Source organism: Enterobacter sp. 301B (assembly GCF_003850715.1).
In the GTDB taxonomy this organism is placed as follows: Bacteria; Pseudomonadota; Gammaproteobacteria; order Enterobacterales; family Enterobacteriaceae; genus Enterobacter; species Enterobacter intestinihominis.
Genome location: NZ_PQTC01000006.1, coordinates 53,291 through 110,961, shown reverse-complemented (window position 1 = coordinate 110,961; position 57,671 = coordinate 53,291). Strand labels below are relative to the sequence as shown.

At 56.0% G+C, this 57,671-nt stretch carries 47 protein-coding genes and 2 tRNA genes (2 of these 49 running past the window's edge); 32 read left to right on the top strand and 17 right to left on the bottom strand.

The window, feature by feature from the left end; all coding sequences use genetic code 11:
- The 6 genes from C3451_RS08900 to comJ form a co-directional block, all read left to right on the top strand.
- Positions 1-1,778, top strand: partial view of a type VI secretion system tip protein VgrG gene (locus tag C3451_RS08900; protein WP_045621068.1) — the 3' portion only. 805 nt of this gene lie to the left of the window's left edge; 1,778 of the gene's 2,583 nt are visible here — the last part of the coding sequence; the start codon falls outside the window, past its left edge; it ends in the stop codon at positions 1,776-1,778.
- 1 nt (position 1,779) lies between these two features.
- Positions 1,780-2,286: a hypothetical protein gene (locus C3451_RS08895; RefSeq protein WP_223861961.1), complete on the top strand. Its 507-nt coding sequence runs from the start codon at positions 1,780-1,782 to the stop codon at positions 2,284-2,286.
- 206 nt (positions 2,287-2,492) lie between these two features.
- Positions 2,493-2,933: a DcrB-related protein gene (locus C3451_RS08890; protein WP_022648394.1), complete on the top strand. Its 441-nt coding sequence runs from the start codon at positions 2,493-2,495 to the stop codon at positions 2,931-2,933.
- 3 nt (positions 2,934-2,936) lie between these two features.
- Positions 2,937-7,439, top strand: coding sequence for an RHS repeat-associated core domain-containing protein (locus tag C3451_RS08885; RefSeq protein ID WP_063139215.1), 4,503 nt, complete (start codon positions 2,937-2,939; stop codon positions 7,437-7,439).
- An 11-nt stretch (positions 7,440-7,450) separates the two neighbouring features.
- Positions 7,451-7,675: a hypothetical protein gene (locus C3451_RS08880; RefSeq protein ID WP_023330151.1), complete on the top strand. Its 225-nt coding sequence runs from the start codon at positions 7,451-7,453 to the stop codon at positions 7,673-7,675.
- Between the two features lie 347 nt (positions 7,676-8,022).
- Positions 8,023-8,529, top strand: coding sequence for a competence protein ComJ (gene comJ, locus C3451_RS08875; RefSeq protein WP_223861993.1), 507 nt, complete (start codon positions 8,023-8,025; stop codon positions 8,527-8,529).
- A gap of 70 nt (positions 8,530-8,599) precedes the next feature.
- On the opposite strand, the gene ychF is transcribed toward comJ, so the two are convergent.
- Both ychF and pth read right to left on the bottom strand, forming a co-directional pair.
- A complete protein-coding gene (gene ychF, locus C3451_RS08870; protein WP_010432886.1) occupies positions 8,600-9,694 on the bottom strand; it encodes a redox-regulated ATPase YchF in 1,095 nt (364 codons plus the stop codon).
- A gap of 126 nt (positions 9,695-9,820) precedes the next feature.
- Entirely contained in the window at positions 9,821-10,405 is a 585-nt protein-coding gene (gene pth / locus C3451_RS08865) for an aminoacyl-tRNA hydrolase (protein WP_063139216.1), read from the bottom strand.
- A 274-nt stretch (positions 10,406-10,679) separates the two neighbouring features.
- On the opposite strand from pth, the gene ychH reads away from it, so the two are divergent.
- Both ychH and C3451_RS08855 read left to right on the top strand, forming a co-directional pair.
- Positions 10,680-10,955 carry a stress-induced protein YchH gene (gene ychH / locus C3451_RS08860; RefSeq protein WP_022648382.1) on the top strand — a complete coding sequence of 92 codons (276 nt, stop codon included), beginning with the start codon at positions 10,680-10,682 and terminating at the stop codon, positions 10,953-10,955.
- Between the two features lie 120 nt (positions 10,956-11,075).
- The gene (locus C3451_RS08855; protein ID WP_045621913.1) at positions 11,076-12,134 is read left to right on the top strand and encodes a MerR family transcriptional regulator; all 1,059 of its coding nucleotides are present in this window, start codon (positions 11,076-11,078) and stop codon (positions 12,132-12,134) included.
- On the opposite strand, the gene dauA is transcribed toward C3451_RS08855, so the two are convergent.
- From dauA to lolB, 4 genes are all read right to left on the bottom strand, one after another.
- Positions 12,120-13,799, bottom strand: a complete 1,680-nt coding sequence (dauA, locus tag C3451_RS08850) for a C4-dicarboxylic acid transporter DauA (RefSeq protein WP_045308283.1) — start codon at positions 13,797-13,799, stop codon at positions 12,120-12,122. The two genes, C3451_RS08855 and dauA, sit on opposite strands and share 15 nt — an antisense overlap.
- A 124-nt stretch (positions 13,800-13,923) precedes the next feature.
- Complete coding sequence (prs, locus tag C3451_RS08845; protein ID WP_003856663.1) at positions 13,924-14,871, bottom strand: ribose-phosphate diphosphokinase; 948 nt, start codon at positions 14,869-14,871, stop codon at positions 13,924-13,926.
- Between the two features lie 125 nt (positions 14,872-14,996).
- Positions 14,997-15,866, bottom strand: a complete 870-nt coding sequence (gene ispE, locus C3451_RS08840) for a 4-(cytidine 5'-diphospho)-2-C-methyl-D-erythritol kinase (protein WP_032624093.1) — start codon at positions 15,864-15,866, stop codon at positions 14,997-14,999.
- The gene (gene lolB, locus C3451_RS08835; RefSeq protein ID WP_045621912.1) at positions 15,863-16,474 is read right to left on the bottom strand and encodes a lipoprotein insertase outer membrane protein LolB; all 612 of its coding nucleotides are present in this window, start codon (positions 16,472-16,474) and stop codon (positions 15,863-15,865) included. The genes ispE and lolB overlap by 4 nt, the downstream gene beginning before the upstream one ends.
- Positions 16,475-16,675: 201 nt before the next feature.
- Between lolB and hemA the strand changes: the two genes are divergently transcribed.
- Genes hemA through kdsA form a run of 6 tightly spaced genes read left to right on the top strand, consistent with a single transcriptional unit; the run spans position 16,676 to position 21,979 of the window.
- Entirely contained in the window at positions 16,676-17,932 is a 1,257-nt protein-coding gene (hemA, locus tag C3451_RS08830) for a glutamyl-tRNA reductase (RefSeq protein ID WP_003856666.1), read from the top strand.
- Positions 17,933-17,973: 41 nt separating this feature from the next.
- On the top strand, positions 17,974-19,056 hold the full coding sequence (gene prfA / locus C3451_RS08825; RefSeq protein ID WP_124304292.1) for a peptide chain release factor 1: 1,083 nt from the start codon (positions 17,974-17,976) through the stop codon (positions 19,054-19,056).
- Positions 19,056-19,886, top strand: a complete 831-nt coding sequence (gene prmC, locus C3451_RS08820; protein WP_063139217.1) for a peptide chain release factor N(5)-glutamine methyltransferase — start codon at positions 19,056-19,058, stop codon at positions 19,884-19,886. Before prfA ends, prmC begins: the two co-directional genes overlap by 1 nt.
- Complete coding sequence (gene sirB2 / locus C3451_RS08815) at positions 19,883-20,275, top strand: invasion regulator SirB2 (RefSeq protein ID WP_045621910.1); 393 nt, start codon at positions 19,883-19,885, stop codon at positions 20,273-20,275. The genes prmC and sirB2 overlap by 4 nt, the downstream gene beginning before the upstream one ends.
- Before the next feature lie 3 nt (positions 20,276-20,278).
- Positions 20,279-21,088, top strand: a complete 810-nt coding sequence (gene sirB1, locus C3451_RS08810; RefSeq protein ID WP_022648376.1) for an invasion regulator SirB1 — start codon at positions 20,279-20,281, stop codon at positions 21,086-21,088.
- A 36-nt stretch (positions 21,089-21,124) separates the two neighbouring features.
- On the top strand, positions 21,125-21,979 hold the full coding sequence (kdsA, locus tag C3451_RS08805) for a 3-deoxy-8-phosphooctulonate synthase (RefSeq protein WP_124304291.1): 855 nt from the start codon (positions 21,125-21,127) through the stop codon (positions 21,977-21,979).
- Between the two features lie 105 nt (positions 21,980-22,084).
- On the opposite strand, the gene chaA is transcribed toward kdsA, so the two are convergent.
- Positions 22,085-23,197, bottom strand: coding sequence for a sodium-potassium/proton antiporter ChaA (chaA, locus tag C3451_RS08800; RefSeq protein ID WP_124304290.1), 1,113 nt, complete (start codon positions 23,195-23,197; stop codon positions 22,085-22,087).
- 256 nt (positions 23,198-23,453) lie between these two features.
- Between chaA and chaB the strand changes: the two genes are divergently transcribed.
- Entirely contained in the window at positions 23,454-23,684 is a 231-nt protein-coding gene (chaB, locus tag C3451_RS08795) for a putative cation transport regulator ChaB (RefSeq protein ID WP_003856674.1), read from the top strand.
- A 177-nt stretch (positions 23,685-23,861) separates the two neighbouring features.
- The gene (locus tag C3451_RS08790) at positions 23,862-24,557 is read left to right on the top strand and encodes a gamma-glutamylcyclotransferase (RefSeq protein ID WP_017384255.1); all 696 of its coding nucleotides are present in this window, start codon (positions 23,862-23,864) and stop codon (positions 24,555-24,557) included.
- A gap of 30 nt (positions 24,558-24,587) precedes the next feature.
- On the opposite strand, the gene C3451_RS08785 is transcribed toward C3451_RS08790, so the two are convergent.
- The 3 genes from C3451_RS08785 to C3451_RS08775 all read right to left on the bottom strand — a co-directional run bounded on the left by C3451_RS08785 (position 24,588) and on the right by C3451_RS08775 (position 27,268).
- Positions 24,588-24,827, bottom strand: coding sequence for a hypothetical protein (locus C3451_RS08785; protein WP_015570352.1), 240 nt, complete (start codon positions 24,825-24,827; stop codon positions 24,588-24,590).
- A 196-nt stretch (positions 24,828-25,023) separates the two neighbouring features.
- Positions 25,024-26,808, bottom strand: coding sequence for a methyl-accepting chemotaxis protein (locus C3451_RS08780; RefSeq protein WP_023306429.1), 1,785 nt, complete (start codon positions 26,806-26,808; stop codon positions 25,024-25,026).
- A 106-nt stretch (positions 26,809-26,914) separates the two neighbouring features.
- Complete coding sequence (locus C3451_RS08775) at positions 26,915-27,268, bottom strand: DsrE/DsrF/TusD sulfur relay family protein (protein WP_045621908.1); 354 nt, start codon at positions 27,266-27,268, stop codon at positions 26,915-26,917.
- A gap of 73 nt (positions 27,269-27,341) precedes the next feature.
- Between C3451_RS08775 and nasR the strand changes: the two genes are divergently transcribed.
- From nasR to C3451_RS08740, 7 genes are all read left to right on the top strand, one after another.
- Complete coding sequence (gene nasR, locus C3451_RS08770) at positions 27,342-28,514, top strand: nitrate regulatory protein NasR (protein WP_045621907.1); 1,173 nt, start codon at positions 27,342-27,344, stop codon at positions 28,512-28,514.
- 227 nt (positions 28,515-28,741) lie between these two features.
- Positions 28,742-29,989, top strand: a complete 1,248-nt coding sequence (locus C3451_RS08765) for a CmpA/NrtA family ABC transporter substrate-binding protein (protein ID WP_022648370.1) — start codon at positions 28,742-28,744, stop codon at positions 29,987-29,989.
- A gap of 2 nt (positions 29,990-29,991) precedes the next feature.
- A complete protein-coding gene (ntrB, locus tag C3451_RS08760) occupies positions 29,992-30,870 on the top strand; it encodes a nitrate ABC transporter permease (RefSeq protein ID WP_045621905.1) in 879 nt (292 codons plus the stop codon).
- A gap of 9 nt (positions 30,871-30,879) precedes the next feature.
- Positions 30,880-31,668 (top strand): ABC transporter ATP-binding protein, encoded by a 789-nt coding sequence (locus C3451_RS08755; RefSeq protein ID WP_042715167.1) that lies wholly within the window; start codon positions 30,880-30,882, stop codon positions 31,666-31,668.
- A 12-nt stretch (positions 31,669-31,680) separates the two neighbouring features.
- Entirely contained in the window at positions 31,681-35,667 is a 3,987-nt protein-coding gene (nirB, locus tag C3451_RS08750; protein WP_074142915.1) for a nitrite reductase large subunit NirB, read from the top strand.
- On the top strand, positions 35,664-38,141 hold the full coding sequence (locus C3451_RS08745; protein ID WP_124304289.1) for a nitrate reductase: 2,478 nt from the start codon (positions 35,664-35,666) through the stop codon (positions 38,139-38,141). The genes nirB and C3451_RS08745 overlap by 4 nt, the downstream gene beginning before the upstream one ends.
- 174 nt (positions 38,142-38,315) lie before the next feature.
- Positions 38,316-39,734, top strand: coding sequence for a YchO/YchP family invasin (locus C3451_RS08740; protein WP_045621900.1), 1,419 nt, complete (start codon positions 38,316-38,318; stop codon positions 39,732-39,734).
- A gap of 1 nt (position 39,735) precedes the next feature.
- On the opposite strand, the gene narL is transcribed toward C3451_RS08740, so the two are convergent.
- Positions 39,736-40,386 (bottom strand): two-component system response regulator NarL, encoded by a 651-nt coding sequence (gene narL / locus C3451_RS08735; protein WP_003856701.1) that lies wholly within the window; start codon positions 40,384-40,386, stop codon positions 39,736-39,738.
- Positions 40,379-42,175 (bottom strand): nitrate/nitrite two-component system sensor histidine kinase NarX, encoded by a 1,797-nt coding sequence (gene narX, locus C3451_RS08730; protein ID WP_045621898.1) that lies wholly within the window; start codon positions 42,173-42,175, stop codon positions 40,379-40,381. Before narX ends, narL begins: the two co-directional genes overlap by 8 nt.
- 309 nt (positions 42,176-42,484) lie before the next feature.
- On the opposite strand from narX, the gene C3451_RS08725 reads away from it, so the two are divergent.
- From C3451_RS08725 to narI, 5 genes are all read left to right on the top strand, one after another.
- Positions 42,485-43,882: a NarK family nitrate/nitrite MFS transporter gene (locus C3451_RS08725; protein ID WP_022648363.1), complete on the top strand. Its 1,398-nt coding sequence runs from the start codon at positions 42,485-42,487 to the stop codon at positions 43,880-43,882.
- A 381-nt stretch (positions 43,883-44,263) separates the two neighbouring features.
- Positions 44,264-48,007 carry a nitrate reductase subunit alpha gene (locus tag C3451_RS08720; protein WP_023300281.1) on the top strand — a complete coding sequence of 1,248 codons (3,744 nt, stop codon included), beginning with the start codon at positions 44,264-44,266 and terminating at the stop codon, positions 48,005-48,007.
- Positions 48,004-49,539, top strand: coding sequence for a nitrate reductase subunit beta (gene narH / locus C3451_RS08715; RefSeq protein WP_032624103.1), 1,536 nt, complete (start codon positions 48,004-48,006; stop codon positions 49,537-49,539). The genes C3451_RS08720 and narH overlap by 4 nt, the downstream gene beginning before the upstream one ends.
- Positions 49,536-50,246 carry a nitrate reductase molybdenum cofactor assembly chaperone gene (gene narJ / locus C3451_RS08710; RefSeq protein WP_045622014.1) on the top strand — a complete coding sequence of 237 codons (711 nt, stop codon included), beginning with the start codon at positions 49,536-49,538 and terminating at the stop codon, positions 50,244-50,246. Before narH ends, narJ begins: the two co-directional genes overlap by 4 nt.
- Complete coding sequence (narI, locus tag C3451_RS08705) at positions 50,246-50,923, top strand: respiratory nitrate reductase subunit gamma (RefSeq protein ID WP_045622013.1); 678 nt, start codon at positions 50,246-50,248, stop codon at positions 50,921-50,923. The genes narJ and narI overlap by 1 nt, the downstream gene beginning before the upstream one ends.
- A 210-nt stretch (positions 50,924-51,133) precedes the next feature.
- On the opposite strand, the gene C3451_RS08700 is transcribed toward narI, so the two are convergent.
- The 4 genes from C3451_RS08700 to C3451_RS08685 all read right to left on the bottom strand — a co-directional run bounded on the left by C3451_RS08700 (position 51,134) and on the right by C3451_RS08685 (position 52,843).
- Positions 51,134-51,218: transfer RNA gene (locus C3451_RS08700), tRNA-Tyr, on the bottom strand.
- A 34-nt stretch (positions 51,219-51,252) separates the two neighbouring features.
- Positions 51,253-51,337, bottom strand: a tRNA-Tyr gene (locus C3451_RS08695).
- 157 nt (positions 51,338-51,494) lie between these two features.
- Positions 51,495-52,337 (bottom strand): formyltetrahydrofolate deformylase, encoded by an 843-nt coding sequence (gene purU, locus C3451_RS08690; protein WP_003856715.1) that lies wholly within the window; start codon positions 52,335-52,337, stop codon positions 51,495-51,497.
- A gap of 41 nt (positions 52,338-52,378) precedes the next feature.
- Positions 52,379-52,843, bottom strand: coding sequence for a YchJ family protein (locus C3451_RS08685; protein WP_045622011.1), 465 nt, complete (start codon positions 52,841-52,843; stop codon positions 52,379-52,381).
- 113 nt (positions 52,844-52,956) lie between these two features.
- Between C3451_RS08685 and rssA the strand changes: the two genes are divergently transcribed.
- The 3 genes from rssA (at position 52,957) to galU (ending at position 56,067) form a co-directional block, all read left to right on the top strand.
- Positions 52,957-53,859, top strand: a complete 903-nt coding sequence (gene rssA, locus C3451_RS08680) for a patatin-like phospholipase RssA (RefSeq protein WP_022648357.1) — start codon at positions 52,957-52,959, stop codon at positions 53,857-53,859.
- Positions 53,860-53,948: 89 nt separating this feature from the next.
- Entirely contained in the window at positions 53,949-54,962 is a 1,014-nt protein-coding gene (gene rssB / locus C3451_RS08675; RefSeq protein WP_124304288.1) for a two-component system response regulator RssB, read from the top strand.
- A 199-nt stretch (positions 54,963-55,161) separates the two neighbouring features.
- Positions 55,162-56,067 (top strand): UTP--glucose-1-phosphate uridylyltransferase GalU, encoded by a 906-nt coding sequence (gene galU, locus C3451_RS08670; RefSeq protein ID WP_022648355.1) that lies wholly within the window; start codon positions 55,162-55,164, stop codon positions 56,065-56,067.
- Positions 56,068-56,268: 201 nt separating this feature from the next.
- On the opposite strand, the gene hns is transcribed toward galU, so the two are convergent.
- The gene (gene hns, locus C3451_RS08665; protein ID WP_003856724.1) at positions 56,269-56,682 is read right to left on the bottom strand and encodes a histone-like nucleoid-structuring protein H-NS; all 414 of its coding nucleotides are present in this window, start codon (positions 56,680-56,682) and stop codon (positions 56,269-56,271) included.
- Between the two features lie 550 nt (positions 56,683-57,232).
- On the opposite strand from hns, the gene tdk reads away from it, so the two are divergent.
- Positions 57,233-57,671, top strand: the 5' portion of a protein-coding gene (tdk, locus tag C3451_RS08660; RefSeq protein ID WP_032622434.1) for a thymidine kinase. The gene runs 176 nt beyond the window's last position; the window shows 439 of its 615 coding nt (coding positions 1-439); its start codon is at positions 57,233-57,235; the stop codon falls past the right edge of the window.

Sequence of the window (57,671 nt, the reverse complement as noted above, 5' to 3'; positions counted from 1 at the left end):
AGTTCTACGCCCGTATCCGTCAGGAGCGCTGGCAGGTGGAGCATCAGCAGATTCAGGCGACGGCCACGGCGGCGGGCATTGCGCCGGGCCACATCTTTACCCTGACCAACGCGCCGTTCTTCAGCGACAACGGTGAGTATCTGGTGACGGCGGCGGGTTACCACTTCGAGGAGAACCGATACGCGAGCGGCGAGGGGGAAACCATTCACCGCACCGATTTCACCGTTATCCCGGCGGCGGTGTCGTACCGTCCGGCGCAGAGCACGGCGTGGCCGCGGACCTACGGCCCGCAGACGGCGAAAGTCGTGGGGCCGCAGGGGGAGAGTATCTGGACGGACAAATATGGCCGCGTGAAGGTGAAGTTCCACTGGGACCGTCTGGCGAAGGGTGACGACACCAGTTCCTGCTGGGTGCGTGTCTCCAGCGCCTGGGCGGGCCAGGGCTACGGCGGGGTGCAGATCCCGCGCGTCGGCGATGAGGTGGTGGTGGACTTTATCAACGGTGACCCGGACCGACCGATTATCACCGGCCGCGTGTATAACGAAGCCAGCATGCCGCCGTGGGCGCTGCCGGCTGCGGCAACGCAGATGGGCTTTATGAGCCGGACAAAAGACGGTTCCGTGGACAACGCCAACGCCCTGCGCTTTGAGGACAAGGCGGGCGCAGAGCAGGTGTGGATCCAGGCTGAGCGTAATATGGACACCAGCGTTAAGAATGATGAAACGCACAGCGTTGGTGGCGCGCGCAGCCATTACGTGAAGAAAAATGAGCTGCATCGTGTTGAAGCGAACCAGATCCAGGCCGTGAAAGGCGGAACCGAGATCCTGACGGGAAAAGGCAAGCTGGATGCAGCGGTAGAGCAGTATGTCATTGCTTCCGGGACGAAGCTGCGGCTGGTCTCGGGTGAGAGTGCTATTGAGCTTAACGCTAACGGCAAAATTAACCTGATTGGCAAAGAATTTAACTTTTTCGTTGAGGGGGATGGGTATATCACCACGGGCGGTAAGCTGCACCTGAATACCTCGGGAACCAAGCCGGGCACAACGGCACCGGGATCGGGGCATAAAGGGGATATTGATGCGGCGGTGCAGGAGAAGTTTTCTCCTAATAAAAGTGCTAAGAATCCGGCTCCCGCAGTTTCAGCGCCAGCAGCATCCAGACCAAAACCAACAACAAAATTTGCAGCAGCTCCACCATTAAAAGGGAGTTACGTTTATCAAAATAATTCCTACAACTCTGATGTGATGCCCTTCAGTGAAGATGTAGTTAAGGAAATCAATAAGTCACCAACGCTTCAGACACAATTAAAAGATCTAAAAGATAAAGGGTGGGCTATTCAGCCGGGAGCCGCAGGAGGGGGGAGTTACGCTGATACAAATAACAAATTGATTGTCATGGACCCTGAACACATGGAGGATACAGCCACAACTGTGCAAACTCTGGCACATGAGGCAGGGCATGCAACTTATCCTGTTGCGGTAGATTCTTCGAGTAAGGAAAACTTCATCAACAGCCAGCTTATGGATGAAGGTGGAGCAACGCTGAATAACATTAAAATACAACGCGAGATCCTTGCAAACGGCGGTATTGATATTGATATAGCGGGAAGTGCCGAAAACCTAAAAGCATATAATTCTGCATATGATAAAATGGTGAGCGGTGAGTTATCTCGCATTGATGCAGCCAAAGCAATAGGAAAAGTGTATGGTAAAGGCGAAATAGCCTCAGGGACAAATTTAAATTATAATGATTACTATGGAGGATTCTATGGAAAGTAGGATGATTAAAGCTACATTCCTCATTGTTCTTCCACTATTTTCAGCATTTACCTATGCAGGGCATAATAAAATGAATCAAGATTCGTTGTGGCAAATGATCAAAGAAATGAAATCAGTGTGGGGTAAACAAGTTGAGGATGTCAGTAAACTGTTTAACCAACCGCTGATTAATAATACACAGGAGAAAGAAGACCGTTATACTTCAGCTCCCTTTACGTTAACTGATGGCACACGGATCAGCGATGTGGATGTTCGTTTATGGGGAAATGGCGATAACAGCGTATCTTTGATTTCTTTCGTAATTAATCATCCATGTATTACTCTTGAACAAGTCAAATCTCATTTTCCAGATCTGAAATTGTCTAATATCCCTCGCGGAAACACGCCGGGACAATCAGTTGGATATCGCACTCCTACCGATGAACGCGGGCTGGCATGGGCATTTAGCTTTCCAGTTCTGAATCAGGAATGCCTGAGCAGGGTAGTTATGTCACGCTACGAACATTAAGTTGCGAGGCAACTTTACGGGCTGTGAAAGAAGATAATTATCAAACGGCCAATAATATCGCTGCCCCTAAAGTTTTTGCGGAAAAAAAGAAAGTGCTAACGTTGTAATGATCTTGTCCCTCTGAGTCGCTAAGCAGTAATTAATATTGGCTGTATAAACTTTAGCGCTTTTAATCTTATTTTTCTAATATCATCCCGAGTTCACTTATGAAATACACCCTCCAGGAAGGTTCGTTTTCCCTTTTCCCTGCTGCCTGGCAGGATAACAGCATGAACATTATTCGCGATGACGAAAGCGGGTTATCTGTAGTGGTCAGCCGCGGCGTCATCCCGGATGGTAGCGATTACGAACAAGAGTTCCACCGTCAGTGGGAAGTCCTGCGCCCTCAGATGGGGGAGATCGCCCAGAGCGAATTTCAGCACGTAAAAGCCGGGCCAGACGGAAACATTAGCGGACTGGAAGTTGAGACCACCTTTGACCGTAACGGCCAGCGCCTGTGGCAAAAACAGCTGGCCGTGCAGACGCCGGGCAAACCGGTACTGATGATTTTTACCCTCTCGGCCTTAAAAGCCTTTACGGAAGAGGACGAGGCGCGCTGGAGCGCACTGAAGCAAAGTCTGACGCTAAACGACAACCGGAATGTGTAAGGCATGAGCGATAACAACGCGGCCCGTAAGGGCGACGAGATTATTCACTCCAGCATTTTTGCTGATATAACCAGCATTGTGGCGGAAGGTGCCGCCTATGCGGTGATTGGCGCGGCGGTGGGGGCAGCAGCTACCGTGGCGGCGCCACTGCTGGGAGCCGGGGCGGCAGCCGCAGGCGTGGCGGCGATCGGATCCAGCTGTCTGCTGAGCGGCATTATTGGGGGTGTCCTGGCGAACGTTGCGGGGATCACCGACGATATCAGCAACGCCGCTGAAGGGCTGGGCAACGCGCTTTTCCCGCCGTCGCCTGCGGGTAAGATCACTACCGGTTCCAGCAACGTTCTTACCAATGCGATCCCCGCTGCACGCGCAGCCGGGACCTTGACGCCTGCCGATACTCCTTCCCCTGAGCCGCAGTCTCCGGGCAGCTTTGCCGACTACGCGGGCATGCTGCTTGCCGCTGCCGGACAGTTCGGCAGCGAAATGTGGCAGCCGAGCGTGGCCTCTGCCGCTGCCGGGACCTCGCCGCTGGAAGAAGACAAGGTGGCGTGCGAGAAACACTCCGGGCCGCAGTATCTGGCGGAAGGCTCGAAAAGCGTCTTTATCAACGGGCAGCCCGCGGTGCGTGCAAAAGATCGCACCACCTGCGAAGGCACCGTTTCCGACGACGTCTCCCCGAACGTGATCATCGGCGGCGACACCCTCACAGTTCGCGATATTAAAAGCGGCAAAACGCCGGGCCTGGCGCTGGGGATGATTGCGCTCTCCCTGCTGCGCGGGCGTCCGGGCAAGATCCTGAAAAACATGCCCTGCGCGCTGGCTGCTGCCGGTGGCGGGATGCTGGCTGATATGGCCGTCAACGCCGTGTTCGGCTCCTCGCACCCGGTTCACGCCGCTACCGGCGTGAAGGTGCTGAATGACGACGACGAACTCGATTTCTCGCTGCCGGGGCGCTTTCCGCTACGCTGGCAACGCAGCTACAACAGCCTGACCACCCGCGAAGGGCTGTTTGGTCTGGGCTGGGCTACCACCTTTGACAGCTATCTGACGCTGGAAGAAAACAACGCCACCTGGTTCGATGAAACCGGGCGCGAGCTGAGCTTTGAACTGCCGCCGGTCGACCGCGCGTTTTACAGCATCAGCGAAGGCATTATCATCCGCCGCAATGAGAGCGGCGACGTGGCGATTGCCGACGATGACGGCGCGGTGTGGCGTCTGTATAAACCGACCCGCGCCAACCCAGCCATCCTGCGCCTGGCCTCCCTCAGCGACGAGTACGGCAACGCGTTGCTGACAGAATGGGATGAACACGGGCGGCTGGTCGGTCTGCACGATGAGCCGCGGGCGATCGACGTCACTCTGCGTTATGAAAATGAACGTTTCCCGCAGCGCGTTACCTCGGCGAGCCATTTTGACGGCAACCAGACATGGCCGCTGATGCAGTGGGGGTATGACGCGCGCGGCCAGCTGGCCAGCGCAACGGATGCCTCCGGCGTGGTTACCCGTGAATACCGTTATAACGATGATGGCCTGATGGTCTGGCACCGTCTGCCGGGCGGGCTGGAGAGCGAATACCGCTGGCAAAAATTCGACCACTGGCGCGTGGTGGAAAACCGCACCAGCACCGGCGACGGCTGTCGCTTTAGCTACGATTTAGCCGCCGGGCTGACGACCGTCGATCACTACGACGGTCAGACGCGAAAGCATTACTGGAACGCGCAAAACCTGATTGTTCGCTACGTTGACGAGCGCGGTGAGAACTGGCGCTACGAGTGGGATGACAACGAACTCCTCACGCGTCGCATCGATCCGCTGGGTAATGCCGTTACCTTCGTCTATGACGAGATGGGCAACCGGGTGCAGGAGATCGACGCCGACGGCAATACCCGCACCACCACCTGGCTGGAGCACCGTGCGCTTCCGGCGTCCATCATCGAAGCCGACGGTAGCGCCACCCGGTTCCTGTATGACGAACATCACGGGCTGAAACGCGTGGTGGATCCGATGGGGCAGACCACGCTGCTGCGTCGGGACGAGTTTGGTCAGGTTGTGGAAGAAGTCGATGCCGCCGGGAACAGCCGTTACCAGGAGTACAACGAGGCCGGGCAGATGGTGCGTGCGACGGACTGTTCGGGCCGTGTGACACAATACCGTTATCATCCGCTGGGCTGGCTGGTGGCTGAGATAAGCGCCGACGGCGAAGAGACGCGTTACCGCTACGACGCCGCGGGGCGTCCGGTGCAGCTCGATCGCCCGGAAGGGTGGACGGAATCTCTCAAATGGAACGAACGTGGCCTGCCGGTGAAGCATGCGGGCGCCGACGGGAAAGAGAGCGAGTTCAGATACGACGAGGCAGGGCGCTTAACCGCCACCCGTAATACGCAGGGTGAAGAGGTGCGCCGCCGCTGGGACAGCCGCGGGCGTCTGATTGCCCTGGAAAACGAAAACGGCGAAGCGTATCAGTTCCGCTGGGGCGCAGACTCGCTGCTGCTGGAAGAGGTGGGGCTGGATGGCGTGGCCTCGCAGTATCGCTACGATGCCTGCGGGCGTACGATAGCGCGCACCTTTGCCGCCGGACATCCGGAGGCCATTACCCATTCCTTCGCCTGGAGCGCGAGCGGCCAGCTGGTCGCCCGCACCACGCCGGAGGGGCAGACGCGCTACCACTACACCCCGTCCGGCCTTCTGAGCCGGATTGGACTGCATCCTGCGCTTTCAGCCGATGCCTGGAGCGCCGAAGCCGAGCAGGAGCTTGTGTTTGAGTATGACGCGCCTGGACGCGTCACGCGCGAAACGGGCGAACACGGAGAGCTGGCGTGGGAGTATGACGCCCTCGGTAACCGCACCTCCGTCACGCTGCCCGATGGCCGGGAGCTGAAACAATTCTATTACGGTAGCGGGCATCTGCTCAGCATTGCCCTTGATAAGCTGTCGGTCTCCGACTTTACCCGCGACGAACTCCATCGTGAAACCAGCCGTACGCAGGGGCTGCTGACCACCCGCAGCGAATACGACCGCCTTGGCCGACTGCATCGCCGGGACGTTTTTACCGGCAATGCCCAGCGCCCGTCGCCGCGCCGCTGGTCCCGCCGCTGGGATTACGACTATCGCAATAATCTTGTCCGCGAAGAGCGGGACGATAACCCGTTCAGCTGGTACCGCTGGCAGTACGACAGCGCAGGGCGCCTGCTCGTTCAGGACGGCACGCTGCCCGGTCAGGAGCAGTGGCGCTGGGATGCGGCCGGTAACCCGCTTGAGGGGGCTGCTGAGAAAGTCACGCACAACCGCCTGACGCAGCTGAACGGCATTCGCTGGTGCTATGACATCCATGGCCGCACCGTGGAGAAGGATAACGGCCAGACCCGCTGGCACTACCGCTACGACGGCGAGCACCGCCTGACGGAGGTCATCAGCCAGCCGCGGGACCGCAACAGGCCGCAGACGCAGGTCAGCTTCCGCTATGACCCGCTCGGGCGACGCATCAGCAAAACGCGCCGCCAGATGCTGGGCGGGCAGCCAACCGGCAAGCCGGTCACCACGCGGTTTGTCTGGGAAGGGTTCCGGCTGTTGCAGGAGGTGCACGGGGACGTGCCGCTGACCTACGTCTACAGCGATCAGGACAGCTACGATCCGCTGGCACGAATTGACGGCGTTGATGCCCCGGAAATCTTCTGGTTCCACTGTCAGCCCAACGGCACACCGGAGCGGATGACTGATAGCGAAGGGCAGGTGCGCTGGGAAGGGGTGAACAGCGCCTGGGGCAAACTGCTGCGGGAAAGCGAAACGCAGGTATCAGGATATTCTCAGAACCTGCGCATGCAGGGGCAATACCTGGACCGTGAGACAGGGCTGCACTACAATCTGTTCCGGTATTACGACCCGGACTGCGGACGGTTTACGCAGCAGGACCCGATAGGGCTGGCGGGGGGAATAAACCTTTACCAGTATGCGCCGAATGCGCTGGGGTGGGTGGATCCGTGGGGGTTATCGTGCAGAAATAGCTGGAATGATTTCCAGAATAAAACAAAAGGGGTTTTCTCAAGTAGGGCTTGGGCAGCAAAGGCGTATAATTCTTTAAAAGGCACGACGAAGCCCAATCGGCCAAACCCAACGAACTATCTAGACCCTTCTTATGTTAAGCAACATCTTGCTTTATTTAATGATGGTATTTCTAAAATTGCATGGGGAGTGAATAGAGCTGAGATTGGCCCTCCATCTGGTCATTTTGTGATGCCAAAATCAGTTGCTGATAACATTATTAAGAAAGCTGGCGGAGATGTCGGGAAGTTAGAGAAAATGTTAGGATTAGACCCTGGAGATCTTGGCGATTCACCGGTCCGAATAGATATCCTTAAACCTCAAGGGCTTAGGATGCCTTCAGGCAACGAGGGAGGGGCTAATGATTTTTGGGTTCCTGGAGGTAAGACGTCAGGAGGGATCCCTGAAGCCGTAATAGATCAAACGCCTGTCGGTGATGCTTTGATTACACCGATTATAAACAAATAGAGGTACGAAAAATGAGTGAAGTTATTTTTACTGGTTTTGGCATTGACATAATTAAAAGAGATAATGAATATTTTATCCGATATGATGCTGGAACTATTGCTATGATTGATAAAGAGTCGAAAATTACATCCGAAGAAGCATTGAAAGCACAAAGAAGTGAAAGAGATGCTTATGAAGTTATTGTTGCCACTCAGACTAGAGAAGGGAAAAATAAGCCCTTTTTTTCAAAGGATTAATAGTTTTATGCAGGGGGGATATTTTACAGCCAAAAAATCAGGAGTTGTATAATTGATAGCGTTGAAATTGTAGCTTACTATATTCTATAGTTGTAATTAATTAATATTTTAAAATAGTTATTGTTTTATTTTGTACGTAACTATTGTTGTATAGTTAATTTCATTGCTAAACTCGGTGACAAACCGCTCGTTTTTATTTATATAGCATAATTACAACGAATTTTTTACTCAATTAGCATTTGTCAACTTCAGTTATGGGGGCATCCTTGCGTAATAATCGCTATCTTTATGGTCAATCAATCCTCAAAGAGAAGATATGTACATAGCAACAAAAACGATAGAAGAATATGAAAAATAGTCTTTTTTACATAATGAGGCATAGATATAGTCAACATGTTGACCTACTGATTTCACATCGTCAAATATTGCTACGATCACGAGACTATGATGAAAAACTGAGCCAGTGGGGTAAAGGTAATGTATCTCAAGGCGCTGTGATTCATAAAGATTATGTTATTTTTGATCCTTTACCTGAGGACGCATTTGGAGCAAACGTAAATATTAAAATAGAAAATACTTTTAATTTAGATGAAAATGCTCAACGCTGCATTGTAGTGCCATTTTTTATTACAGATAAAAATAAGCTTCAGGTGGCTTCTGCGACAGAGAAATTTGACATAAACATAAATGTAACCAACAAAACGTATTCGCTCTATTATGAGATTTGTGAAGGGGATGAAATTTATTACAATTTCACTCTTGTGCCGGAAAAAGACACTGTCACAGCTAAGTTTTTATTAGACGACCCTTGGGGCGGAAAAAAAGATAATCCACTCAAAGAAGGTGTTTTTTAACGTTAATAATAACTAAATAAGAACGAAAAAAATCCACGCCAAAGCGTGGATTTTTTTAATTCAAAACTAATCAGACGTTAAACAAGAAGTTCATCACATCGCCATCTTTAACGATGTAGTCTTTCCCTTCAGCACGCATCTTGCCAGCTTCTTTCGCGCCTTGCTCACCCTTGTAGGTGATAAAGTCTTCAAACGCGATAGTCTGCGCACGAATGAAGCCTTTCTCGAAGTCGGTGTGGATCTTACCAGCCGCCTGAGGCGCAGTCGCACCGACAGGGATGGTCCATGCACGCACTTCTTTTACACCAGCGGTGAAGTAGGTTTGCAGGTTCAGCAGCTCATAGCCCGCGCGGATCACGCGGTTCAGGCCCGGCTCTTCCAGACCCAGTTCGGCCATGAACTCTTCACGGTCGGCATCGTCCAGCTCGGCGATATCAGATTCAACGGCCGCGCACACGGCAACAACCACAGAACCTTCAGCCGCGGCAATTTCACGCACTTTGTCGAGGTACGGGTTGTTCTCGAAACCGTCTTCGTTAACGTTGGCGATGTACATGGTTGGCTTCAGGGTCAGGAAGCTCAGGTATTTGATCGCCGCTTTGTCTTCTTCAGTCAGGTTTTTCAGCGCGCGCAGCATGCCCGCGTTTTCCAGCTGTGGCAGACATTTTTCCAGGGCAGCCAGTTCCGCTTTCGCGTCTTTGTCGCCGCCTTTGGCTTTCTTCTGCACGCGGTGAATGGCGCGCTCGCAGGTGTCGAGGTCAGAGAGGGCCAGCTCGGTGTTGATGACGTCGATGTCGTCAGCCGGATCCACTTTGTTGTTAACGTGGATAATGTTGTCGTTCTCGAAGCAGCGCACAACGTGGCCGATCGCTTCGGTTTCACGGATGTTGGTCAGGAACTGGTTGCCCAGGCCTTCACCTTTGGATGCGCCTTTTACCAGGCCCGCGATGTCCACGAACTCCATGGTAGTTGGCAGAATGCGCTGCGGCTTCACGATTTCCGCGAGCTGGTCCAGACGCGGATCGGGCATAGGAACAACACCGGTGTTCGGCTCGATGGTACAGAACGGGAAGTTCGCCGCTTCAATACCTGCCTTGGTGAGCGCGTTGAACAGGGTGGATTTGCCCACGTTTGGCAGACCGACGATACCGCATTTGAATCCCATTTCTAAATCACCTTAATATCTTGATAATCAATCCGTTAACGATAACCGATTGAAGAAAAGTAAATAACTACGCCTATTATACACGTAACCCGCACGACGCGCGGTAAAAAAGCCCCATGGTGCCGATTATTGCGCTTTGAAAGCGTGCAGTCGATTGGTGGCTTTCGTCAGGCCGTCCTGAAGCCAAATCTCGGTGCAGCGGGCCGCTTCGTCCACCGCTTCGTCAATCAACTTCTGCTCAGAAACCGGTGGTTTACCCAGTACGAAACCAACAACTTTGTTTTTATCGCCCGGATGGCCGATTCCCACGCGCAAACGGTGGAAATTAGGGTTATTACCCAGTTTGCTGATGATGTCTTTAAGGCCGTTGTGGCCGCCATGACCGCCGCCCAGCTTGAACTTCGCCACGCCTGGCGGCAGATCCAGTTCGTCGTGGGCCACCAGGATCTCATCCGGATTGATGCGATAAAACGCTGCCATAGCCGCCACGGCTTTGCCGCTCAGGTTCATAAAGGTGGTTGGCACCAGCAACCGCACGTCAGCACCCGCAAGATTGATGCGTGAGGTAAACCCGTAAAACTTGGGTTCTTCACGCAGGGGAGCGCGCAGACGTTCCGCCAGCAGATCAACATACCAGGCGCCGGCGTTATGGCGGGTAGCGGCATACTCTGCGCCCGGATTGGCGAGGCCGACAATCAGTTTAATCGTCACGATTTACTTCCTAATGGGTTCCAGATCTGGCGCGTAGTTTACTGTCTGGCGCGCCGCTTGACAAAGTTCTGCCTGCTGTACACCGAAATGCGAATAATTTCTTCTTTGAACAATTAGAATTTCAAGCTGTTCAATGTCTTATTTGTAAATTTTTGTCCGGGAGTTATCTGTAAATGTGATCATTCACGCAACTCATATAAGTGGCGTTGTCTATACTTTACACACAAGGAGAAGGGGTTTTTCCCCTGACAACCCAAAGTTCCGGAGGTGACATATGAAACGCAAAAACGCTTCAATGCTCGGTAACGTGCTAATGGGGTTGGGACTGTTCGTGATGGTCGCCGGTGTCGGTTATTCAATTTTAAACCAATTACCGCAGCTTGACCTCCCACAATACTTTGCGCATGGCGCGGTGCTGAGTATCTTCCTCGGTGCGGTATTGTGGCTCGCCGGGGCGCGCGTGAGCGGACATGAGGAAGTCTGCGATAAATACTGGTGGGTGCGCCATTACGATAAACGATGCCGCCGCGACCAGCATAAGCACGGCTAGTGCCCCATAAAGAACACCGAAACGACTTCATCTGAAGTCGTTTTTTTTTGCATGACGCATTGACCCTCACGTAACGTAAGGCTTCAGAGTAGCGACACTGGCAGAACAAAAGGAGCCGTTATGTTGATTCAGGTGGGTGAACTGGCGAAACGTGCTGGGATTACCGTGCGGACTTTGCATCACTACGAGCAAACAGGGCTGTTGTTACCTTCTGCCAGAAGCGCGGCAGGCTACCGGCTTTACAACCTGGCGGATGTGCAGCGTCTGCATATGATCCAGACGCTGGCAAAAGCCGGGTTGGAGCTTGCCGAAATCAGGGATTTTCTGGAACAGCGTTCGCTGTCATTAGCGGAATTACTCGACGGGCAAATCACTTTGCTGGACAAGCAACTGCGTAGCATCCATACGCTGCGCAACCGGCTGGTGGAATTGCGTACCGGGCTGACTGACGATGCGACGCCGGATCTGGAATCCTGGCTACAGACTCTGGAGTTAATGAATATGTACGATCGCTGGTTTAGCAAAGAAGAGTTGCAGCAACTGCCGTTTGCGGTAGAGAAAGAGGCGCTGGCGGATATCTGGTCGGGTCTGGTGACGGAGGTTAAACACTTGCTGGAACAGAACGTCAGCGTCACGGACGCGCGGGCGACCGATTTGGCTTCACGGTGGATGGAACGCCTGGAACAGGATACCGCAGGCAAACCGGAATTTTTGACCCGTCTGAACGAAATGCACAGCGGGGAGCCGCAGATGCAGGAGCAAACCGGCATTACGCCGGAGATTACGGATTACATCACGCGGGCGTTTGCCGAATCAAAGCTCAGCATCTGGGAGCAATATCTCACTGCCGAAGAGATGGCCTTTACCCGGGCGCACTACTTTGACCGGATGATGGAATGGCCGCCGCTGGTGGCGAAGCTGCATCAGGCGCAGCGGGATAATCTCAGTCCCGCTTCTGACGATGCGCAAAAGCTGGCAGAAAAGTGGCTGGTTTTATTCCAGTCCTATGCGGGAACAAACCCGCAGACCCAGCAAAAATTTCGTCTCGCCATGCAGCAGGAGCCGCATCTGATGAAAGGCACGTGGATGACGCCTGCCGTGCTTGAATGGCTCCAGCAGGCGATCGGGGTGATGATGCAAAGACGTGTCTCTGCATCAGATGACTCACAGATCCGCTAATGCAGCTTCACGGTTAGGGTAGAAGGACAATCGGCCAGGGATCGGCTGCACGCCCGCGCGCGCCATGGTGCGCAGGGGCTGGAATTCGAGGTTACTGATCCGCAGCTCGCAGCCTTCCGGCAGGCGGGCAACAAAGCGCTGGAAGGCATCCAGACCGCCGGCATCCAACACCGGGACGGCATCCCACTTCAGCACCACAATCCGTTTGCCCGCGATGCGGGACGCCAGATCGCTGAACAAACCTTCCGCCGCGGCGAAGAACAGCGGGCCAATCACGCGCAGCACCAGCACATCGTCAGGCACCTCAACGTTAACCGGAGAGAGACGCGTCATCTGCGCGATGCGGCGCATAAACAGCAGCGAGGCCAGCACTATGCCGACGCTGATAGCGATAACCATATCAAACAGCACGGTCAGCGACATGCAGATCAGCATCACGATAATGTCGTCTTTCGGCGCACGGCGCAGCAGATTCACCACCTTATGCGCCTCACTCATATTCCAAGCCACCATCAACAGCAGCGCAGCCATGGCCGAGAGTGGAAGCCATGAAAGCAGCGGGGCAAGGATCAGCAGCGCCATGATCACCAGCAGGGAGTGAATGACCGCGGAAACCGGTGATGTCGCGCCCGCACGTACGTTCGCGGCGGAACGGGCAATCGCAGCCGTAGCCGTAATACCGCCGAAGAACGGTGCAACGATGTTCCCTAAGCCCTGACCGACTAGTTCGCTGTTGGCTTTGTGCTTTGTGCCGGTCATGCCGTCGAGCACGACGGCGCAGAGCAGGGATTCAATCGCGCCCAGCATTGCCATGGAGAACGCGGCAGGCAGCAGAGCGCGAAGGGAATCCCAGCTCAGGGTGAAGCTGGAGCCCGGCATGTCCCACGGCAGAACCAGCTGCGGCAGCAGCTGCGGAATACCGTTACCCTGTGAGCCATCCGCCAGAACATAGTGGAACTGGGAGCCAATGGTGGCGACCTGTCCACCGAGCAGGTTGACGACGCCCATCACCGCGCAGCCCAGCAGCAGAGCGGGGAGATGCCCCGGGAGACGAATGCCTAAGCGAGGCCAGACGATGAGTGTGCCGAGGGTAACGATGCCAATGGCTGCATCGCCCAGGTTGGCCGTCGGCAACGCCATAAACAGCGCGCCCACTTTCTGTAAGTAGTGCTCCGGAACATGGGCCATTTGCAGGCCGAGGAAATCTTTAATCTGCATGGTCCCGATGGTAATCCCAATCCCCGAGGTGAACCCCAGCGTCACGGAAAGGGGAATATATTCAATCAGGCGACCAAAGCGGGCCAGACCGAACAGAATTAAAAAGATGCCGGACATCAGGGTGGCAACCAGCAGGCCTGCCAGACCAAACTGTTGGGAAACCGGGTAGAGGATCACCACAAAGGCGGCAGTTGGGCCGGAGACGCTGAAGCGGGACCCGCCCGTCAGCGCAATCACAATCCCCGCAACGGCTGAGGTGTACAGCCCGTACTGCGGCGCGACGCCGCTACCAATCGCCAGTGCCATCGCCAGCGGGATGGCAATAATCCCGACGGTGATCCCGGCTATCAGGTCACGAACAAAGCGTGACGACGTGTATTTCTCTTTCCAGCAGGCGTCGATGAGGGCGCGAAAGGGCAGAACATGTGAGGAGGTTACGTTTTTCACAATTATCTATCATCCGTGTGCGCATCATCTGTCATATGAATGGCAGGTGAAGGAGGCATAAGTCATACAAATAAATACTATAAACAAAAAAACCCGCCGTAGCGGGTTTTTTGGCCGTGTTCGATCAGTGTTCGAACATTGCGGAGATCGATTCTTCGTTGCTGATACGACGAATCGCTTCGGCCAGCATCCCGGACAGAGTCAACGTACGCACGTTTGGCAGCGCTTTGATCTCGTCGCTCAGCGGGATGGTATCGCACACCACAACTTCGTCGATGACGGAGTTACGCAGGTTGTTTACCGCATTGCCGGAGAAGATCGGGTGAGTTGCGTAAGCGAATACGCGTTTCGCACCACGCTCTTTCAGCGCTTCAGCGGCTTTACACAGCGTACCGCCGGTATCGATCATGTCGTCCACCAACACGCAGTCGCGGCCAGCCACGTCACCGATGATGTGCATCACCTGAGAAACGTTAGCACGCGGACGGCGTTTGTCGATGATCGCCATGTCGGTATCGTTCAGCAGCTTCGCGATAGCTCGAGCACGTACCACGCCGCCGATGTCTGGAGAAACCACAATCGGGTTGTCCAGATTCAGTTGCAGCATGTCTTCCAGCAGGATTGGGCTGCCGAAAACGTTATCAACCGGCACGTCGAAGAAGCCCTGGATCTGCTCTGCGTGCAGGTCGACCGTCAGTACGCGGTCAACGCCGACGCTGGAGAGGAAGTCTGCGACAACTTTAGCGGTGATTGGCACACGCGCGGAACGGACGCGACGGTCCTGACGTGCATAGCCAAAGTAAGGAATAACAGCAGTGATACGGCCAGCAGAAGCGCGACGCAGCGCGTCGACCATAACAACCAATTCCATCAGGTTGTCGTTCGTTGGAGCACAGGTGGACTGGATGATGAAAATATCACCACCGCGTACATTTTCGTTAATTTGTACGCTGACTTCGCCGTCGCTAAAGCGACCTACAGCGGCGTCGCCGAGGGAAGTGTACAGGCGGTTGGCAATACGTTGTGCTAGTTCCGGGGTGGCGTTACCAGCAAAAAGCTTCATATCAGGCACGAGAAGAACCTCAGGCATGCGTCCAGTGGTGGATAGCGTTCGCCGCAAACTGCGGGGCCTAAGCAAACGCTATCCAGGCGGTGTATTATAGAGCGCGATGCAACGTCTGGAACAGGGTGACGTTGTCACCGAAACTCAGTCTGCGCCAGAATGGCCTGCTGTAGGGGGGAGGTGTTCATCCCGCGTGCTACAAAACCATGCAGCCAGTCCGGCGCTTGCTCAAGCACCTGACGGGCGGCGGATTCGGTGTCAAATTCAGCAAAGACACAGGCCCCTGTACCGGTCAGGCGCGACGGCGCGTATTCTAACAGCCAGGAAAGCACCGCATCAACCTCGCGAAAACGTTTTCTTGCGATATCCTCGCAATCGTTGCTGAATTCACAATTTAATAACGTTTTTATTGACCGTACCGGGGTATTTCTTTTCAGGTCAGGATCTTTAAAGATGACCGGGGTAGGAATGCTCACGCCAGGGTGAACGATCAGATACCATTTTTCCGGCGGATCGACCGGCGTGAGGATTTCGCCCACCCCTTCAGCAAACGCCGCGTGGCCGCGCACAAACACTGGTACATCGGCGCCCAGCGTCAACCCTAACGCTGCCAGCTCGTCCGTTGTCAGACCGCAGCCCCACAGATGGTTAAGCGCCACCAAAACGGTTGCAGCATTTGACGAACCGCCGCCAAGACCGCCGCCCATCGGCAGGCGTTTGTCGATACGGATATCCGCACCGCTTCCCGCTGGCAGACGACCCGACGACGACGCCGTTTTCATCAGCAGGCGGGCAGCGCGCACGATCAGGTTATCGTCATGCGCCACGCCGTCGACTGGCGTCAACAGGCAAATCTGCCCGTCCTGACGCGGTTCGATTGAGATCGTGTCGCCGTAGTCGACAAACTGAAACAGGGTTTGCAGGGTGTGATAGCCGTCAGCGCGCTGCCCGGTAATGTAGAGAAACAGGTTCAGTTTTGCGGGAGAGGGCCAGTGGGTCATCATTTAACGATCCAGTTATCCATTTTCAGCTTGATACGCTGGCTACCCTGCGTCAGCTCCATATTGGACGGCAGCGATGGTTGCGTCTTGCTGTCATACGCGCTGTACACCACTTTCCAGGTTTTACCGCCCTGGGTGTAGTTAACCTGGCTCAGACGGTATTGTTCATCAAGCGTATAGTCGGTGGCGTCACCCGGCAGGCCAAGGATCCACTGGCGCAGACTATTGAGCGGAATCGGCATCCCGGTCAGTTTGCCAATCATCTCTTCGGCGTCGGTCGCGGTGTAGTGCTGGCCTTTGTTATCGGTGATCTGCGCTTCGCCAGGCTTCGCGTTAAGCTCCAGCTCGGTGCTGCCCAGCGGGTTGAGCAGCAGCAGGCGATAGTTGTCCTGCCCCGTTTGCTGCCAGAAGAAGCGAGCATAAACTTTTTGTTCGTCAGAGAGATATGCAAATGCACCGCGGGTCTGGTACTGGCTTAATTTCAGCACATCCTGCTGGTGCTGACGCCACTGCGGTGAGTCGGGGCTTTTGCCCGGGCCTTTCGGCTGATGAACGGAACAGGCGGTCAGAACCAGGGCCGCCAGAGGCAGCAGGCGAATCATTCGGGTCATAATGATGACAAATCCTTGAGATACGTTGCAGTTATAACTGTTAATGCTAGCGTTGAAGGGTGCCACCGTCTACGTTCAAATTATCTCAAAGCGCGGCGTAAGCTATTACTCCGAAAGGGGGCAGTCTCTTTTATTGATCTCGCGCATCCTGTATGATGCGACCTGCTAACCTTATTAACGCTGGTACTACTCCCGCTCAACATGACCCTATTAGCACTCGGTATTAACCACAAAACGGCCCCGGTTTCACTGCGAGAACGCGTTACGTTTTCGCCGGATACGCTCGACCTGGCGCTGGATAGCCTGCTTGCACAGCCGATGGTGCAGGGTGGCGTGGTGCTGTCGACGTGCAACCGTACCGAGCTCTATTTAAGCGTGGAAGAGCAGGACAACCTGCACGAGGCGCTGATCCGCTGGCTATGTGACTATCACAACCTCAACGAAGAAGAGCTGCGCAACAGCCTGTACTGGCATCAGGATAACGATGCGGTCAGCCATCTGATGCGTGTTGCCAGCGGTCTGGATTCGCTGGTGCTGGGCGAGCCGCAGATCCTCGGCCAGGTGAAAAAAGCCTTCGCGGATTCCCAGAAAGGGCATCTGAAAGCCAGCGAACTGGAGCGAATGTTCCAGAAGTCATTCTCCGTGGCGAAGCGTGTGCGAACCGAAACCGACATTGGCGCCAGTGCGGTTTCGGTTGCTTTCGCGGCCTGTACTCTTGCCCGTCAAATCTTTGAATCGCTGTCGACCGTCACCGTACTGCTGGTGGGGGCGGGCGAAACCATCGAGCTGGTGGCGCGCCATCTTCGCGAACACAAGGTGAAGAAGATGATCATCGCTAACCGCACCCGCGAACGTGCGCAGGTGCTGGCAGATGAAGTGGGCGCTGAGGTGATTGCGCTGAGCGACATCGATGAACGTCTGAAAGAGGCGGACATTATTATCAGTTCTACCGCCAGCCCGCTGCCGATTATCGGGAAAGGGATGGTCGAGCGTGCGCTGAAATCCCGCCGCAATCAGCCGATGCTGCTGGTGGATATCGCCGTTCCGCGTGATGTCGAACCGGAAGTGGGCAAACTGGCGAACGCCTACCTGTACAGCGTGGATGACCTGCAAAGCATCATTTCGCACAACCTTGCCCAGCGTAAGGCGGCGGCTGTGCAGGCGGAAACCATCGTTGAACAGGAAACCAGCGAATTTATGGCCTGGCTGCGCGCGCAAAGCGTCAGCGAGACCATCCGCGAATACCGCGGTCAGGCGGAGCAGGTGCGTGATGACCTGACGGCCAAAGCGTTAGCGGCCCTTGAACAGGGCGGCGACGCGCAGGCGATTATGCAGGATTTAGCCTGGAAACTGACCAACCGCCTGATCCATGCCCCAACCAAATCTCTTCAGCAGGCTGCCCGTGACGGGGACGATGAACGCCTGACTATTCTGCGCAACAGCCTCGGGCTGGAATAGCGCCCTATACCCATTTTCTAAGACAAGGTGCATTTACGCCTATGAAGCCTTCTATCGTCGCTAAACTGGAAGCTCTGCACGAGCGCCATGAAGAAGTCCAGGCGCTGCTCGGCGATGCCGGGACCATTGCCGACCAGGAACGTTTTCGCGCGCTGTCGCGTGAATACGCGCAGTTAAGTGATGTTTCAAAATGCTTTACCGACTGGCGACAGGTCCAGGAAGATATCGAAACCGCGCAGATGATGCTCGACGATCCTGAAATGCGCGAGATGGCCCAGGAAGAGTTGCAGCACGCTAAAGCACGGTCAGAAGAGATGGAGCAGCAGCTTCAGGTCCTTCTGCTGCCAAAAGATCCGGATGATGAGCGTAACGCTTTTGTGGAAGTCCGCGCCGGTACCGGCGGCGACGAAGCGGCGCTGTTCGCCGGAGATCTGTTCCGTATGTACAGCCGTTATGCGGAATCACGCCGCTGGCGCGTGGAGATCATGAGCGCCAACGAAGGCGAGCATGGCGGCTACAAAGAGGTTATCGCCAAAATCAGCGGCGACGGCGTTTATGGTCGGCTGAAGTTTGAATCCGGTGGTCACCGCGTGCAGCGTGTGCCTGCGACAGAATCTCAGGGACGCATTCACACTTCGGCCTGTACGGTGGCGGTCATGCCCGAGCTGCCGGAAGCGGAACTGCCGGATATCAACCCGGCGGATCTGCGCATCGACACCTTCCGCTCTTCAGGGGCGGGTGGTCAGCACGTTAACACCACCGACTCCGCTATCCGTATTACTCACCTGCCCACCGGGATTGTGGTTGAGTGTCAGGACGAGCGATCCCAGCACAAGAACAAAGCTAAGGCGTTATCCGTGCTGGGTGCCCGTATCCACGCGGGGGAAAGGGCGAAACGCCAGCAGGCGGAGGCCTCTACCCGCCGTAACCTGCTGGGCAGCGGCGACCGTAGCGATCGTAACCGCACCTATAACTTCCCGCAGGGGCGCGTAACCGACCACCGCATCAACCTGACGCTCTACCGTCTGGATGAGGCAATGGAAGGCAAGCTCGATATGCTGATTGAGCCTATCGTGCAGGAATACCAGGCCGACCAGCTGGCGGCGCTGTCCGAGCAGGATTAATGGATTTTCAGCGCTGGTTACGTGAGGCGGCCCGTGAACTTTCAGAAAGTGAAAGCCCGAAGCGGGACGCCGAAATTCTGCTTGAGCATGTGACGGGTAAAGCCCGCACGTATCTGCTGGCTTTCGGCGAAACCGAACTGACAGCTGAACAGCTATCGCAGCTGGAGGCACTGCTCGCCCGCCGTAAAACCGGCGAGCCGGTGGCGCATCTGGTTGGCGAGCGCGAGTTCTGGTCACTTCCGCTGTATGTTTCAGCGGCGACGCTGATCCCGCGCCCGGACACCGAGTGTCTGGTGGAGCAGGCGCTGGCGCGGTTACCGGCGCAGTCGTGTCAGATCCTCGATCTGGGTACCGGCACCGGTGCGATTGCGCTGGCACTTGCCAGCGAGCGGCCGGACTGCACCGTGATGGCGGTAGACGTGATGCCTGATGCGGTCGCCCTCGCGCGGCGCAACGTTGAACGGCTGAGGCTGAACAATGTTTCCGTTCTGCAAAGCAGCTGGTTTGCCGCGCTTGAAAGCCGCATGTTCGAAATGATTGTCAGCAATCCGCCCTACATCGACGAAGACGATCCGCATCTCGCGCAGGGCGACGTGCGTTTTGAACCGTTGACCGCGCTGGTCGCTGCGAATCAGGGACTTGCGGATCTCGATCACATTGTGACAACGTCACGGCAACATTTGCTTCCCGGTGGCTGGCTGCTGGTGGAACATGGGTGGACGCAGGGAGAGGCGGTGCGAGCACTGTTTACGCGTGCCGGATACGCCGCCGTGGAAACCTGCCGGGATTACGGCGGCAATGAACGTCTGACGCTGGGGCAGTGGTCATGAGCCTGTTTGCGCTGCTGATCTCCGTTCACCTGGTTTCCGTTGCCCTGACCATCGGCTTTTTCATTGTCCGCTACGGGTGGCGCTACAGCAATAATCCGCTGATTAACGCCCGCTGGGTACGTATCGCCCCACACGGTATCGACACAGTGCTGTTCCTTTCCGGAGCCGGGTTAATGTGGAAGACCGGCTATCTGCCATTTACTGATAAAGGCCTATGGCTGACTGAAAAGCTGTTTGGCGTTATCATCTACATCGTTTTGGGTTTTATCGCGCTTGGGCGTCATCGTCCGCGCAGCCAGCAGACAGGGTTTATCGCTTTTCTGCTGGGTCTGGTGGTGCTGTACATCATCATTAAACTCGCCACCACAAGAATACCGTTACTGGGGTAAGTCATGAGGTCCTTAGCCGATTTCGAATTTAACAAAGTGCCGCTATGCGATGGTATGATCCTGATTTCAGAGATGATCCGCGACGATTTCACATCACAGTACGTTTACGCTGAACTGGAAAATCTGGTCAGCCTGGCGCGCGAAGAGATCAATCAGGCACGTCCGCAAGACTGGCAATTAGAGAAGCTGATTGAGCTTTTCTACGGCGAATGGGGTTTCTGCGACACGCGAGGCGTGTATCGCCTGTCTGACGCACTGTGGCTGGACCAGGTGCTGAAAAATCGACAGGGTAGCGCCGTCGCGTTGGGCGCCATTTTACTGTGGGTTGCGCACCGACTGGATATTCCACTGGTGCCGGTCATTTTCCCCACGCAGATGATTTTGCGGGCGGAGTGGCTGGACGGTGAGATGTGGTTAATCAATCCGTTTAACGGCGACACGCTGGATGAGCATACGCTGGACGTCTGGCTGAAAGGCAACATCAGCCCGATAGCGGAGCTGTTCAATGAAGATCTCGATGAAGCCGATAACGCCGAAGTGATCCGCAAGCTGTTGGATACGCTGAAGTCTGCGCTGATGGAAGAGCGTCAGATGGAGCTGGCCCTGCGCGCAAGCGAAGTGCTGTTGCAGTTCAATCCGGAAGATCCGTACGAAATCCGCGACCGCGGCCTGATTTATGCGCAGCTAGACTGCGAACACGTGGCGCTGAATGATTTGAATTACTTCGTCGAGCAATGTCCGGAAGACCCGATCAGCGAAATGATTCGCGCGCAGATCAACGCGATCGCGCATAAACACATTACACTGCATTAATCTTAATTCCGATTCACACCTGAATAAGGCGATCCTATGAAACAAAAAGTGGTTAGCATTGGTGATATCAACGTGGCAAACGACCTGCCGTTCGTGCTGTTTGGCGGTATGAACGTTCTGGAATCCCGCGATCTCGCTATGCGCATCTGCGAACACTACGTGACCGTGACCCAGAAGCTGGGCATCCCGTACGTGTTTAAAGCCTCTTTTGACAAAGCCAACCGCTCCTCCATTCACTCCTACCGTGGCCCGGGCCTGGAAGAGGGGATGAAGATTTTCCAGGAGCTGAAACAGACGTTTGGCGTGAAAGTGATCACCGACGTGCACGAAGCGTCTCAGGCACAGCCCGTGGCTGATGTGGTAGACGTGATTCAGCTTCCGGCGTTCCTGGCGCGCCAGACTGACCTGGTAGAAGCGATGGCGAAAACCGGTGCCGTGATTAACGTGAAAAAACCGCAGTTCGTGAGCCCTTGCCAGATGGGTAACATCGTCGATAAGTTTATCGAAGGTGGTAACGACCAGGTGATCCTGTGCGACCGTGGTTCAAACTTCGGTTATGACAACCTGGTTGTGGATATGCTGGGCTTCAGCGTAATGAAGAACGTCTCTAACCAGTCTCCGGTGATTTTCGACGTGACCCACTCCCTGCAATGTCGCGACCCGTTTGGCGCCGCGTCTGGCGGGCGTCGTGCGCAGGTGACCGAACTGGCGCGCGCCGGTATGGCAACCGGCCTGGCGGGTCTGTTCATTGAAGCGCACCCGGATCCGGTTAACGCGAAATGCGACGGTCCATCCGCGCTGCCGCTGGATAAGCTGGAGCCATTCCTGAAACAGATTAAAGCGATTGACGATCTGGTGAAGAGCTTCGACGAGCTGGATACCAGCAACTAATAAAAAACCCGCTTCGGCGGGTTTTTCTTTGCCCGGCGGCGCTACGCTTGCGCGGGCCTACGGGTTTCGTAGGCCGGGTAAGCGCAGCGCCACCCGGCAAAAAAATTACGCAAATATCGTCATCAGATACGCAATAAACAGCGCCATATGCGCCGCGCCGTTCAGCACATTGGTGCGGCCGGTGGAGAAGGATATCTGGCACAGCAGCAAGGATGCCACCATCACAATCATCTCTGGTGCACCCAGCGCAAACTGCAATTCATTCCCCGTCATAAAGGCAATAAGCGTTACCACCGGAACGGTAAGGGAGATGGTCGCCAGAACGGAGCCAAAGAACAGATTCATCGCACGCTGCACCTGATTATTGAGCACCGCTTTCAGCGCACCCAGGCCTTCTGGCGACAGGATCAACAGGGCTACCAGGAAACCGGTAAAGGCGACCGGCGCGTTCAGTTCAGTTAACAGCGCCTCCAGCGGCTTCGCATTCATCTTGGTGACCGCAATTACCGCAATCAGATGCACGATCAGCCAAACCGTGTGCCACGCGCTGCTGTGGGCCGACGGCTTACCGTGATGCGGGTCATCATCGTCGCCGTCGTCTTCATGCTCGTAAACAAACAGGCTTTGGTGCGTTTTGGTCTGGATCAGCAAGAACACGCCGTACATTGCCGCGGAAATCAGCGCCACCAGCAGCGCCTGGCCGGTGGTGAAGTTTGCGCCCGGCAATGCCATCGGGAATACCAGCACGATAATCGCCAGCGGGAACAGGGCGATCAGATACTGTTTAATGCCAAAAAGGTTCATGTACTGGGTGGCAAATTTGCGGCCACCTAATAAAAGCGAAAAACCGACCAGGCCGCCGGTAACAATCATAATGATGGAGTAGAGCGTATCGCGCATTAACGTTGGTGCGGCGTCGCCGGTGGCCATTAATGCGGAAATTAGACTGACCTCAAGAATCACAACCGAAAGGCTTAAAATTAATGACCCATACGGCTCTCCAAGACGGTGGGCTAAAACATCCGCATGGCGTACCACGCTAAATGCACTGGTTAAAATACCCACCAGAGCCAGAATATTGATCCCCACAACCACTGGCAATGACTGACTGCTTCCCCAGAAGAGCAGCACAGCCAGTGCCAGAACCGGGAAAATGAGAGAGGTCTCCTTGTGGCGGGTCTTTACCGCCCCGTGTGTTGCTGTCCTGTGTTTCTCCAACAGTGCAGGTGCTTGTAATTATAGATAGATTTTGAGGGTGTTAAATTAACAGAAAACGGTTAAATACCCTGTATTTTTTACTTAATTTTACCCTTTAATGGGAATTTTCTTCCTGAAGCTTATAATACCTTATTTACACAAAATATTAATTTAATAACAACGACTTGCGCTCTTAATTAGTTCATTTCTTGCTGTCGGCTGGCACCCTGGCGTATCGTCGTCCACACTTATCTTTTAGCCAAAAGAGAGGTTAACGATGCCATACAAATCGAAAAGCGAATTACCGGATAACGTGCAAAACGTACTGCCTGCCCACGCTCAGGATATCTACAAAGAAGCCTTTAACAGCGCCTGGGATCAGTACAAAGATAAAGAAGATCGCCGGGACGATGCCAGCCGTGAAGAGACGGCGCATAAAGTGGCCTGGGCCGCCGTAAAAAATGACTATGAGAAAGGGGATGATGACAAATGGCACAAAAAGAAATAGCTGCCGAATAATACGCTGCCTCCATTTTGACATTTCAGGCGGTTGAACTGCCGCTGTATTGCATCTGGCCCGCGAATTGCTTATCGTTGCTCAACTGCTGTTAAAATGAACAGCACAGAATGCCGGGAAGGCGCATTAAAGATGTCGCAAGGAAGCATGCAGTGGCGGAGGTGGAATGTGTTAACGCGTGATTTCTTGATGAAGGCAGATTGTAAGACGGCATTTGGTGCTATTGAGGAATCGCTTCTGTGGTCGGCTGAACAACGTGCGGCGTCGCTTGCGGCAACGCTGGCCTGCCGCCCGGATGATGGCCCGGTCTGGATTTTTGGTTACGGCTCGCTGATGTGGAACCCGGCGCTCGAGTTTGTTGAATCGGCAACCGGAACGCTGCCTGGCTGGCACCGCGCCTTCTGTTTGCGCCTGACCGCCGGACGCGGCAGCGCCTGTCAGCCTGGACGTATGCTTGCACTAAAAGAGGGCGGGCGCACCACGGGCGTGGCATACCGGCTGCCGGATACCACGCTGGAAGATGAGCTGACGCTGCTGTGGAAGCGCGAGATGATCACCGGCTGCTATATGCCCAGCTGGTGCAAGCTGGAACTGGACGACGGCCGCACCGTCAACGCGCTGGTGTTCATTATGGATCCGCGCCACCCGCTGTATGAAGCCGACACCCGAACCCAGGTGATTGCCCCGCTGATTGCCGCCGCCAGTGGACCGCTGGGCACTAACGCCCAGTACCTTTTCTCGCTCGATCAGGAGCTGACGCGTCTCGGTATGCAGGACGACTGTTTGAGTGAGCTGGTGGTGAAGGTTAAAGCGCTGCTGGAAGGGAACCCGCTCAGCAATACGCTGCGCCCGGGTTTTGCCTGATAATACGCCCGGCTGGCCGGGCGTTTATGGTTATGCTGCCACGTAACTTACGGAATGTTCGAGCGACTGGCTGTGGCTGTCGATCAGCACATCCCAGGTGCCGGTGTAAGGCACCGTCAGCCAGGCCTTATCATCCTGGACGGTAAGGATATCTGCCTGCGATTGCTTTTGCCCTTTTGTACTCATCAGATGGATGCGGCAACGTTCTGAGCAACGCACCACTACCGTATCCCCGCCAAACAGTTTCAGACTCGTTTTAACTCGTGCCATTTTTTATACCCCGTCGTTTTTGCCCATCCCGAGCGTGATGTTGTTCACAATTTACTCATTGCATAACACCAAAGGGGAAGGTGGGTGATGCTGATTTCGATCAAAAAATGGCGCAACGATTAAACAAAAATGACAAAATCCCTGAAACCTTTCAGCCGACGCGCGTTTTCCCTGCTTAACGCGCGTCCGGGAAAAATTATATGCGGAAATGGCCAGCGGTCTCAGCAAGGTCGCCCGCCTGGCTTTGCAGCGCGCTGGCCGCAGCAGCAGACTGTACAACGAGTTCAGCGTTCTGCTGCACCATGCGATCCAGGTGAGTCACCGCGTGGTTAATTTCATGGATGCCTTTCATCTGCTCGCGGGTGGCAATAGATATTTCACGCATAATGCCAGACACGCTCCCGACGCTGGCGCGGATCTCATCCATGCTGTCGCCCGCAAGGTGCACAAACCGGGAGCCGGTTGCAACGCTTTCGGTAGTGGAGTCAATAAGGGATTTTATCTCTTTCGCCGCCTGAGCGCTGCGGCTGGCCAGATTACGCACTTCCCCCGCAACGACCGCGAACCCACGGCCCTGCTCACCGGCACGAGCCGCTTCCACGGAGGCGTTAAGCGCCAGAATGTTGGTTTGGAAGGCGATGCCGTCAATCACGCTGGTGATATCGCCAATCTTTGCAGAAGCCACTTCGATGGACTGCATGGTGCTGATTGCCTGCGAGACAACTTCGCCGCCGCGCGCTGCGGCCGCAGAGGCCTTACTGGCCTGGTCGTTGGCCTCTTCGGCCGATTCATTCGACTGGGTGACGGAGGCGGTTATCTCTTCCACGGCGCTGGCGGTCTCACGCAGGCTGGACGCGGCCTGCTCGGTACGTCCGGAGAGATCCTGGTTGCCTGCCGCAATCTCCTGCGCGGCGTTTTTCACTGAGGCGCTGGCGTCGCGAAGCTGGACCATCACCACCGAGAGTTTATTGCTGAAGGCGTTAAACGCCTGCGCAATTTGCGCCACTTCGTCATCGCCGCTATCCGGCAGACGCTGGGACAGATCGTTGGTGCCGTTGGCAATGCTGTGCATCGCGTCGCGAATGTCGGACAGGCGCTTAAGCAGGCGGGCTATCAGGAGGTGGACAATGGCGCCGCTCAGAAGCGCCAGAATCACCAGCGAGATTGCCGACGCTTTCAGCAAGGAACGCATGCCGGAGGTAGCGTCGCTGCTGTCGAGGGCGACGACCAGCAGCCAGTTCGTGCCCGGCACGGCTGAGGCTATAAAGGTTTTTTCCTCATCATTGAGCGTCCCGTCGACCGGATTACCGCTCTTCAGCGCCGCAAGGTCGATGCCTTTGATCGTCCCGGTAAACGGCTTCAGCGTCAGGGTCGGCTCGTTGGCGGCAATAACCGTGCCGTCGCTGTTCAGGAGTAACCCGCTGCTGGCAGGCGTTGGGTGGATCCCGCGCACGTTCGCCACCACGCTATCCATGGCGACATCGCCCGCTACCACCGCTTTCAGAGTACCATTCTCCTTCACCGGTACGGCAAACGTCACCACCAGCTTCCCGGTCCCGGCATCAACGTAGGGCGCCGTCACAACCGGGCCATCCGTGCTCACCACCTGCTGATACCAGGGACGAATGGTTGGGTCATAATCCGCCGGGACCCCCGCAGGATCGGAGAATTTCGCCGTCTTGCTGGCGTAGCCTGCGTAGACGTTGGTGAAGCCGCCCGCCTGGGCTAATTGCTTAAACACCGGAACCGGATCGTCAGCCAGCGCGATACTCTGCGCGGAGGCAATCACCGTCATTTTGCTTTTGACCCAGTCGGCAATCGCCATATTGTGGCTGGCGCTGGTGCTGGTCAGTATATCGCGCTGCGACTGCTGATTATCCTGGCGCGTGACCTGAAAGTTGATAATGGTATTAAGAAGAAGGGCGACGACCATACAGCCTGTCGTCGCCGCAATGATGCGGGCGCGAATGGATCTGAACATAAGTGTAATACCTGCTGTGTTGTTTCCATGCCTATCGGCAATGGCGCAGGTAAACTTGATGCTGAAACCGCGTCCATAAGAAAATAATATTTTTAGCGATTTATTATTAAAAAGTTAATACTTTATCAGCGGTAAGAGTCCATTCAGCCAGATCAACCAGCGTGCCAATTTCCACGCCATCAATCAGGGGCAGCCCGGTAATGCCGCGACCGTCGGTACAGGTTTTGCACAGCTTGACCGGAACGTTTTGCGCGGTCAGGATCTCCAGCATGTGTTGTATGTTGTAGCCCTCAGCGGGTTTCTGCCCCTTCAGCGCGGCCGTGACGGCATCGGACATCAAAAAGAGGCGCAGCTCCAGCTCACTCTCCTTATCGCGCAGCGCGATTGCCAGGCGCAGACTGTTAAAAAGGGATTCACTGCCGTAGGCCGCACCGTTGGCGACGATCACAATCTTCTGCATGTTGACTCCTGTTCTTTGAAAAGGCACGAATATTGCTTCTCATACCGAAGAATATGTATCGGAGAGAGAAACGATGACGATAGTGGCTGGCAGTTCGCCTGGCGCGACCGAATGGTTCCAGCGTGCAAGAATGCTGCGGGAGGAACAGCTCGGCAGATTAGCGCAGCTGGGCGCACTGGTGAACGGCATCAGTCGACTGGTGCATATGCTACAGTGCGAACGCGGTGCGTCAAATGTCTGGCTCTGCTCGCAGGGTAAATTGTACGGGCCTGAATGCAAGGCCAGCAGGGCTTTGGTGGATGAAAACCTTGCGGCATTGCACCTCCTGTTTAGCGAACCGCTGCCGGGCAGCGCCCTCTGCGAACGTATCGCCAACGCACTGCACGGCCTTGAAACGCTGACGGTGCTGCGTGATGGCGTTACAGGTCAACGCGTCACCGCGCCGCAGGCGATGGAACACTACAGCCGCATACTGCGGCTTCTGCTCAATATCGTACCTCAACTCAGCGACAGCATTGACGATCCGCACATCGCGGGCCGATTTGTGGCCCTTTACAGCCTGATGCAGGGCAAAGAACTTGTGGGACAAGAGCGGGCGTTAGGGGCTATTGGTTTCACCCAGGGATTCTTTGACGATGAAACTCGCCAGCGGCTGGTGGATCGCATTGATGGCCAGCAGGCCTGCTTTGAGGTTTTTATCTCCCATTGCACTCCAGACGTGCAGGAGACGTTTACCCTCAACTGTCAGCCGGGTCTGGAGACTGAAAAACTCAGGCGTGAAGCGTGCACCCGCCAGCCTCCGGCAGATAATGGCGATACCGCCCTCAAATGGTTTGCCCTGCAAACCGCGCGTCTTGAGCATCTGCGCACGCTGGAGGAGGTAGCCATTGCCGATCTGATGACGGCAGTTGAGGAGCGTCGCTATAGCGAAAACCTGCACGTAGACGATGAGTACGGCGATATCCTGGCGCGATTTCCGGATAGACCACTGCTGCCGCTGGTGCGCCAGCAGGCGCGCGAAATTGAGCAACTCTCCCGTCAACTTGCTTCCCTGCGCGACACGCTGGAGGAGCGCAAGACCATCGACAAAGCCAAAAGCGTGCTAATGACGCATCAGAACATGAGCGAGGAGCAGGCGTGGACAGCCCTGCGCAAAATGGCGATGGATAAAAACCAACGCATGGTGGATATCGCCCGTGCGCTCCTTACGGTGAAAAATCTGTGGAAGATACCCCCTGGGGAGTAGTTGCACAGTCAGTGGGCATTTAATGCCTGATTGAGGTGCGTAAAAGAGCGCTCTCCTTGCAGAAACCCCGTAACGCCGGGGTTAAAAAGCTGGCATCACCTTTGCATTAACAGATTAACTATTTTTGACGATGCGCCAACGGCGGTGCATACGTCTTCGGGATAAAGGCGTCCAGCGGTGCTTCAGCACCGTCGGGCGCTTTTTTTTGCCTTTTTTCAGGAGCAATTATGGCGGATTTGTCGAGACGGCGTTTATTGCAGGCCAGCATGCTGGCGAGTGGTGCGATGCTGTTGCCGGGTGTCATGCAGGCCGCATGGGCGGCGGGGTCAGATAAGCCGGAGCAGGATACCGTGCGTATCGGGTTTATCCCCCTGACCGATTGCGCGCCAGTGGTTATCGCGGCCCTGAAAGGGTTCGATAAAAAACACGGCATTACCATTGTACCTACTAAAGAGGCGAGCTGGGCGGCGGTGCGCGACAAGCTGGTGGCAGGGGAGCTGGACGCCGCACACATTCTTTACGGCCTGCTGTACGGACTGGAGCTGGGTATCGCGGGCAAGCCGCAGCAGATGGCGAACCTGATGACTCTCAACCAGAACGGTCAGGCCATTACGCTCTCCAGCGATCTGGCGGAGAAGGGCGTTCGTGATCTCGACGGGCTGAAAAAGCTGATTACACAGCAGGCACCGGGAACCTACACCTTCGCGCATACCTTCCCGACGGGTACACACGCTATGTGGCTCTACTACTGGCTGGCCAGTGCGGGCATTAACCCGTTTGACGACGTGCGCACTGTGGTGGTCCCGCCGCCACAGATGGTGATGAACATGCGCATCGGCAACATGGTCGGGTTCTGCGTCGGCGAGCCGTGGAACGCGCGGGCGATTAACGACCGCATCGGGTTTACCGCCGCCACGTCACAGTCCATCTGGGCCGATCACCCGGAAAAGATCCTCGGCACCCGACGCGACTGGGTGGTGAAAAATCCGCACACCGCACGGGCGCTGGTGAGCGCCGTGATGGAAGCCGCGCGCTGGATCGAGGCGTCAGCGGAAAACAAACGTGAAACCGCGCAGATCCTCTCGCGCCGCGCATGGCTCAACTGCAAGGAACAGTACCTCACCGGACGCATGCTCGGCGAATACGACAACGGGCTCGGTCAGCGCTGGCAGGATGCGCACCCGATCCGTTTCTTCAATGAGGGTGCCGTGAGCTACCCGTATCTCTCCGACGGCATGTGGTTCTTAACCCAGTTCCGACGCTGGGGTTTGCTCAACGCCGCGCCGGATTATGCGGGCATCGCACAGCGCATTAACCAGACCGCGGTCTGGCAGGATGCCGCGACCGCCGTGGGCGGCATGTCCACACCGTCATCACCGTATCGCAGCAGTACCCTGATGGACGGCACCGTCTGGAACGGCACCGATCCGGAAGGGTACGCCAACCGCTTCGCCATTCACCGTAAAGGGGCCTGAGTATGCAGCATCTGCAAAATACGCAACCACAAGAGAAGTCAGAGAGCGGGGAAGTGATTGTCCTGCCTCCGCTACAGGTTCGCCGTCGTGCGCCAGCGTTTACGCGTCGGATGAATGAGTTTTTACAGCGCGTCATCCCGGCGCTGCTCGGTCTCGGTCTGCTGGTGGTGCTCTGGCAGCTGGCGGCGATAAACAGTAAAGGTTTCCCGACGCCGCTCAGCACGCTCGATTCGGCCATGACCCTGTTTGCCGATCCGTTTTATCGCGACGGGCCAAACGATATGGGCATTGGCTGGAACGTGCTGGCGTCGTTGCAGCGCGTCGCCATCGGCTTCGGTCTGGCGGCGCTGGCGGGCATTCCGCTGGGCTTTTTGATTGGGCGCTTCACCTTTTTCTCCCGCATGTTCAACCCGCTGATCGCGCTCCTGCGTCCGGTCAGCCCGCTGGCCTGGCTGCCTATCGGCCTGCTGCTGTTCCAGAAAGCGGAGCCCGCGTCGAGCTGGACCATTTTCATCTGCTCCATCTGGCCGATGGTCATTAACACCGCCGAAGGGGTGCGCCGTATTCCGCAGGACTACCTCAACGTGGCCCGGGTGCTGCAACTCTCAGAGTGGACCATCATGCGCCGCATTCTTTTCCCCGCCGTGCTGCCTGCGGTGTTGACCGGGATACGTCTCTCCATTGGCATTGCCTGGCTGGTGATTGTCGCCGCCGAGATGCTCACCGGAGGTTTAGGCATTGGCTTCTGGATCTGGAATGAGTGGAACAACCTCAACGTCGAAAACATTCTCATCGCCATCGTCATCATTGGCGTGGTCGGGTTGCTGCTGGAGCAGGGGCTGATGCTGATCGCCCGTCGCTTTAGCTGGCAGGAAAAATAAGGAGTGAAGATGAAACCTTTAATTCAGGTCCAGGCCGTGAGCCAGCGTTTTTCCACCGCCAGCGGCGAGTTTCTGGCGCTGCAAAACGTCTCTTTTGATATCCACGAGGGCGAAACCGTCAGTCTGATTGGTCACTCCGGCTGCGGCAAGTCGACGCTGTTAAACCTGATCGCCGGGATCACGCTGCCGACGGAAGGCGGGCTGATTTGCGACAACCGCGAAATCGCCGGGCCGGGGCCTGAGCGTGCGGTAGTGTTCCAGAACCATTCGCTGCTGCCGTGGTTAACCTGCTTCGACAACGTGGCGCTGGCGGTGGATCAGGTCTTCCGTCGCACCATGAGTAAGGCCGAGCGCAAAGAGTGGATTGAGCACAATCTCGACCGGGTGCAGATGGGCCACGCGCTGCATAAGCGCCCCGGGGAGATCTCCGGCGGTATGAAGCAGCGCGTCGGTATTGCCCGGGCGCTGGCAATGAAGCCGAAAGTGCTGCTTATGGATGAGCCGTTTGGCGCGCTCGATGCGCTGACGCGTGCCCATCTTCAGGACTCGGTGATGCAGATCCAGCAGGCGCTGAACACCACCATCGTGCTCATCACCCACGATGTGGACGAGGCGGTACTGCTCTCTGACCGCGTACTGATGATGACCAACGGCCCGGCGGCCACCGTGGGTGAGATCCTGCGCGTCGATCTGCCGCGCCCGCGCAACCGGGTGCAGCTGGCGGACGATAGCCGCTATCACCACATGCGCCAGCAGATCCTCCATTTCCTCTACGAAAAACAGCCGAAAGCGGCGTAATGAGGGGGCACGATGCGACTGGTCATTATCGGTAATGGTATGGCGGCAACCCGGCTGATTGCATCGCTCACCGGGCGTGTGCCCGGTCGTTTTGCTATCACCGTCATCGGTGACGAGCCGGAGCAGGCGTACAACCGCATCCAGCTTTCGCCGGTGCTGAGTGGTGAAAAGCAGGCGGAGCACATCTGTCTGCACGATGAAGACTGGTACACGGCACGAGGCGTGACGGTGCTGCGAGGAGAAACGGTGCTCGCAGTAGACGTTAACGCGCGTAAAGTGCGTACCTCTGCTCGCACGCTGGGCTGGGATGCGCTGGTGTTTGCCACCGGGTCTACCCCTGTAGTGCCGCCGATCCCCGGCGGCGATGCGCCGCATGTGTTCACCTTTCGCACCCTGGCAGAGACCCGCGCCATCCAGAACCTCTCCGGTCCGGCGGTAGTGCTGGGCGGTGGCGTACTTGGCGTGGAAGCAGCGGCAGCGCTGGCGCGCAACGGTGACAACGTCACGCTTATCCATCGTGGTCCCTGGCTGATGGAACAGCAGCTGGATCAGCAGGCGGGACTGCTGCTTGAAGAGGCGCTGGCTGCGCGGGGTGTTAGCTGTGAATTCGCCTCTGGCATCGCGGCGATTAACGGCAAGAGCGTGACGCTACTCAACGGGCACAGCGTCACCGCCGCGCGCGTGGTGCTGGCCACGGGTGTACAACCCAACGTTGCGCTGGCAAAAGCCAGCGGCATTCACTGCGCGCGCGGCATCGTGGTGGATCACCAGATGCAAACCTCCGTGCCGGATATCTACGCCATCGGCGAGTGCTGTGAAATTGACGGCCAGACATTTGGCCTGGTCGCCCCTTGTCTGGCGCAGGCGGATATTCTCGCCGCGCGGCTGGCCGGGGAGATCACCGCGCCGTTTACCCGGACCGACAAAGGCGTGCGTCTTAAGGTGACCGGCGTGGAGCTGTTCAGCCTCGGACGCGCGACGGCGCAGGCGGACGATGTGGTATGGAGTTCATGGGATCCGCTGACCCGTCACTATCGACGTTTACTGATCCATCAGGGGGCGCTGGCTGGCGTGCTGCTGCTGGGTGACTGCCGCAGCGCGGCAACCTTTACCGATTTACTGGCAACGGCTGCGCCCGCCCACGCGGACTGGCTGTTCGATCGTTTCACAACGCAACCGCAGGTTGCAGGACAGAACGCTATGACAAAACCTACTCTGGTGGTGGTTGGGCACGGTATGGTCGGCCATCATTTCCTCGAAGACTGCGTTAACCGCAATTTGCATCAGCAGTATCAGATTATTGTTTTTGGCGAAGAGCGCTATGCGGCCTATGACCGCGTGCATCTGTCGGAATATTTTGGCGGACGCAGCGCGGACTCGCTCTCGCTGGTGGCGGGGGAGTTCTTTGCCGATAACGGTATAGAGCTGCGCCTCTCGCAGCAGATTGTCGCTATCGATCGTGATGCACACGTTGTGCGTACCGCCAGCGGCCATGAAACCCACTGGGATAAGCTGGTGCTGGCGACCGGCTCGTACCCGTTCGTACCGCCCGTTCCGGGCAGCGATCTGCCGGGTTGTTTTGTCTACCGCACCCTCGACGATCTGGACAACATTGCGGCCCATGCGGCAGGCTCTCGCCGCGGCGTGGTAATTGGCGGCGGCCTGCTGGGGCTGGAGGCGGCGAATGCGCTTAAGCAGCTAGGGCTGGAAACCCACGTGGTGGAGTTTGCGCCGAACCTGATGGCGGTGCAGCTCGACAGCGACGGTGCGGCAATGCTGCGCAGGAAAATTGAGGCGCTGGGCGTAGGGGTACACACCAGTAAATCGACGACGGAGATTGCCACCGCAGACGACGGGCTGGTGCTGCGTTTTGCCGAGGGTGAACAGCTGGAAACGGACATGGTCGTCTTCTCTGCCGGTATTCGTCCGCAGGACGCGCTGGCGCGCAGCAGCGGGCTGGCTATTGGCGAGCGCGGCGGGATCTGTATTGACGACGGCTGCCGGACCTCCGATCCGGACGTGCTTGCCATCGGGGAATGCGCGCTGTGGGAGGGGAAAATCTTTGGCCTGGTGGCACCGGGCTACCAGATGGCGCGCGTGGCTGCCGCTGTGCTGGCGGGTGAGGAGAAGCGCTTCACCGGCGCGGATATGAGTACCAAACTCAAGTTGCTGGGGGTGGATGTGGCGTCGTTTGGCGATGCCCACGGGCGCACGCCCGGGGCGCTGAGCTACCAGTGGACGCACGGGCCGCAGCAAATCTACAAAAAAATTGTGGTCAGTCACGACAGCAAAACCCTGCTGGGTGGCGTGCTGGTGGGCGATGCCAGCGAATACGCCACGCTGGTGCAGATGATGCTTAACGGCATCAGTCTGCCAAAAGAGCCGGAAACGCTGATCTTACCCGCGTCGTCAGGCTGCACGCCAAAAGCGCTGGGCGTGGCGGCGCTGCCGGAAAGCGCGCAGATCTGTTCGTGTCATAACGTCAGCAAAGGGGATATCTGCCTGGCGGTAAGTGCGGGCGCAACGGATATCGGCGCCATTAAGCAGTGCACCAAAGCGGCGACCGGCTGCGGAGGTTGTAGCGCGCTGGTGAAGCAGGTGATGGAGTTCCAGCTTGCGGAGCAGGGCGTGGAGGTGAAAAAAGATATCTGTGAGCACTTCCCGTACTCGCGTCAGGAGATATACCACCTGGTGCGCGTCAACCATATCCGGACCTTCGACCAGCTTATCAGCCGTTACGGACAAGGGCACGGCTGTGAGATCTGTAAACCGCTGGTGGGATCAGTGCTGGCCTCCTGCTGGAACGAATACCTGCTGAAACCGGCGCATCTGCCGCTGCAGGACACCAACGACCGCTACTTTGCCAATATTCAGAAGGACGGAACGTATTCCATCGTGCCGCGCATGCCCGCCGGGGAAGTGACGGCCGACGGGCTGATCGCCATCGGCCAGATTGCGAAACGCTATAGCCTTTACAGCAAAATCACCGGCGGACAGCGTATTGACCTGTTTGGCGCCACGCTCGAACAGTTGCCGGAAATCTGGCAGGCGCTGGTGGAGGCCGGATTTGAGACCGGACATGCGTACGGGAAATCCCTGCGCACGGTGAAATCCTGCGTCGGGTCGACCTGGTGTCGCTATGGCGTGCAGGACTCCACCGGCCTTGCGGTCAAACTGGAGCATCGCTACAAGGGGTTACGTGCGCCGCACAAAATCAAAATGGCGGTCTCCGGCTGTACCCGTGAGTGCGCAGAGGCGCAGAGCAAAGACGTGGGGGTGATTGCCACGGACAAGGGCTGGAACCTTTATCTGTGCGGCAACGGCGGGATGAAGCCGCGCCACGCGGATCTCTTTGCCAGCGATCTGGACGACGAAACGCTGATCCGCACCGTTGACCGTTTCCTGATGTTCTACATTCGCACGGCAGATCGTCTGCAACGCACCAGTACCTGGATGGATAACCTGGAAGGCGGCCTCGACTATCTGCGCGAGGTGATCCTCAACGACAGCCTTGGGATCGCCCACGAGCTGGAGCAGGAGATGGCCCGGGTGGTGGAGACCTATCAGTGCGAATGGCAAACCACCCTCAACGATCCTGATCGCCTGGCGCTGTTCCGCACCGCGGTGAATGTCCCTGCCGCGGCGGAGAGCAAGCGCTGGCAGGAAATTTGCGGCATCGATGATATCCCCGAGCAGGCGGGCATCGGCGCGCGGCTTGGCCGAAAACCGATTGCGCTGTTCCGCTTTGGAACGTCCGTTTATGCCCTGGACGACCTGGAGCCGGGCAGCAGCGCGAACGTGCTTTCGCGCGGCATCCTTGGCGATGCAGCGGGCGAGCCGGTGGTGATTTCCCCGCTTTACAAGCAGCGCATACGTCTGCGCGATGGATGTCAGGTGGAGAACGGCGAACCCGTGGTGCGCGCCTGGCCGGTAAAAATTGAAAACGGCAAGGTTTGGGTTGGAAGCCAAGAGCTGGTGATGCGTGCGGAGGCCTCATGACGGAAACCCGTACAACGTGCCCTTACTGCGGGGTGGGCTGCGGCGTGGTCGCCAGTGTGGAAGATGGCGCGGTAAGCGTTCGTGGGGATGAAACTCATCCGGCGAACTTTGGTCGCCTGTGCGTAAAAGGATCTGCCCTTGGGGAAACGACGGGGTTGCAGGGACGTCTGCTGCGCCCGGTTGTTGACGGCATGGAGGTGGCATGGCCGCAGGCGCTGGGTGAAGCGGGCGAGCGGCTACGGAAGATCATCAACGAATGGGGGCCGCAGGCGGTGGCGTTTTATGCCTCCGGCCAGCTGTTGACCGAGGATTACTATGCGGCCAACAAGCTGATGAAAGGCTTTATCGGGGCGGCGAACATTGATACCAACTCGCGGCTGTGCATGTCGTCAGCGGTGGTGGGCTACAAACGCGCCTTCGGTGAAGACATTGTGCCGTGCAGCTACGAGGACGTGGAAAACAGCGATCTGGTGGTACTCGTTGGCTCAAACGCGGCCTGGACGCATCCGGTGCTGTATCAGCGGCTGGTGCAGGCAAAACGCAGCAACCCGCAGATGAAAGTGGTCGTGATCGATCCGCGCAAAACCGCCACCTGCGATGTCGCTGACCTGCATCTGGCGCTTAAGCCCGGCAGCGACGCCGGGCTGTTTGTGGGATTGCTCAATCTGATTCAGGGGAGCGGCGAGTGGCCGATTCCTCACGTGGCCGCGTTTTGCGATCTGCCTTCAGACGAGATTGGCACCTTCTACGACTGGTTTGTCACTGCGCCACGCGCGATCACGCTCTACACCATGGGGATCAACCAGTCCTCCAGCGGCAGCGACAAGTGTAACGCCATCATTAACGTGCATCTTGCCAGCGGGAAGTTCAACCGTTCGGGCTGCGGCCCGTTTTCGCTGACCGGACAGCCAAACGCCATGGGCGGGCGGGAAGTGGGTGGGCTGGCGAACCAGCTGGCGGCGCACATGAACTTCGAGCCGGACGATCTTTCGCGCGTGGCGCGTTTCTGGGGAACCGAGCGGCTGGCACAAACGCCGGGGCTGATGGCGGTAGAGCTGTTTGACGCGATTGCCCGCGGCGAGGTGAAGGCGGTGTGGATCATGGGCACCAATCCTGCCGTGTCACTTCCCGACAGCCACGCGGTGTGCCAGGCCCTGGCAGCCTGCCCGCTGGTCATAGTATCTGAGGTGATGCAGGAGACGGACACCAGCCGGTTTGCTCATATCCGTTTTCCCGCCCTGGGCTGGGGCGAAAAAGACGGAACGGTGACCAATTCCGAGCGGCGTATTTCGCGCCAGCGCGCGTTTCTGCCTGCGCCGGGCGAGGCCAGACCGGACTGGTGGATCATCGCCCGGATCGCAGAGCAGCTCGGTTATGGCGATGCCTTCGCCTGGGAACACCCTCATGAGATATTTTGTGAACATGCGGCGCTGACGGCGTTTGAAAATAACGGCGAACGGGCGCTAAACCTGCGCGAACTGGCGTCGCTGTCGCGCGAGGCGTGGGACGAGCTGGCGCCTTATCAGTGGCATGCCGGTGATTTCCCGCAAAGAAATCTTGTACCGGTTGATCCTTCCTCACATGGGGCAGGCGTCGACGAATTGTACCCCTTGATACTGAATACCGGGCGGATCCGCGATCAGTGGCACACCATGACGCGCACGGGGTATGTTTCGCGCCTGATGCAGCATATCGATGAGCCTTTTATTGAGATGAACCCAACCGATGCGGCGCGCGCGGGGCTGACTGACGGCCAGCTGGCGCGGATAAGTTCCTCGCGCGGGGTCATGGTTGCCAGAGTACGTATCTCTACCGCACAGCGTGCGGGCGAGCTGTTTGCGCCGATGCACTGGAACGCGCAGTTTGCCCGGCAGGGGAAGGTCAACGCGCTGGTGGAAGGGCGGATTGATGCCTGGTCCGGCCAGCCGGAGAGTAAACAAACCGCGGTGAGGATCCTGCCCTGGCTACCCGCCTGGCAGGGGGAGCTGTATGCCCGCGAGTTGCCAGCGCTGCCGCTGTCGGTCTGCTGGTGGCGTAAAGCCTCACGTCTGACGGTGGCGGGGGAGCAGCCGTTGCTGTCGTGGGTCATGGCGTACGCCAGCGGTCGGGGCTGGCAGTTACAGGTGGCACAGACGGGAGAACGCAGCAGCGTGCTCGCCTGGCATCACGGCGAGCTGATGCTGGGCTACTGGGAGGGCCATACGCTGCCGGCGCTGGCGCATGCGTTTATTGAAGAAGCCTTTGCTGCTGCGCCCGTACAACTTGCTGAACGCCACGCGCTGCTGCACGGACAACGGCCGGGCGAAGATGCCGATCCCGGGCGAATTATCTGTAGCTGCTTTAGCGTGGGTGAAAATACGATACGTAAGGCGATAGCCGGAGGCTGTAATTCTGCCGCAGCGCTGGGCGTGAAGCTGCGTTGCGGTACGAACTGCGGCTCCTGCCTGCCGGAGCTGAAAGGGCTGTTGGGATAATAGTGTAAAGGCGTCAGGTGGCGGCTTCGCACCGGCACGAATTTGTAGGTCGGGTAAGGCGAAGCCGCCACCCGACAATTCTGTTCAGGATATTCCTGAAATTTCTGTTAAGACTGGTTTTCAGGGCTTATGGCGTTAACATAATAAGTGTTTGTTCATAAACACAGGTTCTGATTGACGACGTTGAAGGCTGTATCGTCCCGCATCCGTTTTTTGCTGTTACTCCCCCTTTTTACGGCTGGAGCCGTTCACGGTGCGCCGAAATCCTTCGTGCAGCAGGCGCAAAATCCGTTTGATAACAACGGCGATAGTCTGCCGGATCTCGGTATGGCGCAACCGACTACCGAAGGCGAAAAGCACCTGGCTGAAATGGCAAAGGCCTTCGGTGAAGCCAGTATGATCGATAACGGCCTGACGGCCGGGCAGCAGGCGCGACAGTTCGCGTTTGGCAAGGTGCGGGATGCCGTCAGCGGGGAAGTCAACGAGCAGATCGAATCCTGGCTTTCCCCCTGGGGTAACGCCAATGTCAATGTACTGGTGGATGACGACGGTAACTTTAACGGCAGCAGCGGAAGCTGGTTTATCCCCTGGAACGACAACACCCGCTATCTGAGCTGGAGCCAGCTTGGCCTGACGCAGCAGACAGACGGGCTGGTGAGCAACGTCGGGATCGGGCAGCGCTGGGTTGCCGGAAACTGGCTGCTGGGCTACAACACCTTTTACGACAACCTGCTGGAAGACAACCTGCAACGTGCCGGACTGGGCGCAGAGGCGTGGGGCGAAAACCTTCGCCTGTCGGCCAATTACTACCAGCCGTTCGCTGGCTGGCAGCCGCGTTCCGACATCCGGGAGCAGCGCATGGCGCGCGGGTACGACGTAACGGCCAAAGCCTGGCTTCCCTGGTTTCATCACCTGAACACCAGCGTCAGCTTTGAACAGTATTTTGGCGATAACGTCGATCTTTTTAACAGCGGTACGGGGTATCACAACCCGGTTGCGGTCAACCTGGGGCTGAACTATACCCCCGTTCCGCTGGTCACCCTGACGGCTGCCCATAAGCAGGGGGAGAGCGGCGTTAGCCAGAATAACCTCGGGCTGAAGCTCAACTATCGCTTTGGCGTGCCGCTGGCGAAACAGCTTTCCGCCGGGGAAGTGGCGGCGACGCGCTCGCTGCGGGGCAGCCGCTATGATTCACCTGAGCGTGATAATCTGCCCGTGATGGAATTCCGTCAGCGTAAAACCCTCTCGGTCTATCTGGCCACGCCGCCGTGGGATCTTAAGCCAGGCGAAACTGTGATGCTGAAGCTGCAAATTCGCAGCACGCACGGTATCCGTCAGATCCACTGGCTGGGTGATACCCAGGCGCTCAGCCTGACCTCACCGGCAAACAGCAACAGCAGCGATGGCTGGAGCATAATCATGCCCACCTGGAACGACGCGGAAGGGGCGAAAAACGAATGGCGGCTTACGGCCGTGGTGGAAGATAAGGATGGGCAGCGTGTCTCCTCCAATGAGATCACGCTTTCCGTGGTGCAACCGCTCGTCGCAATGCCTGCCGACGATCCACGGTGGAAGTTGCTGCCGGATGAGTAACTTAAAAAATGCGCTCCTGATGCACCCAGACGGCGGCTTCGACGCGGGATTTTAACTTCATTTTCTTCAGCATGTGTTTGACATGCACTTTGACCGTGCTCTCGGTGATGTCCAGACGGCGGGCGATCATTTTGTTCGGCAGACCCTGAGCAATCAGCTTCAGAATGTCGCGCTCGCGCGGGGTCAACTGGCTGACGTCACGGTCAGACGTGGCGCGGTTCGCACGCAGGCTGGCGGCCAGTACCGGCGTTAACGCTTCACTCAGCACCATCTCGCCTGCGGCAGCCTGTTGCAGCGCCTTGAGCAGATCTTCCGGCTCCATATCTTTCAGCAGATAGCCGTCTGCCCCCCGCTTGAGGGCGGTGACCACGTCTTCTTCATGGTTTGAGACGCTGAAGACCACCACCCGGCCAGAGAGGGATTTCTCCCGCAGCTTGTCGAGGGTTTCCAGGCCATTCATGCCCGGCATGTTGAGATCGAGCAAGATCAAATCAGGATCGAGCGATTCGGCAAGTTCAATACCCTGTTCGCCGTTGCTGGCTTCCCCGACGACGGTGATATCGGGCGCCATGCTGACAAGCTGTTTAACGCCAGTGCGCAGCATCGGATGATCGTCAATCAACAGGATAGATGCCGGTTCCTGATTAGTCATGGTTTTCTCCTTGAGCAGTTATGAGGGGCTTTTCGGGTATAAAGGTGACCACGACTTCGGTGCCACCTGACTCTCCCCGGCGAACCTGGCAATCACCGCGCAGGCTTTGCGCGCGGTCTCGCATGATGATTAAACCATAATGGTTCGTTCGTTCGGCATTTTCCGGCACGCCGCGGCCGTTATCCTGAACCCTGAGCTTCACCTGATTATCCTGGCAGCTGACGGTGACCGTGACGGCCGTCGCCTCGGCATGCTTGAGCACGTTGCTCAGGGCTTCACGGGCAATTTGCAGCACATGGATCGCCTGGTGAGAGGGGACAAAACGCGGTGGCAACTGGTAATCCAGCTTCACCGGGAAGCCCAGCCTGGCACTAAATTCCTGACAGCTGGACTCCAGCGCAGGGCGTAGCCCCGGCTCGGTGAGCTGTAAACGGAAGGTGGTCAGCAGCTCGCGAAGCTGAATCCACGAGGTGTTAAGCTCGTTGCGGATCTGGCTGAGCAGCTGTTTGCTGCTCTCGGGCATGCCTTCGTCCTGCATTTGCAGGCAACTCACCTGCATCTTCATGCAGGAGAGGGACTGGGCGATGGAGTCGTGCAGCTCGCGAGCGATGGTGGCGCGCTCCTCCATCACGATCAGCTGCTGCTGTTTCTCCTGGTGACGGTCGAGCGCCAGCGTGGCCGTGAGCTGCTCTACAAGAGTATCGACCAGCTGCTGCTGGTCGTGGCTCAGATGACGTCCGGCGGGCAGGGTGGCCAGCAAAATACCGTACTGGGTATGGCTGTCCATCAGCCGCCACTTGAGGGTCGTGCCGCTGGTGGTAAGCGGCGGCAAGCCGCGCGGGCAAAGATGACACCCTTTATCGTCGCAGGAGACGTCCGACTGACAGGTAAATTCCTGATGGTTTTCCTCATCTTCAACGTCATAAACCCGTAGCTCAAGATCGTGGAGCAGAGTCAGGTTTTGCAGGCCGTTCAGTACCGGCGAGAGACGCTCGCAAAGCGGTACCTGCATATGCAGGCGACGGTTCGCCTGCCAGAGGAAAGAGAGGATCTCGTTTTTCTGCTCAAGCCCGGCGGTTTTCTCCTGAACGCGTTTTTCCAGTACCGCGTAGCTTTCAGATAGCTCCGCCGACATGGTGTTGAGCGCCTCGCCGAGCATCGCCATTTCGTTGCGCCCGCTGATGTGCGTGCGTTGGGTAAAATCGCGCTGTGTGACGGCGCGGGCCATCGCCAGGAGTTGCTTCCAGGGGTTAAGCAACCGCGCGCGCAGCCAGATAACCGTGAAAATCAGCAGCAAACCCATAAACAGCGCCATTGCGCGGTGAACCATCACCACGCGGTCAATGCGTAACTCTGTGGTGCGATCGAACGAGGAGACGAGATGATCGATGCGTGACACAAACCCGGCGACATCCTGGGCGACCGTTTCCCGGTCTTCCGCCCGCTTTAACCCGGGCTCCAGCTGGGTATGCCAGTAGCCCTGAAGCGCCTTAAGCTGAGATTGCTGGCCGTCACGGATGGCGGCTCTTTCCAGTTCAGGGCTGAATGCGGTACGCTCCATTTCGTCGATAAGCGGTTGGTCAGCCTGCGTCAGCGGCACCGACGCCAGCAGCCGGTAACTCTGCATACGTAGCGAGCCTGCCTCGTTGATGGCATGCGCATTACCCTGCACACCCTGTACCAGCCAGCCAGAAATAGCCATGCCGGTCACACCGATAGCGGTGGACAGCAGAACAATAAGCGCCAGCTGGTTAACCAGCGTCAGCGGAGATAAACATCTTTTTAACATAGAGTTGCCGGGCTCCTGACGTGACCTGATTGCAGGAATGGCGCTATTCTGGTGCATACCCTGGAGTATACCCATACCAATAAAGGATTACCTCTAAATTGCCAGGGAGGTAACGGTTAGTGGGTGGACGAAGCAGGGATGCGTCAGCACCGTGAAAAACCACACCTTTTTTACGTTTTGCATCTACTCATTAAGAGTGATGGCTTTTTTTTCGCCGCAAAACCTCCCACTTTTCCTTTGATTTATATCAACTTACCGCCGCCCTAAAGCCCTAATGTTTGCAGCATCATTCGAGAATCAGAGGTGTCTATGAGTCACTCTTCCGCTCCCGAAAGGGAAACTGGTGCCGTTATTACAGACTGGCGTCCAGAGGATCCGGCGTTCTGGCAACAGCGCGGCCACCGTATAGCAAGTCGTAATCTGTGGATTTCCGTGCCATGTCTGTTACTGGCGTTTTGCGTCTGGATGTTGTTCAGTGCGGTTGCGGTTAACCTGCCAAAAGTGGGCTTTACCTTTACCACCGATCAGCTGTTTATGTTGACTGCGTTGCCGTCGCTTTCAGGCGCACTGCTGCGCGTTCCTTACGCGTTTATGGTGCCGGTCTTTGGTGGTCGTCGCTGGACGGCTTTCAGTACCGGGATCATGATCGTGCCGTGCGTGTGGCTCGGTTTTGCGGTGCAGGATACCTCTACACCGTTTAGCGTGTTCGTGATTATCTCTCTGCTGTGCGGCTTTGCGGGGGCGAACTTTGCGTCCAGTATGGCAAACATCAGCTTCTTCTTCCCGAAAGCGAAGCAGGGTGGTGCGCTGGGCATTAACGGCGGTCTGGGTAACATGGGCGTGAGCGTGATGCAGCTGATTGCTCCGCTGGCGATCTCGGTCTCCATCTTTGCGGCGTTTGGCGGCGGCGGTGTGACGCAGCCCGACGGTTCAGTGCTGTTCCTGCAAAATGCCTCCTGGATTTGGGTACCGTTCCTGGTGGTCTTTACCCTGGCGGCATGGTTCTTCATGAACGACCTGTCCGCGTCCAAAGCGTCCCTGAGCGAGCAGCTGCCGGTTCTGAAACGTGGCCACCTGTGGGTAATGGCACTGCTGTATCTGGCGACCTTCGGCTCGTTCATCGGTTTCTCCGCAGGCTTTGCCATGCTGTCGAAAACCCAGTTCCCGGACGTACAGATCCTTCAGTTTGCCTTCTTCGGTCCGTTTATTGGCGCGCTGGCACGTTCGCTGGGCGGGATGATCTCCGACCGTCTGGGCGGAACGCGCGTTACGCTGGTGAACTTTGTATTGATGGCCATCTTCTGTGCACTGCTGTTCCTGACGCTGCCTGCGGGTGGTGAGGGAGGTAACTTCTTTGCCTTCTTCGGCGTCTTCATGGTGCTGTTCCTGACCGCCGGGCTGGGCAGTGCGTCTACTTTCCAGATGATCTCTGTCATCTTCCGCAAGCTGACCATGGACCGCGTGAAAGCGCAGGGCGGGAGCGACGAGCAGGCGATGCGTGAAGCCGCCACCGATACCGCTGCGGCGCTTGGGTTTATCTCTGCGATTGGCGCGATTGGCGGCTTCTTTATTCCAAAAGCGTTCGGTATCTCACTGGATCTGACCGGCTCTCCGGCGGGTGCGATGAAGGTATTCCTCGTCTTCTATATCGCCTGTGTGGTCATCACCTGGCTGGTATATGGCCGTAATACCAAGAAAAACAAGTAAGCTTGATTATCCGTTTGCGCGGCCTGAGTGCCGCGCTTTTTTTAATCGCTTAATAGTTACAACATACTAATAGCGTTTCCCGTAGTCGCACGCAGGTAACGCTGTGATCGCCATCGCTTTACAGGTGTCTCTACCCCTTAATACCTTAGATGTTAAATTTTGCTCCACTTATTGTACGATAAATAAAATATATCCATATAAATCATTGAGTTAAAAAATATTAACAGCTACCGCTTTGGTGGTATTTGATCTAATCCCCCCCTCAGAGACCCCCCTCCGTCTTGATCGTTATCAATTCTCACCATCTTTCATAGCGTTACCTTCGCTGCAAATCAGCAATGTCGATTTAGAGAGCCACAGGCTCCACACAGGAGATACCCGATGAGCAAATTTTTGGACCGGTTTCGCTACTTCAAACAGAAGGGTGAAACTTTTGCCGATGGGCACGGCCAGGTTCTGGATACCAACCGGGACTGGGAAGACGGTTACCGTCAACGCTGGCAGCATGACAAAGTTGTCCGTTCTACCCACGGTGTAAACTGCACTGGCTCATGTAGCTGGAAGATTTTCGTTAAAAACGGTCTGGTGACCTGGGAAATGCAGCAGACCGACTATCCGCGTACCCGTCCGGATATGCCGAACCATGAACCGCGCGGCTGCCCGCGTGGGGCCAGCTACTCCTGGTATCTCTACAGCGCCAACCGTCTGAAATACCCGCTGATGCGTAAACGCCTGATGAAAATGTGGCGTGAAGCGAAAGTGCAGCACAGCGATCCGGTTGATGCCTGGGCATCCATCATCGAGGACGCCGACAAAGCGAAAAGCTTCAAACAGGCGCGTGGTCGCGGTGGTTTCGTTCGTTCTTCCTGGAAAGAGGTGAACGAGCTGATTGCGGCCTCCAACGTCTATACCGTGAAAACTTACGGTCCTGACCGCGTGGCAGGCTTCTCGCCAATCCCGGCAATGTCGATGGTCTCTTACGCCTCCGGCGCGCGCTACCTTTCACTTATCGGCGGTACCTGTCTGAGCTTCTACGACTGGTACTGCGACCTGCCGCCAGCGTCGCCGCAGACCTGGGGCGAACAGACCGACGTGCCGGAGTCCGCTGACTGGTACAACTCCAGCTACATCATCGCCTGGGGCTCTAACGTTCCGCAGACTCGTACCCCTGATGCGCACTTCTTTACCGAAGTACGTTACAAAGGGACTAAAACCGTCGCGGTGACCCCGGACTACGCCGAAATCGCCAAACTGTGCGACCTGTGGCTGGCACCGAAACAGGGTACTGATGCCGCCATGGCGCTGGCGATGGGCCACGTCATGTTGCGTGAATTCCACCTCGACAAGCCAAGCCAGTATTTCACCGATTACGTGCGTCGCTACACCGACATGCCAATGTTGGTGATGCTTGAAGAGCGTGACGGCTATTACGCCGCTGGCCGTATGCTGCGTGCTGCGGATCTTGTGGACGCGCTGGGTCAGGAAAACAACCCGGAGTGGAAAACGGTCGCCTGCAACAGCAACGGCGAGCTGGTGGCGCCAAACGGTTCTATCGGCTTCCGCTGGGGAGAAAAAGGCAAATGGAACCTGGAACAGCGTAACGGCACCACGGGTGAAGAGACAGAACTTCGCCTCAGCATGCTGGGCAGCCAGGACGAAATCGCCGATGTCGGCTTCCCGTACTTTGGTGGTGAAGGTTCCGAGCACTTCAACAAGGTTGAGCTGCAAAACGTTCTGATGCACAAACTGCCGGTTAAGCGCCTGCAACTGGCGGACGGTTCTACCGCTCTGGTCACTACGGTCTACGATCTGACCATGGCGAACTATGGCCTGGAGCGCGGTCTGAACGATGAAAACTGCGCGACCAGCTATGACGACGTGAAGGCTTATACACCAGCCTGGGCGGAGCAGATCACCGGTGTGCCACGCGCCCAAATCACCCGTATCGCCCGCGAATTTGCGGAAAACGCAGACAAAACTCACGGTCGCTCCATGATCATCGTCGGTGCCGGTCTGAACCACTGGTATCACCTCGATATGAACTATCGCGGCCTGATCAACATGCTGATCTTCTGCGGCTGCGTCGGGCAGAGCGGCGGCGGCTGGGCGCACTACGTGGGCCAGGAAAAACTGCGTCCGCAGACCGGCTGGCAGCCGCTGGCGTTTGCCCTTGACTGGCAGCGTCCGGCTCGTCACATGAACAGCACCTCCTACTTCTATAACCACTCCAGCCAGTGGCGCTACGAGACGGTGACCGCGCAGGAGTTGCTGTCGCCGATGGCGGATAAATCCCGCTACAGCGGCCATCTGATTGACTTCAACGTGCGCGCTGAACGCATGGGCTGGCTGCCGTCTGCACCGCAGTTGGGCACTAACCCGCTGCGCATTGCGGAAGCGGCGAAGAAAGCGGGCATGTCACCGGTGGACTACACCGTGAAATCGCTGAAGGATGGCTCAATCCGTTTTGCGGCAGAACAGCCTGAGAACGGCAAAAACCATCCGCGTAACCTGTTCATCTGGCGCTCCAACCTGCTGGGTTCGTCCGGTAAAGGCCATGAGTACATGCTGAAATACCTGCTCGGTACCGAAAACGGTATTCAGGGTAAGGATCTCGGCAAGCAGGGCGGCGTGAAGCCAGAAGAAGTTGAATGGAAAGACAACGGTCTGGACGGCAAGCTGGATCTGGTGGTAACGCTGGACTTCCGTCTGTCCAGTACCTGCCTGTACTCCGATATCGTGCTGCCTACCGCCACCTGGTACGAAAAAGACGACATGAATACGTCGGATATGCATCCGTTTATTCATCCGCTGTCTGCGGCCGTTGACCCGGCGTGGGAATCAAAAAGCGACTGGGAAATCTATAAAGACATCGCGAAGAAATTCTCCGAAGTCTGTGTAGGGCACCTGGGCAAAGAGACCGACGTGGTGACGCTGCCAATCCAGCACGACTCCGCTGCCGAACTGGCGCAGCCGCTTGACGTGAAGGACTGGAAAAAAGGCGAATGCGACCTGATCCCGGGCGTGACCGCGCCGCACATTATTCCGGTTGAACGTGATTACCCGGCAACGTACGAGCGCTTTACCTCTATCGGTCCGCTGATGGAGAAGATCGGTAACGGCGGTAAAGGCATCGCCTGGAACACCCAGAGCGAAATGGACCTGCTGCGCAAGCTCAATTACACCAAAGCAGACGGCCCGGCCAAAGGCCAGCCAATGCTGAACACGGCAATTGATGCAGCGGAAATGATCCTGACCCTGGCACCGGAAACCAATGGCCACGTGGCGGTGAAAGCGTGGGCGGCTCTGAGTGAATTTACCGGCCGTGACCATACGCATCTGGCGAAGAATAAAGAAGAAGAGAAAATCCGCTTCCGCGATATTCAGGCTCAGCCGCGCAAGATTATCTCCAGCCCGACCTGGTCTGGCCTCGAAGATGAACATGTGTCCTATAACGCCGGATACACCAACGTTCACGAGCTGATCCCATGGCGCACGCTCTCTGGCCGTCAGTCTCTCTATCAGGATCACCAGTGGATGCGTGACTTCGGTGAAAGCCTGCTGGTTTACCGTCCGCCAATCGATACCCGCTCCGTGAAAGCGGTGATGGGGGCGAAATCAAACGGTAACCCTGAGAAGGCACTGAACTTCCTGACGCCGCACCAGAAGTGGGGTATCCACTCCACCTACAGCGACAACCTGCTGATGCTGACGCTGTCGCGCGGGGGGCCGATCGTCTGGATGAGCGAAGCGGACGCCAAAGATCTGGGTATCGAAGATAACGACTGGATCGAAGTGTTCAACAGCAACGGTGCCCTGACGGCACGTGCGGTGGTGAGCCAGCGTGTACCAGCCGGGATGACCATGATGTACCACGCGCAGGAACGTATCGTTAACCTGCCGGGTTCAGAGATCACCGAGCAGCGCGGCGGTATTCACAACTCTGTGACCCGTATTACGCCGAAACCGACGCATATGATCGGCGGCTATGCCCAGCTGGCCTACGGCTTTAACTACTACGGCACTGTAGGATCAAACCGCGATGAGTTTGTGGTGGTACGTAAGATGAAGAATATTAACTGGTTAGATGGCGAAGGTAATGACCAGGTACAGGAGAGCGTAAAATGAAAATTCGTTCACAAGTCGGCATGGTGCTGAATCTGGATAAATGCATCGGCTGTCATACCTGCTCAGTCACCTGTAAAAACGTCTGGACCAGCCGTGAAGGTATGGAGTACGCCTGGTTCAACAACGTGGAAAGTAAGCCGGGCACCGGCTTCCCGACCGACTGGGAAAACCAGGAGAAGTGGAAGGGCGGCTGGATCCGTAAAATCAACGGCAAACTGCAACCGCGCATGGGTAACCGTGCGATGCTGCTCGGTAAAATCTTTGCTAACCCGCATCTGCCGGGCATCGACGATTACTACGAGCCGTTTGATTACGACTATCAGAACCTGCACAACGCGCCGGAAAGCAAACACCAGCCGATCGCCCGTCCTCGCTCGCTGATCACCGGTAAGCGCATGGACAAAATTACCAGCGGTCCAAACTGGGAGGAAATTCTGGGCGGCGAGTTCGAAAAACGCGCCAAAGACCAGAACTTCGAGAACATGCAGAAGGCGATGTACGGCCAGTTCGAAAACACTTTCATGATGTATCTGCCGCGCCTGTGCGAACACTGCCTTAACCCGGCGTGCGTGGCGACCTGCCCAAGCGGCGCCATCTACAAGCGTGAAGAAGATGGCATTGTGCTGATCGACCAGGACAAGTGCCGCGGCTGGCGTATGTGCATCACCGGCTGCCCGTACAAAAAAATCTACTTTAACTGGAAGAGCGGTAAGTCTGAGAAGTGTATCTTCTGCTACCCGCGTATCGAAGCCGGTATGCCGACCGTCTGCTCTGAGAGCTGCGTAGGGCGTATCCGCTACCTCGGCGTGCTGCTGTACGACGCGGATGCGATTGAAAATGCCGCAAGCACCGAGAACGAGAAAGATCTGTATCAGCGTCAGCTGGACGTCTTCCTCGATCCGAACGATCCGAAGGTGATCGAGCAGGCGCTGAAAGACGGTATTCCGCAGAGCGTGATTGACGCCGCACAGCAGTCCCCGGTGTACAAAATGGCGATGGACTGGAAGCTGGCGCTGCCGCTGCACCCGGAATACCGCACGTTGCCGATGGTCTGGTACGTGCCGCCGCTGTCTCCGATTCAGTCTGCGGCTGACGCAGGTGAACTGGGCAGCAACGGCATTCTGCCGGACGTGGAAAGCCTGCGTATTCCAGTTCAGTATCTGGCCAACCTGCTGACGGCCGGGGATACCCAGCCGGTGCTGCTGGCGCTGAAACGTATGCTGGCGATGCGTCACTTCAAACGTGCGGAAACCGTTGACGGCGTTAACGATACCCGCGCGCTGGAAGAGGTCGGCCTGACCGAAGCGCAGGCGCAGGAGATGTACCGCTATCTGGCAATCGCTAACTACGAAGATCGTTTCGTGGTGCCGAGCAGTCACCGCGAGCTGGCTCGCGAGGCCTTCCCGGAGAAAAGTGGGTGTGGCTTTACCTTTGGCGACGGTTGCCACGGGTCAGACAGCAAATTCAACCTGTTCAACAGCCGCCGCATCGACGCGATGGATGTGACCAGCAAAACGGAGCCGCACCAATGATTGAACTCGTCATTGTTTCGCGTCTGCTCGAGTACCCTGATGCTGCGCTTGTGCAGCATCAACAGGAACTCTTTGATGCACTCGCGTCATCTGAAAACCTGGATAAAGAGGATGCCCAGACGCTGGGCATTTTCCTCCGCGACCTGCTGGCGCGCGATCTTCTTGATGCGCAGGCGGACTACAGCCAGCTGTTTGACCGTGGTCGTGCCACGTCTCTATTGCTGTTCGAACACGTTCACGGTGAATCCCGCGACCGTGGTCAGGCGATGGTGGATCTGATGGCCCAGTACGAGCAGCACGGTTTGCAACTCGACAGCCGCGAGCTGCCGGATCACCTGCCTCTGTACCTGGAATATCTGGCGCAGCTGCCGAAAGAGGAAGCGGTGGGCGGGTTGCAGGACATCGCTCCCATTCTGGCGTTGCTCGGCGCACGTCTCCAGCAACGTGAGAGCAATTATGCAGTCCTGTTCGATCTGCTGGTGAAACTGGCTAACGCCTCGGTTGACAGTCAAAAAGTGGCGGAAAAAATTGCGGATGAAGCCCGTGACGACACCCCACAAGCACTGGATGCCGTCTGGGAAGAAGAACAGGTGAAATTCTTTGCTGACCAGAGCTGTGGCGAATCTGAAATCTCCGCGCATCAGCGTCGTTTTGCCGGAGCGGTGGCTCCGCAATATTTGAATATCTCTAACGGAGGACAGCACTAATGCACTTCCTGAATATGTTCTTCTTTGACATTTACCCGTATATCGCGGGCACCGTGTTCCTGGTGGGAAGCTGGCTGCGTTATGACTATGGCCAGTACACCTGGCGTGCTGCCTCCAGCCAGATGCTGGATCGTAAAGGGATGAACCTGGCGTCAAACCTGTTCCACATCGGGATTTTGGGGATTTTCGCCGGTCACTTCCTGGGGATGCTGACCCCGCACTGGATGTACGAAGCGTGGCTGCCGATTGACGTGAAGCAGAAGATGGCGATGCTCGCCGGTGGCGCCTGCGGCGTGATGACCCTGGTGGGTGGTCTGTTGCTGCTGAAACGCCGTCTGTTCAGCCCACGCGTGCGGGCTACCACGACCGGAGCGGACATCCTGATCCTCTCCCTGCTGATGGTGCAGTGTGCGCTGGGTCTGCTGACCATTCCATTCTCTGCTCAGCATATGGACGGCAGCGAGATGATGAAGCTGGTGGGATGGGCGCAGTCTGTCGTGACCTTCCGCGGGGGCGCTTCTGAGCATCTGGACGGCGTGGCGTTCATCTTCCGCGTTCACCTGGTGCTGGGTATGACCCTGTTTGTGCTGTTCCCGTTCTCTCGCCTGGTGCACATCTGGAGTGCGCCGGTGGAGTACCTGACGCGCAAATATCAGATCGTGCGTGCTCGTCGCTGATTCGCTGTATTGATACAACCCCGCATTTGCGGGGTTTTTTTGTCCTGGAATCAGTGTTTCGTGCGGATGCCGGGTGGCGGCTGCGCCTTACCCGGCCTACGGAATTCACTATGCTCGGATCGAACCCTGGTCGAAGCTTCTCATCTTTCCCCGCATGGGAGAACCATGGGGCATTGTGCTTTTGGAGAGTGCTAAAGAATCTGGAAGTGATGGTGGTGGGGGAAGGATTCGAACCTTCGAAGTCGATGACGGCAGATTTACAGTCTGCTCCCTTTGGCCGCTCGGGAACCCCACCAGGGGTAATTCATATTTTGAGGTAAAGCTGGAGATGGTGGTGGGGGAAGGATTCGAACCTTCGAAGTCGATGACGGCAGATTTACAGTCTGCTCCCTTTGGCCGCTCGGGAACCCCACCACGGGGTAATGCTTTTAACTGGCCTGCTTCCTGTTGGAAGCGGGGCGCATCATATCAAATGAGACGCCCCTGTAAAGCATTCCTTTAGGAAAATGAAGCTGTTTGCCTGCTTTTTATCCGTAAAGGCGTAAAGCTAATCAATTCATTTTCCGAAGGATTAAAGAATAATCGTTCTGTTGCCGTACACAAAGACGCGCTGAGCAAGTACCTGATAAAGCGCACGGCTCAGTACGTTCTTCTCAACGTCACGGCCAGCTCGCATCATATCTTCTGCCGTGTAGGTGTGATCCACGTGGATCACGTCCTGCATGATGATTGGGCCTTCGTCCAGATTATCATTCACGTAGTGCGCGGTTGCGCCAATGATCTTCACCCCACGCTCGTATGCCTGGTGATACGGACGCGCGCCAATAAAGGCTGGCAGGAAGGAGTGGTGGATGTTGATAATTTTGTTCGGGAAGCGCGCCACGAAGGATGGCGTCAGCACGCGCATGTATTTTGCCAGCACCACGTAGTCCGGGTTATGCGCTTCAATCGCAGCAGCCATCAGGTTGTCGTGCTCTTCGCGGGTATGACCTTCATGGCTGACCAGTTCAAACGGAATGTCGAAACGTTCAACCAGCGTACGCAGCGTCTCGTGGTTGCCAATGACGGCGGCAATTTCGACGTCCAGGCCACCGTAGTTGGCTTTCATCAGCAGATCGCCCAGGCAGTGCGCCTCTTTGGTGACCAGAATGACAATGCGGCGACGACCCGCCGGGTTTAGCTCGCGCACCGAGCCTTCCGGCAGGGCGCTGTCCAGATCGGCAAGCAGGGTTGTGTCGTTGAAAATACCTTCCAGCTCGGTACGCATAAAGAAGCGACCGGTACGGTGGTCAACGAACTCGTTGTTCTGCACGATATTCAGTTCATGCTTGTAGCAAATGTTGGTAATTCGTGCGATCAGTCCTTTTTGATCGGGACAGATAGTGCGCAGAACTTTACGTTGTAATGATTGCATCGCCGGGAAATCCTGTTTATGTATTTGCGAAGTCTGAGTTGTCAGGCATTACTGCCGCAACACTTTTTAAATTTTTTTCCTGAACCACAGGGGCAGGGATCGTTACGACCGAATTGCGGACGTGTGCCGTCAATATAATACCATTGCCCGCTGTCCTTTAAGAACCGTGAGCGTTCAATGATGGCGCCGGGTTTGTTTTGTTCGCTAAAGCGGGCGACAAAACTGACATAGCCCTCGTTGGCATCGCGGCCGGGAGCGGCATCAAAGATGGTAAGGCCCAGCCAGACGGTGTTGGCAAATCCGGCTTCAATCTCTTGCCGAAAATCGGCAGCATCACAGGACGGATGCCAGGTTTTAATCAGGTAGTCTGCGTTTTTGATCACAAAAGCAGTATACCGCGAGCGCATAAGGTGTGACGGGTCTGGTGCAACCTGCTCGCCAGAAAGATATCGCTGGCAACATAGGCTATACTCCAGAGCGCTACCACAGGGGCAGAGTTGAGACACGATTCTCTTCCTGGAACAAAAAATAAGGCGTTAAACGCTTAAGGTAGCAATATGTTAACTGAGCAGGTGCGTTGACGCTATGTCGGGAATCCAGGGGAAGTAAAACAGGGCTAATGAGAAAGGTAAAAATTGGACTGGCGTTGGGCTCAGGTGCAGCCCGGGGTTGGTCACATATTGGCGTTATCAATACCTTAAACCAGATGGGGATTGACGTTGATATTGTCGCAGGATGTTCTATCGGGTCGCTGGTCGGATCCGCGTACGCCTGCGGTAAGCTCCCGCAGCTTGAAAGCTGGGTGCGCTCCTTTAGTTACTGGGATGTACTGCGCCTGATGGATCTCTCCTGGCAGCGTGGCGGCCTGCTGCGCGGCGAACGCGTATTCAATCAGTTTCGTAAGATAATGCCCCTCGCTGACTTCAGCCACTGCCAAATGCCTTTCGGCGCCGTTGCAACCAACCTCAGTACGGGCAGGGAGTTATGGCTCACCGAAGGGGATATTCATCTCGCCGTTCGCGCATCCTGTAGCATGCCTGGGTTAATGGCGCCTGTGCCTCATAATGGCTACTGGCTCGTTGATGGTGGCGTGGTGAATCCTGTCCCCATCTCTCTGACGCGCGCCATGGGGGCAGATATCGTCATAGCAGTGGATTTACAGCACGACGCTCACCTTATGCAGCAGGATTTGATGCCGGTTAATCTTCAGAGCGATGATGCGGAAGAAGAGAAACTTGCCTGGCATGCGCGTTTACGCGGCAGAATAGGGCGCCTGACTGCCCGTCGCACGGTGACCGCGCCGAACGCCATTGAAATCATGACGACCTCCATTCAAATTCTTGAGAATCGCCTGAAGCGAAACCGTATGGCTGGCGATCCTCCGGATATTCTTATTCAGCCCTATTGTCCACAAATCTCTACCCTTGATTTCCACCGGGCTGAGGCCGCCATAGCAGCGGGCTCGTTAGCCGTCGAAAAGAAAATAGATGAACTGTTGCCTTTTGTGCGTACAGCACGTTAAGCACTTTTTTGATTACTTCAGCAAAATCTGACAGGCGATAGTACCAATAGCATGCCACTATTGAGTAACTGTCAGCCAGGGGAGGAACCATGACACAGCCATTGGCCGGAAAACATATTTTGATAGTAGAAGACGAGCCCGTTTTCCGATCGCTACTGGATTCGTGGTTATCCTCACTGGGTGCAACCACGTCCCTTGCCGAAGATGGCGTCGAGGCACTGGAAAAAATGGCCAGCATGGCGCCTGATCTGATGATCTGCGATCTCGAGATGCCGCGCATGGACGGATTAATGCTGGTGGAAAACCTGCGTAACGAAGGTTATCAGACACCGATACTGGTGATCTCGGCAACCGAAAATATGGCGGAAATTGCTAAGGCGTTGCGTTTGGGTGTGCAGGATATCCTGCTCAAACCGGTTAAAGATTTAAACCGACTGCGTGAAACGGTGTTGGCCTGCCTGTATCCCAATATGTTTAATTCCCGGGTGGAAGAAGAAGAACGTCTTTTCCAGGACTGGGATGCTTTAGTCAGTAATCCGCTCGCGGCCGCGAAGCTGCTTCAGGAACTTCAGCCGCCGGTGCAGCAAAATATCTCTCATTGCAGAGTAAATTATCGCCAGCTGGTAGCGGCTGACCAGCCTGGACTGGTGCTGGATATTGCGCCGCTATCAGATTCCGACCTCGCTTTTTATTGCCTGGATGTTACCCGAGCGGGAGATAACGGCGTTCTGGCGGCCTTATTACTCCGTGCGCTGTTTAATGGATTGCTACAGGAACAATTATCCCATCAGGGGCAACGACTTCCTGAGTTAGGCAGTTTACTAAAACAGGTCAACCAACTTTTTCGCCAGGCCAATTTGCCGGGGCAGTTCCCGCTTCTGGTTGGCTATTATCACAGCGGGTTGAATAACCTTATTCTGGTCTCTGCTGGATTAAATGCCACGCTGAATACCGGCGAACACCATATACAGGTGAGTAACGGTGTGCCGTTGGGAACGTTGGGTAATACTTACCTTAATCAAATTAGCCATCGCTGCACCTCCTGGCAGTGCCAAATTTGGGGTGCCGGTGGGCGGTTACGCTTAATGTTGTCCACGGAGTAAGCAGTCAGGTTTTATTTTTCAGATTGCTGTACCTGTGTTTTTGCTGGCAGTGCTACTATCGCTGCAAGTTTCATGCGTATTTGTCTTAATTGATCGGCAACGCGTTCTTTTCAGACCCGTATTAGTGGCTGAGACTGTATACTCAACGCGTTATTCAATGCATAAAAGTTCAAAACTTGAACAGTTCAGGAGAATTTCAATGGCTGCCCTAAATTCGAAAGTCAGAAAGGCCGTTATCCCGGTGGCGGGATTGGGTACCAGGATGTTGCCAGCGACGAAGGCAATCCCAAAAGAGATGCTGCCTCTGGTTGATAAGCCATTAATCCAGTATGTCGTGAATGAGTGTATTGCGGCAGGTATCACCGAAATTGTGCTGGTGACGCATTCATCTAAAAACTCAATCGAAAACCATTTCGATACCAGTTTCGAACTCGAAGCAATGCTGGAAAAACGCGTAAAGCGCCAGCTGCTGGAGGAAGTGCAGTCTATTTGCCCTCCACACGTTACCATTATGCAGGTTCGTCAGGGCCTGGCGAAGGGCCTGGGGCACGCAGTATTGTGTGCACATCCGGTAGTGGGTGATGAGCCGGTCGCGGTTATTCTGCCAGACGTGATCCTTGATGAGTATGAGTCCGATCTTTCCCAGGAAAACCTGGCGGAAATGATTAAACGCTTCGACGAAACCGGCAGCAGCCAGATTATGGTTGAGCCAGTCGACGATGTGACTGCTTACGGTGTGGTTGACTGCAAAGGTGTTGCCCTGCAACCTGGTGAAAGCGTACCAATGGTTGGCGTTGTTGAAAAACCTAAAGCGGACGTCGCGCCGTCTAACCTTGCTGTCGTTGGCCGTTACGTACTGAGTGCTGAAATCTGGGCGCTGCTGGCCAAAACGCCTCCGGGTGCGGGCGATGAAATCCAGCTGACGGATGCTATCGATATGCTGATCGAGAAAGAGACCGTGGAAGCCTACCATATGAAAGGTAAGAGCCATGACTGCGGTAATAAGCTCGGTTATATGCAGGCATTCGTCGAATATGGCATTCGCCATAACAGCCTGGGTGAAGAATTTAAAGCCTGGCTCAAAGGTAGCGTGGGTATTAAGTAATAAACTCACGGACCAGTGAACAAGACCGGTGTGGCGATGCCCACCGGTTTTTTTATGCCTGTCGATCCGTAATTGGCTGGAGATTGTCAAGGACGTTAAATAGTGAGCCAGGCAATATGACAGAATGTAAGGAGATGTTTGGGGAATATTATGGGCATAAAAAATCCCGCATTAAGCGGGATTTTTCAGAATCTTTCCAGATTAATCCTTGATCAGGAAGTCATCCAGTTGTTTACCTTGTTCGTCCATAGCTTTCTTGATTACAGCAGGAGTACGACCCTGGCCGGTCCAGGTTTTCTCTTCGCCGTTCTCGTCGATGTAGCTATATTTAGCAGGACGTGCTGCGCGTTTTGCTTTGGTACCGGTTTTAGCCGCAGCCATGCTGTTCAGCAATTCGTTTGGATCGATACCATCGGCAATCAGCATTTCGCGATACTGTTGCAGTTTACGTGTACGTTCTTCGATTTCAGCCGCTGCTGCGCTTTCTTCTTCACGACGTTCGTTAACGACAACTTCTAATTTTTCGAGCATCTCTTCAAGCGTTTCAAGGGTACATTCTCTTGCCTGCGCACGAAGAGTACGGATGTTGTTCAGAATTTTAAGTGCTTCGCTCATTGTAGTAATCTCAAACTTATAATGGGGGTGGGTTTGTTGTCCTAATAATAGAGCGTTAATTTCACTTGTGCAATAGGTTGGAATGTAAGGAATTCAAAAAATACAAAATTAATGACGCTATTATTAATTACGCTAACTTAAATTTCATTGTTTGCTGGGGCGATGAGATATCGTTTCAAACGGCAAAAGCGCGTCATTTGCATGTTTGTTTTGTGACTTTTACCTCAGGAATTATAGTTGCGGTTGATAAATATCAGCCTTTCGTATTACTCCGGCTAAGCGCAGCGAACAGAAGAATAGTTAATAAATAGTGAATTTTAAAGATTGCAGAAGCCACTATAAAAAGAAGTGTTATCTCCGGTGTCGAGTTCGCCTTATTGTCCGTGCTAAAAGCCTTTACTGTCTGTTTTAACGCATTATTTTGCGCTATCAACGAAGAGTTTATTGGTGCAGAACAGCCTGGAGCACGCAGCCCGCCGCTGATGACAATACAAAATATGGTACAATGATCCATCGGGAATATTACACATTGATTAGGGTTCTTCGGCCAATGGCACAACTTTATTTCTACTATTCGGCAATGAATGCAGGGAAATCGACGGCGTTACTGCAATCCTCATACAATTATCAGGAGCGGGGGATGCGTACCGTAGTTTATACCGCCGAAATCGACGATCGCTTTGGGGCAGGGAAGGTAAGCTCAAGAATAGGGCTCTCGTCGCCTGCAAGGCTGTTTAACCCTGAAACGGACCTGCTTGAGGACATTCGTGCCCAGCATGCCTCTAAGCCTGTCCATTGCGTGCTGGTAGATGAAAGCCAGTTCCTGACCCGTGAGCAGGTCCATGCGCTTTCAGAGGTCGTTGATGAGCTGGATATTCCCGTTCTTTGCTATGGATTACGCACTGACTTTCGCGGTGAGTTATTTGCCGGTAGCCAGTATCTGCTCGCCTGGTCGGATAAGCTGGTTGAGCTGAAAACTATCTGCTTTT

Coding starts and splice junctions, on each gene's coding strand:
- C3451_RS08895 (WP_223861961.1), top strand. CDS start 1,780: ATGATTAAAGCTACATTCCTCATTGTTCTTCCACTATTTTCAGCATTT.
- C3451_RS08890 (WP_022648394.1), top strand. CDS start 2,493: ATGAAATACACCCTCCAGGAAGGTTCGTTTTCCCTTTTCCCTGCTGCC.
- C3451_RS08885 (WP_063139215.1), top strand. CDS start 2,937: ATGAGCGATAACAACGCGGCCCGTAAGGGCGACGAGATTATTCACTCC.
- C3451_RS08880 (WP_023330151.1), top strand. CDS start 7,451: ATGAGTGAAGTTATTTTTACTGGTTTTGGCATTGACATAATTAAAAGA.
- comJ (WP_223861993.1), top strand. CDS start 8,023: ATGAAAAATAGTCTTTTTTACATAATGAGGCATAGATATAGTCAACAT.
- ychF (WP_010432886.1), bottom strand. CDS start 9,694: ATGGGATTCAAATGCGGTATCGTCGGTCTGCCAAACGTGGGCAAATCC.
- ychH (WP_022648382.1), top strand. CDS start 10,680: ATGAAACGCAAAAACGCTTCAATGCTCGGTAACGTGCTAATGGGGTTG.
- C3451_RS08855 (WP_045621913.1), top strand. CDS start 11,076: ATGTTGATTCAGGTGGGTGAACTGGCGAAACGTGCTGGGATTACCGTG.
- ispE (WP_032624093.1), bottom strand. CDS start 15,866: ATGATGACCCACTGGCCCTCTCCCGCAAAACTGAACCTGTTTCTCTAC.
- lolB (WP_045621912.1), bottom strand. CDS start 16,474: ATGACCCGAATGATTCGCCTGCTGCCTCTGGCGGCCCTGGTTCTGACC.
- hemA (WP_003856666.1), top strand. CDS start 16,676: ATGACCCTATTAGCACTCGGTATTAACCACAAAACGGCCCCGGTTTCA.
- prfA (WP_124304292.1), top strand. CDS start 17,974: ATGAAGCCTTCTATCGTCGCTAAACTGGAAGCTCTGCACGAGCGCCAT.
- prmC (WP_063139217.1), top strand. CDS start 19,056: ATGGATTTTCAGCGCTGGTTACGTGAGGCGGCCCGTGAACTTTCAGAA.
- sirB2 (WP_045621910.1), top strand. CDS start 19,883: ATGAGCCTGTTTGCGCTGCTGATCTCCGTTCACCTGGTTTCCGTTGCC.
- sirB1 (WP_022648376.1), top strand. CDS start 20,279: ATGAGGTCCTTAGCCGATTTCGAATTTAACAAAGTGCCGCTATGCGAT.
- kdsA (WP_124304291.1), top strand. CDS start 21,125: ATGAAACAAAAAGTGGTTAGCATTGGTGATATCAACGTGGCAAACGAC.
- chaB (WP_003856674.1), top strand. CDS start 23,454: ATGCCATACAAATCGAAAAGCGAATTACCGGATAACGTGCAAAACGTA.
- C3451_RS08785 (WP_015570352.1), bottom strand. CDS start 24,827: ATGGCACGAGTTAAAACGAGTCTGAAACTGTTTGGCGGGGATACGGTA.
- C3451_RS08780 (WP_023306429.1), bottom strand. CDS start 26,808: ATGTTCAGATCCATTCGCGCCCGCATCATTGCGGCGACGACAGGCTGT.
- C3451_RS08775 (WP_045621908.1), bottom strand. CDS start 27,268: ATGCAGAAGATTGTGATCGTCGCCAACGGTGCGGCCTACGGCAGTGAA.
- nasR (WP_045621907.1), top strand. CDS start 27,342: ATGACGATAGTGGCTGGCAGTTCGCCTGGCGCGACCGAATGGTTCCAG.
- C3451_RS08765 (WP_022648370.1), top strand. CDS start 28,742: ATGGCGGATTTGTCGAGACGGCGTTTATTGCAGGCCAGCATGCTGGCG.
- ntrB (WP_045621905.1), top strand. CDS start 29,992: ATGCAGCATCTGCAAAATACGCAACCACAAGAGAAGTCAGAGAGCGGG.
- C3451_RS08755 (WP_042715167.1), top strand. CDS start 30,880: ATGAAACCTTTAATTCAGGTCCAGGCCGTGAGCCAGCGTTTTTCCACC.
- nirB (WP_074142915.1), top strand. CDS start 31,681: ATGCGACTGGTCATTATCGGTAATGGTATGGCGGCAACCCGGCTGATT.
- C3451_RS08745 (WP_124304289.1), top strand. CDS start 35,664: ATGACGGAAACCCGTACAACGTGCCCTTACTGCGGGGTGGGCTGCGGC.
- narL (WP_003856701.1), bottom strand. CDS start 40,386: ATGACTAATCAGGAACCGGCATCTATCCTGTTGATTGACGATCATCCG.
- narX (WP_045621898.1), bottom strand. CDS start 42,175: ATGTTAAAAAGATGTTTATCTCCGCTGACGCTGGTTAACCAGCTGGCG.
- C3451_RS08725 (WP_022648363.1), top strand. CDS start 42,485: ATGAGTCACTCTTCCGCTCCCGAAAGGGAAACTGGTGCCGTTATTACA.
- C3451_RS08720 (WP_023300281.1), top strand. CDS start 44,264: ATGAGCAAATTTTTGGACCGGTTTCGCTACTTCAAACAGAAGGGTGAA.
- narH (WP_032624103.1), top strand. CDS start 48,004: ATGAAAATTCGTTCACAAGTCGGCATGGTGCTGAATCTGGATAAATGC.
- narJ (WP_045622014.1), top strand. CDS start 49,536: ATGATTGAACTCGTCATTGTTTCGCGTCTGCTCGAGTACCCTGATGCT.
- narI (WP_045622013.1), top strand. CDS start 50,246: ATGCACTTCCTGAATATGTTCTTCTTTGACATTTACCCGTATATCGCG.
- purU (WP_003856715.1), bottom strand. CDS start 52,337: ATGCAATCATTACAACGTAAAGTTCTGCGCACTATCTGTCCCGATCAA.
- rssA (WP_022648357.1), top strand. CDS start 52,957: ATGAGAAAGGTAAAAATTGGACTGGCGTTGGGCTCAGGTGCAGCCCGG.
- rssB (WP_124304288.1), top strand. CDS start 53,949: ATGACACAGCCATTGGCCGGAAAACATATTTTGATAGTAGAAGACGAG.
- galU (WP_022648355.1), top strand. CDS start 55,162: ATGGCTGCCCTAAATTCGAAAGTCAGAAAGGCCGTTATCCCGGTGGCG.
- hns (WP_003856724.1), bottom strand. CDS start 56,682: ATGAGCGAAGCACTTAAAATTCTGAACAACATCCGTACTCTTCGTGCG.